The organism is Tahibacter sp., from assembly GCF_032229445.1.
Lineage (GTDB): Bacteria > Pseudomonadota > Gammaproteobacteria > Xanthomonadales > Rhodanobacteraceae > Tahibacter.
Map to the genome: position 1 here is coordinate 1 of NZ_JAVTWC010000063.1, position 57,671 is coordinate 57,671.

Consider the following 57,671-nt stretch of genomic DNA (forward strand, 5'->3'; position numbering starts at 1 on the left):
TTATGGGGGGTTTACTTTCCACCCCCCACACCCGCTGTTTTTAAACAATGCCACCCCACACGGGGGCGCCGGCCCACCCCCCTGGTTTTGGCCCGGGGCTGTGGAGATCTGGTGTGGCTCACAGGAGCGTCGACCAGGAAACTGCTCGGGACTTTCCTAGGGAATGAATTCCAGCACCGCAGGCGACGCGGTCGTCGTGGCGGCAATGTCCACCGGCAGCGCATGGTAGTTGTTGGTCAGCCAGCGGCCGAGCTGGCTCGCGTACAGCGGACTGCCGAGTACCGCGCTCTGCCCACCCGGAATGATTTCGCTCGCGGTGATCGGCGTCGTCATCTCGCCGACGAAACGCCGCGCCGGACCGCTGGAATACATGAACTCATTGACGCCGTTCGCGCGCGCGTTGTGGCTCGACGCATCGACCGCGTCGAAGCCGCCCGAGCGCGGCACGCCCGGCAGCGTTGGGGAAAAGTTGCCAAATCCATAAGGATTGGCCCCGGGCAGATTGAACGGACCGCCGAGCGGATGCGCGAACACGATGCGATGCAGCTTGCCCCAGCGGTAGTCGGCGAGCGTGGTGGAGCCGCCGAATGCCGCAGCGAAATCCGCACTCGCGAACCGCGCGAGGCCGTCCTGCATGCTCTTGAGCAGCACGTAGTCGCGCGCATCCTCGGGCGTCGGCGCCGCCCCCACGCTCGCCGGCACGCTGAAGAAGGTGAGGCCGGAGGCGCCCTTGCCGCGCAGCACGCCGAAGTTGTCGAGCAGGAACTTGAGTCCGGCGTAGCCGTCCGAGCCGCCCGGCAGTGCCGAACCGAGGCCGACCTTCGCCAGCGTCGCATCGACGGTGTTGCGGATCGCCTGCGAACGCCAGATCGCGAACAGGCTCGCCGCGACGCTCGCGTCGATCTCCGCCGCACTCGGCGCGGCCAGCGCATTCGGGTTGTCGCCCGGGTCGAAGCCTTCGGTGAGGCCGGTCGGCGTGCTGAAGTCCCAGGCCTGGATGCGTGTCACGGCCTCAGCCACCTTCGCGTCCGCGGCGAGGGTGGCGAGCGGTGCCCAGGCACCGGCGGCCCTGCCGCGGTTCAGCGCGGTGATCAGGTGCGGCGACAGCAACTCCGCGTCCATGAGCTGGTTGTTCGCCTGCAGCTTCTTCATGTCGGCGACGCTGATCTTCTGTCCGCTCGCGACCTGCGTGGCGAGCTTGCGGTCGATACGGCCCTGCCGGTACGAGGAATACTTGAAATTGAGGTAGTACAGGCCACCGCCGGGACGGACCTGATTCAGCGGATTATTGTCCAGCGTCGTGCCGACCGGGTCGTTGTTCGCATTCGCGAACCAGCCCTTGGCCGGGTTGATGACCTGCGGCATTTCCGCTGACGGCAGCACCTCGAACGGAACGGCCTGGTTGGTCTGGCGCGCCTGCAGCGGGAGCCAGTCGTGCTTGAGCGTCCCGGAACCATCGCGGATCAGCCACGGCGGACGGCCGCCGTCGGCGGTGTTCAAGGTCTGCAGGTCGGTGCGCAGCGGCAGCTCCGCACTCGTGAAATAGGCGATGTTGCCGTCGACGTCGGCGTAGGCGAAGTTCTGCGAACCGACGTCGAAATAGCTCAGTGCCTGCTGGAACTCGACCAGATTTTGCGACCGGTTGATGCGGCGGAAGGATTCCAGCTCGCTCGTCGCACCCCAGCCGGTATAGGCGACCGACAGGCCGCTGGCGCCGGAGATCTGCACGATCGGACCGCGGTTGCGCCGCGGCACGATCACGGTGACCGCGCCGCTGGTATAGCCGACCGAGTTGTCGCGCGCGAGGTTGTTGGCCTGGCCGTCGCCCACTTTGTTCACATAGAAATTCTGGAACACCCACTCGACCGGCTCTTCCACCCCCGCATGCACGGTCGCATACGGCAGGCCGTAACTGTTGAGGCGCAGGGTTTCCTGGAACACGTCGGTCACGTCCAGCGGATTGGTCGTCGTGCCCCAGCACAGCTTGTCGTTGCAGCCCTGGATCACGCCGGGCGCACCGGCCACGGTCACGCCGGTGACGTTGATCGCCGGATTCGTCGAGTACAGGTGCTGCTCGACGAATACCGACGGCAGCGCCAGGCTCAGGTGCGGGTCGTTGGCCATGATGGCCTTGCCCGACTGGGTCAGGCTGCCGGACACAGCCCATTCGTTCGATCCGGCGCGGCCTTCTCGCGGCTTGAGATGCGGGCCGATCAGCGGATGGTCGGCGATCTTGTCGCGGTAGGCGCGAGCCAGTTCCAGCGTCGTCGCATCGAGCGGCGACACGCTGGGCGTTGCCTTGGGCATTTCGCCGGGGAGCGCGCCGCCGGCTGCCGCACCGGCTGCCGGCGCGATCGTCACGCGGTTGTCGGGCGGCGCCAGTCGATGGGTATCGCCGAAGTACAGCGCCGTGCCGTCGAAGCCGCCGGCCTGGCCTGCCTGCTGGTAGCCGCCGAGCTCCAGTGTGGTCTGGATGTCCAGGTCGAACGACAGCTGGAACGCGAGTGCCTTGCCGATGACGATGCTGTCGACCGGCGACCACGGTTCGACCTGGCTGATTTCGAGCGCCGTGTATTCCGGCGGCAGACTGGCCGTGGAGCGCAGCCAGTAGTTCACGCCGTCGGCATAGGCCTTGAGCCAGCCCCGGGTGTCGTCGCTGGCCGCCTGCCAGGTCGCCCACGCGGCGCGGCGCAGGCCCAGCGTGCGCGTCTGTACATCGTTGGCGAGGGCAGCCTGGCCGACGAGCTCAGCTACCGTGCCGCTCGCGCCGCGGCGGCTGAAGTCCATCTGGAAGAAGCGGTCGCGTGCATGCGCGTAGCCCTGCAGGAAAGCCAGGTCGTGTTCGTTCTGCGCCTTGATCAGCGGAATGCCTTCGGCGTCGGTGGCGACGCTGGCGGCGGCCCTGAGTTCGGGAATCTTGATCGGCTCGGCGGACGCCGCGCCCGCAAGCGCAGCGGCAACGGCGAAGGCGAGCAGGCGGCGCTGACGGCCGCGCCGCGCACAGGTCTGGAACATGACGGTTCTCCCGGGTAGGCCGCGTCGCGATCGCCGCGGCGGCAAACCCGGAGCGTATACGCCCGCGCCCTCCGGGGCATTCGGCGCTGCAACACGAACGTTTGAATGGCATGCGAAGGAACGCGGTTCGCGCGCGCGTCAAGTCTTGTCCGCCCGGGCCAGGGCGCTTAACCTGCCCGACCCCCAGGGCGCCCTGCTCGATCTCGATGACCGCCCGTTTCGTCCATCTGCATGTCCACAGCGAATACTCGCTGATCGACTCGACCATCCGCATCGCTTCGCTGATCAAGGGCTGTGCGAAGGCGGACATGCCGGCGATCGCGCTGACCGACCAGGTCAACCTGTTCGCGCTGGTCAAGTTCTATCGGGACGCGGAGAAGGCCGGCGTCAAGCCGATCGCCGGCGCCGACCTGTGGATCTCCAATCCGGCCGATCGCAACAAGCCGACACGACTGACCGTGCTGTGCCGCAACCGCACCGGATACCTGAATCTGTCGCGCCTGATCTCGCGCGCGTACACCGAAGGCCAGCACGGCGATTTCGCCCAGGTCGACGCGGACTGGATCCACGGCCAGAGTGAGGGCCTGATCGCTCTGCTCGGCCGCGAGAGCGATGTCGGCCACCTGCTGCTGGCCGGCAATACCGAACTCGCCGCAACGCGCTGCGGCCAGTGGCTGGGACTGCTCGGCGACGGTCTGTATTTCGAACTGTGCCGGGTCGGCCATCCGAACGAGACCGTGTTCAACGAGGCGGCGCTGCGCCTCGCCGCGTCGCTGGACTGCCCAGTCGTCGCCACCAACGACGTGCGCTTCCTGCTGCGTGAGGATTTCGCCGCGCACGAGGCGCGCGTGTGCATCCACCAGGGCCGCGTGCTGGCCGACCCCAAGCGGCCGCGAGACTACACCGCCGAGCAATACCTCAAGTCGCCACAGGAGATGGAGGCGCTGTTCGCCGACCTGCCCGGCGCGCTGCACAACAGCGTGGAAATTGCAAAACGCTGCAATCTGGAACTTTCTTTCGGCACCTATTACCTGCCCGCGTTCCCGGTGCCGCCGGGACACACGCTCGACACGTTCATTCTCGACCAGGCGCGCAAGGGCCTGAGCGCCCGCCTGGACAAGCACGGCCCCGCGCCGGGCCGCAGCGTGCAGGACTATGTCGAGCGCCTGGAGATCGAGGTCGGCGTCATCGTCAGCATGGGTTTTCCCGGCTACTTCCTGATCGTGGCCGACTTCATCAACTGGGCCAAGCAGAACGACATACCGGTCGGCCCGGGCCGCGGCTCCGGCGCGGGCTCACTGGTCGCCTACAGCCTCGGCATCACCGACCTCGATCCGCTGCCGTACGACCTGCTGTTCGAGCGCTTCCTCAATCCGGAACGCGTGTCGATGCCCGACTTCGACGTCGACTTCTGCATGGACGGGCGCGACCGCGTCATCGATTACGTCGCCGACACCTACGGCCGCGACCACGTCAGCCAGATCATCACCTACGGCACCATGGCGGCGAAGGCCGCGGTGCGCGACTGCGGCCGCGTGCTCGGCCACCCCTACGGCTTCGTCGACAGCATCGCGAAGCTGATTCCGATGACCCTGGGCATCAGCCTCGACGATGCGCTCGGCGAGTCCGACGCCGCACGCAAGGATTCCTCGCTCGCCTCGGCGGAACTGATCCAGCGCTACCACGCCGAGGAAGAGGTCAAGGCGCTGCTCGACCTCGCACGCGAACTCGAAGACCTCACGCGCAACGCCGGCAAGCACGCCGGCGGCGTCGTCATCGCGCCGTCCCGGCTGACCGATTTCGCGCCGCTGTATTGCGAAGCCGGCGGCGGCGGCGTGGTCACCCAGTTCGACAAGGACGACGTCGAATCGGTAGGCCTGGTCAAGTTCGACTTCCTCGGCTTGCGCACGCTGACCATCATCGACTGGGCGCTCAAGGCGATCAACGCGCGGCGCGCGCGGCGTGCCGAAGCAGCCATCGACATCACCGCGCTGCCGCTGGACGACGCCGAGTCCTACAAGCTGTTCGCACGCGGCGACACCGTTGCGGTGTTCCAGTTCGAATCGCGCGGCATGCGAGAGCTGCTCAAGCGCGCCAGGCCCGACCGCTTCGAAGACATCATCGCGCTCGCGGCCCTGTTCCGTCCCGGCCCGCTGGGCTCGGGAATGGATCGCGACTGGGTCGACCGCAAGCACGGCAATGCCGCCGTGACTTATCCGCATCCCTCGCTGGAACCTGTGCTCGCGCCGACCTATGGCGTCATCGTGTACCAGGAACAGGTGATGCAGATCGCTCAGGTGCTGGCCGGCTATTCGCTGGGCGGCGCCGACCTGCTGCGCCGCGCCATGGGCAAGAAGAAGCCCGAGGAGATGGCCAAGGAGCGCAGCAAGTTCGAGGCCGGGGCAGCAGCCAACAACGTCGATCCGCAGCGCGCCAGCTCGATCTTCGACCTGATGGAAAAGTTCGCCGAATACGGCTTCAACAAGTCGCATTCGGCCGCCTACGCGCTGGTCGCCTACCAGACCGCCTGGCTCAAGGTGCACTACCCGGCCGAGTTCATGGCCGCGGTGCTGTCCTCGGACATGGACAACACCGACAAGGTCGTCAATTTCCGCGACGAAGCGCGCGCGATGAACATCCGCGTGCTGCCGCCGCACGTCAATGCCTCGGCGTACATGTTCGAGGCGCAGGACGACGGCGCGATCCGCTGCGGCCTCGGCGCGATCAAGGGCGTCGGACATGGCGCCTGCGACAGCATCGTGCAGGAACGCGCGCGCGGAGGCGCCTACGCCAGCCTGCTCGATTTCTGCCAGCGCGTCGATGCACAGAAGCTCAACAAGCGCGTGCTCGAGGCGCTGATCAAGTCCGGCGCGGTCGACGGCCTCGCCGGCAAGAACCGCGCAACGCTGATGACGCACCTGCCCGAAGCGGCCAAGGCCGCCGAGCAGGCGCTGAAGGACCGGCAGAGCGGACAGGTCGACATCTTCGGCACGGGCATGGGCGCGCAGACTATCGTGCAGATGCCGCCGGACGTGGACGAGTGGCCCCTAGAGCAACTGCTGGCCGGCGAGCGCGAGACCCTGGGCTATTACCTGTCGGGCCATCCGACTGACACCTGGAAGCCTCAACTTATGCAGTTGGCCACCTGTGAAATCGGCCAGATCGAGCACAAGTTCCAGCCGCCGAAATTCAAGAAGAAGGAAGGCGACGAGGGCGACAACCGTTTCCGCCGCGGCCCGGACACGCCCTGGACCGTCGCCGGGCAGGTGGTCGCGCTGCGCAAGCGCGGCGATTCGATGGCGTTCGTCACGCTCGAGGACTGGAGCGGACGCATCGAGACCAGCTTCTTCCGCGACGCCTACGCCGAATACGGCCATCTGCTCGCGCAGGGTGCAACCCTCATCATCGAAGGCGGCCTGTCCTTCGACGATTTCTCCAACGCCAACCAGTTGCGCGCGCGCAGCGTGCTGACGCTGGAGCAGGCCTGCGAGCGCTTCGCGCGCGCGCTGCATATCGGCATCAAAGCACCGGCACCCGGCTATGCCGATCAGCTCAAGGCCACGCTCCTGGGCTATCGCGGCGGGCAGACGCCGGTGCGGCTGGAATACACCAACCGGCACGGCGGCGGCTGCAAGCTCGACCTGTCGGCGGAATGGCGCGTGCGTACCAGCCCGGCGCTGCTGCGGGCGCTGCGCCAGCTGCCTGGCACCAGCGACAACCTCGTGCTCGCGCGCGCGCAAACACCGTCCAACGGCGGCGGCGAATAAGCTGGCCTGGACTGCGGTCGGTCCCACTCAACAGGTTGGCCCGTCAAGTCGCTATACTGCGCACCTTTGTCCGTACATGCGCCACGAATGAACCCGAACTTTCTCGACTTTGAACAGCCTATCGCCGAACTGGAAGGCAAGATCCAGGAGCTGCGGCATGCCAGCCATGGCCAAGCGTTCAATATCGACGAAGAGATAGCGCGCCTGCGTGACAAGCTAAAGCTGAAGACCGCCGAGATTTTCCGGAATCTCACGCCCTGGCAGGTTTCCCAGCTCGCACGGCATCCGTCGCGCCCGTACACATTGGACTACATCCGGTCGATCTGCGAGGAATTCGTCGAGCTCGCCGGCGATCGCGCCTATGCCGACGACGCAGCCATCGTCGGTGGAGTCGGTCGCATCGACGGACGCAGCGTCGTCATCATCGGCCACCAGAAAGGCCGCGACACCAAGACCAAGATCCGGCGCAATTTCGGCATGCCGCGTCCCGAGGGCTATCGCAAGGCACTGCGCCTCATGAAGCTGGCGGAACGGTTCCGCCTGCCGATCCTCACCTTCATCGATACACCGGGCGCGTATCCGGGCGTCGGCGCGGAAGAGCGCGGCCAGTCCGAAGCGATCGCGCGCAATCTGCTCGAAATGTCCGAGCTGCGCGTACCCATCATCTGCACCGTGACCGGCGAAGGCGGCTCTGGCGGCGCGCTCGCGATCGGCGTTGGCGACCGCACGCTGATGCTGGAGTACAGCACCTATTCGGTGATCACGCCGGAAGGCTGCGCCTCCATCCTGTGGAAGAGTGCCGAACGCGCGAAGGACGCGGCAGAGGTAATGGGTCTTACCGCGCCGCGCCTGCTCGAGAACGGTCTCATCGACCAGATCGTCAGCGAACCGCTAGGCGGCGCTCACCGCGACCCGCAGGCGATGGCAGAGAAACTCAAGCAGGTACTGCTGGCGCAGATCGATGCGCTCGAACGCCTCGACGCGCCGACCCTGCTGGAACAGCGCTACCAGCGCCTGCGCAAGTACGGCGCCTACAAGAGTTGATGCGGGCCGGGACGTTTGAGCGATGAGCGCCCTGGCCCTGCTACGACACCTCGAGACGGCGCTCGCCGCGCTCGCCCCCGGACCGCTCTGCGTCGGCTATAGCGGCGGACTGGATTCGCTGGCATTGCTGCATGCCCTGGCAAGCCTGCCCTCGGCGCGCGCGCGGGGCCTCAGTGCGATCCACGTCGACCACGGACTGCAGGCGGAAAGCGCCGATTGGGCGCAGCACTGCCAGCTCACGGCCGCAGGACTGCAGCTGCCGCTGCGCATCGTGCGCGTCGCGGTGCGGCGCGCCGACGGCGACGGACTCGAAGCCGCCGCGCGCGCGGCGCGACTGGCAGCGTTCCGCCAGCATCTGCCCGCGGGCGCGATCCTTGTGCTGGCCCACCACGCCGACGACCAGACCGAGACCGTGATGCTGAAACTGCTGCGCGGCGCCGGCCCCGAAGGCCTGCGCGGCATGCGCGCGCTGCGACGGCTCGGCGAGCACCTGCTCTGGCGACCGCTGCTGCCGTTGCCGCGCACGGCGCTGCAGGCCTACGCGCAGGCGCATTCGCTTCAGTGGATCGACGACCCCAGTAACACCGATACGCGTCACGCTCGCAATTTCCTGCGCCATACGGTGCTGCCGCCGCTGCGGGCACGCTGGCCGCGCCTGGACACGGCGGTGGGCCACAGCGCGCGCTGGATGAACGCCGCAGCGGAACAACTGCAGCGCGACGCGGCGATGGCGCTGGTGCAGATTCAGGGTCTGGACCCGGCCACCCTGGCCTGGCCGGCGTGGCTGGAGCTAGGCGACGCGCTGCGTCCATTGACCTTGCGCCTGTGGCTGCGCGGCCTGGACCTGCCCACTCCGGAACATGTCCATATTGATCAATTGCAGCGACAGCTGCGCGACGCCGGCGATGATCGCAACCCGTGCGTGAGCTGGGCTGGCGCCGAGCTGCGCCGCTACCGCGGCCTGCTCTATGCGCAGGCACCGCAGATCGCGCCCGATCCCGCCTGGGAGCAGGCCTGGGACGGCCGCGGCACACTGCAACTGCCGGCCTGCTGCGGCACCCTTGCGCTCGCCGCAGATCCTGCAACGCCGCTGGCGCTGACAGTGCGGTGGCGCCGCGGCGGCGAGCGTCTGCGCCCACACGACCAGGCGCACACGCGCGACCTGCGCGACCTGCTGCAGCAGGCCGGTGTGCCACCCTGGCAACGCGGCCGCCTGCCGCTGGTATACGCCGGGGACGAACTGCTCGCGGTGGCCGACCTGTGGCACAGCGCGGCAGCCGAAACCCTGTGCGGCGGACCGCTCCGGTTCGATCCGAACGCGTCGCAAAAAGCGTGAGCGAGGACAAAGCGTGTCCCTGCTCTCATTCCCCAGGCCTTCCTGTCCCCTTCTCGATTGACCGCCTCCAGGCACTACGTTAGGTTCCGTCCATGTCCAACGCCGTCACCCAAACGCCCGATCAGATCGTCGACTTCGAGAAGTCGCTGGACGAGCTCGAACAACTCGTCGCCCGCATGGAGCACGGCGATCTGAGCCTCGACGATTCACTGAGTTCGTTCGAGCGCGGCGTGTCCCTGTACCGCAATTGCCAGAGCGCGCTGGAACAGGCCGAGCTGCGCGTGCGCCTGCTGCTGGATCCGGCCGATCCGGACAGCGCCGCGCCGTTCCAGCCCGAAATGCCCTGATGAGTGACGCTGCCGTACCTGCCGCCGCAGCATTGTCCGCTGCGCTGCTGGCCTATTCCGACCGTGCCGAAGCGCAGCTCTCGCGATTTCTTCCGCCCGAGAACCAGGCGCCGGTCGAGTTGCACCGCGCCATGCGCTACGCGGTGCTCGGCGGTGGCAAGCGCCTGCGGCCGCTGCTCGTCTATGCGACCGGTCACGCACTCGGCGCCACGCTCGAGGAACTCGACGCGGCCGCGGCCGCAGTTGAAATCATTCACGCGTATTCACTGGCCCACGACGACCTGCCGGCAATGGATGACGACGCGCTGCGCCGCGGCCGGCCGACCTGTCACATCGTGTTCGGCGAAGCCATGGCCATTCTGGCCGGCGACGCTTTGCAGGCCCTTGCGTTCGAACTGCTGGCTGCGGATACGCAGCTGCAGGTGGACGCCGCAACGCGCGTGGAGATGCTGCGCGTGCTCGGTACGGCCTGCGGTTCGCAGGGCATGGCTGGCGGCCAGGCGCTGGACCTTGCCGCGGTCGGCAAACGCCTGGACGCCGGCGATCTGGAACGCATGCATAGCCACAAGACCGGCGCGCTGATCCGCGCCTCAGTGCAGTTGGGAGCCCTGGCGGCGGGATGCCACGGCCGCACCGAACTCGAAGCGCTGGAACGCTATGGTCGTTGTGTCGGCCTCGCCTTCCAGATCCGCGACGACATTCTCGACGTCGAAGGCGAAAGCCACGTCATCGGCAAGACGGCCGGCAAGGACGCCGCCAACGACAAGCCTACCTACCCCGCCATCCACGGCCTGAACGAATCGAGGCGTCTGCTGGAGCAATTGACGTACGAAGCAGTTGCCGCCGCCGGGACTTTCGGTGCGCGCATGCACGAGCTCGTGCAGATTGCGCATTTCGTCGCCAAGCGCGCGAGCTAGCCCGGATTGCTCACATCGCTTCATAGCGAGGCCGTCGAGATGCCGTCCTGATGCGCGCCGCGGACTTCGGTGACGGAGAAGGCGTAGTCGGCACCACGTCAAGCCGACACGCGGGAGCAGCGCGCGTCAGGGCGAGCGTATCGGCGGCCGCAGCGGAAGGGGCGTGAGGAACCCGGGCCAGCTGTGCCGGCGTCGATGACGACTTGCATGGGCAGCGGGATTGGCGGGCCAACGCCTTGCACCAACGTTCTGCATAGCCGGATTCGCCAAGCCGGCGCGGACGTGGCCGATCGCTCCCGATCGGATCCGTACGGCGAGCAGAGACCGGCGACGCCCTATGCGGCGCGGGCAGCCGATACGGGCCGCCCGCGCCTCCCCGCCCGACTCAGGGCGAGATCAGTTGATCAGCCGCAGGGTCAGGGGGTAGCGATAGCTCACCCCTTCGCTGGACTTGATTGCTGCGATGACTGTCAACACGAGCCATGCGACCGTCACAGCAAGGCCCACCGGCAACGTCAGCAGAATGCCGATCCCGAGCGTGACGACGGTCAGAATGACCAGCGCGACGCCGACGATGGCGATGGTGATGTTGAAGTTCAGCGCTTCCTTGCCCTGGTCATCGACAAAGGGCATGGTTTCCTTCTTGATGAGCCAGATCACGAGCGGACCGGCAAAAACGCCGATGCCTCCCGTGAGCAGTGCGCCGAGCAGCGCCGAGAGGTGCGCGAACATGGCCCATTGACGCTCGTCCTGGCTCGGCGAACCGATCGGCGAAACCGGCGGTGGCGGCGGGGGCAGATCGGACGGGGGCAGCATGTCCGGGCCGTTGGGTTGCGTGCTCATGGTTGTCTCCTGCGCGGTGTGGGGTCCACGATCGTCTTCGCGGCGCACGGCGTCAACCGCTGTAGGTCAGGGATTGCAATGATCCATTGCGCCACTATTTCCGCTGTGCTGCCTGCTGCCCGCGCTTGGTCGGGGATAGCTGCGCTGCGCAGTGGATGCAGCCTCTTGCGCGGGCACGGTTCGATTTGCCGCAGCACGGGCAACGGCGATCGGGCAACGGCAGCAGGAACGAGACGATCCATCCCAGCGGCCCAAGCGCCGCGGCCAGCGCCACGTCGCGCCAGAAGCTGCCGCGCCACCAGCCGATCAGTCCGCCCACGGCCATGCACAGCAGCGTGAGCCAGAGCAGCAGCCACCAGTCGATCATGCCCATGAGGCGCACGAACACCAGCAGCGTCGCATCCGGCGAGTCCGTATCGATGCCCTGCATCAGACGTTCGAGCCAGGCTTCCATCGTCAGACTGTCAGCACGCTGGAATGCTTAAGCGGCAATGAGAGGGGCACGGCGGGTTCCGGGGCGACTGAACGCGATGCAACATGCCGGGCCTCAGGCGCCGGCGCGCTTGAGCGCTTCCTCGATCCGGGTCAGCGCGCGTGGCTTCCCGGCGAGATAGACCGTCTGATCGATCGCGGGCGATACCTGCGTGCCAGTCATGGCCACGCGCAGAGGCTGCGCCACCTTGCCCATGCCCTCGCCAATCGCTGCGGCAGCCGCCTCGATCGCCGAGTGCACCTGTTCCACTTTCCACTCAGTCAATGCCGCCAGCGACACATGCACGGCCTGGAGCGCCGGCACGGCGGTCGGCGTGGTCAGGTGCTTTGCCACGGCGGCATCGTCCCAGCTCGCGATCGGGCCGTACCAGACGGCGGCCTTCTCGGCCAGTTCCTTCAGAGTACGGCAGCGCTCGCGCAGCGCGACGATGACGTCGGCCGGCGCCGGACCCGCGGACAGGTCGTAGCCGCAGGCATCCAGGTGCCACTGCAGATGCGGCACGAGGCTTTCGGGGTCGTCGTTCTTGATGTACTGCTGATTCAGCCAGGACAGTTTTTCGAGATCGAACCGCGCCGCCGAATGGTTCACGTCGGCCACATCGAACAGGTTCACCATCTGCTCGCGCGAGAAGATCTCCTGGTCGCCATGCGACCAGCCGAGCCGGACGAGATAATTCAGCAGCGCGTGCGGCAGGAAGCCGTCGTCGCGGTACTGCATGACACTGACCGCGCCGTGGCGCTTGGACAGTTTCTGCCCGTCGGCACCGAGGATCATGGGCAGGTGCGCGAAGTTTGGCGCCGGCGCATTCAGCGCGTTGTAGATATTGATCTGGCGCGGCGTGTTGTTGACATGGTCGTCGCCACGGATCACGTCGCTGATCTTCATGTCGATGTCATCGACCACGACGGCGAAGTTGTAGGTCGGGAAGCCGTCGGAGCGGAAGATCACCAGATCATCGAGTTCCTCATTGCTCCACTCGATGCGTCCCTTGACCTTGTCCTGGAACACCACCGAACCGCTCTGCGGATTCTTGAAGCGGATGACACGGTTCGGATCGTCGCGCACTGGCTCGTTGCGCTCGCGATACGCGCCGTTGTAGCGCGGCTTGACGGTGGCGGCCATCTGGGCTGCGCGCAGGGCTTCCAGCTCGTCCTTGGTCTCGTACGCGTAATAGGCCTTGCCGGCACGCACGAGGTCCTCGGCAACCTGCCGATAGCGCTCCATGCGCAGGGTCTGATAGTACGGGCCTTCATCGTGACCGAGTCGCAGCCACTGCATGCCGTCGAGGATCGCCTGCACGGCGGCCTCGGTCGAGCGCTCGCGATCGGTGTCCTCGATGCGCAGGATGAACTCGCCACCGCGATGCCGCGCTTCCAGCCAGCAGTACAGGGCGGTACGCGCGCCGCCGATGTGGAGATAGCCGGTAGGACTTGGAGCAAAGCGGGTACGAACGGTCATCGCAGGCTTCAACGGCAAAAGGGCGCGTATGTTAGCAAACCGCGATGCGCTGCCCCGCTCAAGCGCCGTTACGTTCGCCGGCACGCACCGGCGTGATGGGCCGCGAGCGTGAACGCTGATAGACGAACACCGACGCAGGCGGGATGTTCCACCAGGCGAAGCCCCCGCGGCGGACAGTCAGGCCGAGCTCGTCGAGCATCTCGCGCGGCACGGGACTGACCGGCCCGTAGGTAAATTGAATCATGCGGCCTTCCGCACCGAGCACGGCGAACGCGGCCTGCAGGATGTCGCGCTGCAAGCTGCGCGGCATGGAAAGCAATCCCAGCCCGCTGACTATGGCGTCAACGCTGCCCTCAGTGTCGAAAGACGTCTGCTTGACCAGCGCGGGAAGCTGGCAAGCGTCTCCGCAGACCACCGTAACGTCGGAAAACCGGTTTTGCAGGAACTGATGCAGTTCCTCATTGAGTTCGACCACAAGCAGATGCTGCGGCGCAATGCCATGATCGAGCATGGCCTGGGTAAACACGCCCGTCCCGCCGCCGAGCTCGACGACGCGCTGAGCATTCTTCGGCAGTTCACGCACCATGAGACGGGCCAGCTGTTTGCCCGACGGCGAAAGTGCAGCCACCGACAGCGGATTCTTCAGCCACTGGCGAAAAAAAGTCAGGGTGGGAGAAGGCCCATTGCCGCCGCGAGTCGGCTTGGCGCGATATTGCATTGAGGTTACCGTCGAGAACGGCGCCCTTTGTACCACGAGCCCGCGCGTACGCGCGACGCCCGCACGCCAGGCCCGGAGCGTGGCGAACAGACGGCAAAAAAGAAAGCCCCGCCATCTCAGCGGAGGATGGCGGGGCCGGTTCCCGGTAGTGACCAGACGCTGCCGGAGGGATGGGTTCTACCCGTTTGAAATGACGCGCTCAGCGGTCGTAGTAGCGATCACGATCGTCGTAGCGGTCGTCGCGATCGTAGTAGCGATCGTTCGAGCGGCCGTAGTAGCCGTCATCGTGGTCGTAGTAACGATCGACATGACGCACGACGACCGGACGACGCACGACCACAGGCCGATGGTGAACGACGACGGGACGATACGCAGGATACGGCGCGTAGTAGGAATAGCCGCCGCGGTAGGGGCCCCGATAGCCGCCACGATGACCGTAGCCATAGCCGTAGCTGGGGCCATAGTTGCTGTAGTGGCCGCCCCAGTGGCTGCCACCCCGGTGGGAGTTGGAGTAGCTGATGCCGTAGCCAGGACCACCGATGCTGATATTGAAATGATCCCGAGCGCTCGCCGCGGAACCGAAAGCCAGCGCGGCGAACGTTACGAGGACGAGAACGAAGCGACGAAACGATTTTTGGGTTTGGGCATGCATGGCGATGATCCTGCGGGTTTGCGGTTCGCATGCTGGGGCGTCGCGGCTGAATCGCCGCTTATCGAATCTTTACGCGGTTTGTCAACGCCAATTAACGATTTTCTGACATTTCCTCGAGTGCCGCCGACGGAATGGCGGATCACGGCGCGCGTAGCTCCCAGGCCCGATGGATGCGTGGGTTGCGCTCGAAATCGAACGGAATGGTGCTCGCGCTGATTTCGCGGATATCCCAGCCGGCCAGTGCTTCGGTATCCAGCTGGAACCTGCGGTAATTGTTGGAAAACAGGATCAGTCCGCCGGGCACCAGGCGCTCGGCGCAAAGCTTCAGCAGGCGCACGTGGTCACGCTGCACGTCGAAATCCTCGGCACGCTTGGAGTTCGAGAACGTCGGCGGATCGACGTAAATGAGTTCGTACAGTTCGCGATCGCGCTCGAGGAAGGTCGCCGCATCGGCTTGTACCAGACGATGGCGCGCACCGATGAAGGTGTTCAGCGCAAGGTTGCGCGAAGCCCATTCGAGGTAGGTCGTCGACAGGTCCACGCTGGTGGTACTGGTCGCACCGCCGGCCGCAGCATAGACGCTGACCGCCCCGGTGTAGCAGAACAGGTTCAGGAATCGCTGGCCGCGCGCGAGCTCACGCACTCGGCTGCGCAGTGGCCGATGATCGAGAAACAGGCCGGTATCGAGGTAGTCCCACAGATTGACGAGAAACTGCAGGCCACCTTCCGGGACGGTCAGGAATTGTTCGCGCTGCGCCATGCGGCCATACTTCTCGCCACCCTTGCCGCGATAGCGCTGCTTGAGCGCAATGCGCTCGCGCGGAATCGCGAAGACCTCACTCGCGACGCGCACGATCTCGCGCCAGCGCTGGCGCGCGGTTTCCTCGTCGATCGTCGCAGGTGCCTGGTACTCCTGGATATGCAGGTGATCGCCGTAAACGTCGATCGCGGCCGCATATTCGGGCAGATCAGCGTCGTAGATGCGATAGCACTGCACGCCTTCGCGTTCGAGCCGCTTACGCAGGTGGCGCCGGTTCTTGTCGAGTCGATTCTTCAGCATCTGCGCGCCGTCCGACAGCGGCTTGGCCTCGCGCGGTGCCGATGGCGTGCGTTCGGCCAGATCGAAGTTCAGCAGTTGGCATTCCAGCGCACCGTTGTAGACCGCATAGCGTTTGACCGCGCGCAAGCCGATCGCGCGGCCGAGATCCGCGTCGGAGGTGATCACGCTGGCACGCCAGCCGGAAAACTCGGCGATGAGCTTTTCGCCAAGTTCGCGATACAGGGGCTGCAGATCATTTCGCTCACCGAGGCGCTGGCCGTACGGCGGGTTGGTGATGACGAGTCCTGCGTCGCAGGCCTGCGGCCGCTTGAGCTGCGCCAGTGACTGCCTGCCCAGGTGCACGAACCCGGCAACGCCGGCCTGCTGTGCATTGTGGCGAGCATCTTCCAGCGCCTGTGGATCATCGTCGAAACCGAAGAACTTCGGCGCCAATGCCGACAGTCCACGCTGGGCGCGTTCGTCGACTTCGCCGCGCAGACGCTGCCACAGCGACGCATCGTGGCCGAGCCAGCCGTCGACGCCGTAGTATTCGCGTTTCCACCCTGGCGCCACATCGGCTGCCATCCAGGCCGCTTCGATCAGCAGAGTGCCCGAACCACACAGCGGATCGACCAACGCGCCGCCGGCCGCGTGCACGGCAGGCCATTGGGCCCGAAGCAGCAGAGCGACGGCGAGATTCTCCTTGAGCGAGGCCTTGCCGTGGCCACGGCGCCAGCCGCGCTGGTGCAGCGGTGCGCCGGACAGGTCCAGAGACAGCGTTCCGCGCTCACGCCGCAGCAGCAGGTTCAGACGCACATCGGGTCTTTCCGTATCGACATCAGGCCGTGTGCCCAGGCGCTGACGGAACTGGTCGACCAGGGCGTCCTTGACCCGTTGCACGGCGTAATGGCTGTGGCTGATGCCGCGCGTCGCACCGACGGCGTCGATCGCGAAACGGCCTTCGGCGGCCAGGTGGGCAGCGAAATCGACGCTGGCGACACCGTCATACAAGGCCTCGCCGTCGGCCGCGTCGAACTCCGCCAGCGGCAGCAGCACGCGACTGGCCAGGCGCGACCACAGGCAGACGCGATACGCGATTTCCAACGTGCCGCTGAAATGCACACCAGCCAGTGCCTCGCGCACCTCGGTCGCGCCGAGTTCCGCCAACTCGTCGCGCAGCAGGTATTCCAGACCCTTCGGGCACGTCGCGAACAGCTTCAGCACGGCGCTCATTCCACCACGTCGGCCGGCGCGGCCAGGTCCGGTTGGGCGTCGACCGTCGCGAGGAACGCACGGAAATGCTCGGCGATCAGTTCGACGTGCTCGGCCAGACGATGGGTGTCCGGCACCATCAGCAAGGTACTGCGCCGCTGCCGCGCGAACGACACTACCTCGGAGGCCGGGCAGAGTTCGTCGTTCCAGCCGTGCGCCACGACGGTCGGCACGCGTGCCGCGTCGAACGGATTCTCGTAGCCGGGAATCTCCAGCGGCAGCGCGATCAGGAACAGTCCGGCGATGCTCATCTCGATCGACGCGAGCCCCGACACGAAGGCGCCCATGCTGGACCCCACAAGCACAGTCCGCTCGCCGGGGCGCATCATCTGCCGCAAACGTGCGATACGCGGATCGATGCAGGCCACCATGCCGCGCGCATCGAGGTCGCGGTAGTCGGCGCGGCTCGCGCGCCAACCGCAGGCCATTGCCACGGCGGCGAGCGCCATTACCTTAGTGCCTTCCGGACCACTGTCCGACCCGTGCGACAGAATGACGTGGCCTTTCATCGGATTCCTCGCGTACGGCGGTGCGGCAACGGGCGCGAATGCTAGCACGCGCCGCGTTGGCAGCCGTCCGCACGCGTGCCAGACTGCGGACCATGCCTGCTGCCCTCGCCTTGCACGATCAGCCCCTGCCCTATGTCGAAAGCCTCGCTCTGCGTCGCAGCGCGGACATCGATCTCGTCGTGATCCATTGCACTGAACTACCCGATCTCGCGACCGCGCGACGCTACGGCGAGCAGGCCATCTACGCCTCGGGCACCGGCAACAGCGGTCATTACTACATCGACTACGACGGCAGCATCCATCGGTACGTCGCCGACGAGCGCGTCGCGCACCACACCCGTGGCTACAACGACCGCGCGATCGGCATCGAGCTGAGCAATCGCGGACGCTGGCCGGACTGGTTCGATTCACGCCACCAGGCGATGGACGAACCGTATACCGAAGCGCAGATCGAGCGCCTGCTCGCGCTGTTGCAGCATCTGCGTACCAATCACCCCACGTTGCACTGGATCGCGGGTCACGAAGATCTCGACACGGCCGACGTTGTCGCCAGCGACGATGCAGCGCTGACGGTCCGGCGAAAGCGCGATCCAGGACCTCTGTTCCCCTGGTCGCGCTTCGCCGCGAGCGGGCTCGTGCGATTGCAGTCAGGACCCAAACCATGAGCGCCCCCGTACGCCGCATCGCCGTTGCAGCGGCATGGCCGCTCGTGCTGGCGATCGCAGCACTGACGCTGACGGCCTGCGGCTCGCGCAACCCGGCCCGGCCCGGCATCGTAGCGCCACGCATCGAGGCCAATCCGAACGACATCCTGTTCCGCGCGATCAGCCTCGTCGGCACACCCTACCGCTACGGCGGCAACACGCCCGAAAGCGGCTTCGACTGTAGCGGCCTGATCGGCTACATCTTCAGCGACGTCGCCGGTGCGCGGCTGCCACGCAGCGCCGCCGATATCGATCGCCTCGTCGCGCCGGCCGTGTCGCGTAAGGAACTCAGCGGAGGCGACCTGGTGTTTTTTCGCGATGGCGGCAGCGTCAGTCACATCGGCATCTACGTCGGCGAAGGCCGTTTCGTACATGCGCCGAGCCGTGGTGGAACCGTACGTCTGGACGCGCTCGACGGCGACTACTGGCGCCAGCACTATTCGGGCGCCAAGCGGCTGATCCGTTGAAGGACTCAGGTTGCCGGCGCGGTCGCTATGGAATGTGCAGGCGCCGCGTCCATACGACCAGCGCCACCATCAACTTGTGCACAAGTTCTCGCGACTTCGTGTCGGTCAACCGGCCCTCGGCGTCGAACTTGCTCTCGGCCAGACCGACCATCACCTCGGGCCGGTTCAGTGCGAGCATATCGAGCGAAACCGCGATCTGGCGCAGGTGGTACTGCGCTCGTGCGGTACCCAGGAGGCCCTGGCTGGCCCCCATGATCGCGAGCGGCTTGTCGCGGAACGGGTTGTCCTGGGCGGGGCGTGAGCACCAGTCCAGCGCGTTCTTGAGCACACCGGGAACCGAGTAGTTGTATTCCGGCGTCGCGATCAACAGCGCGTCAGCGGCACGGATCTGCCGCTTGAGCGTCTGCACGGGTGCCGGCAGACCGGCGCTTTCCACGTCACCGTCGTAGATCGGGATGCCGGAAATATCGGCCAGTTCCAGCCGCGCGCCTTCCGGCAGTTCCTCGCGCGCGACCTGCAGAAGACGCCGGTTGAAAGAGCCTTTGCGCAGGCTGCCGCAGATACCGAGGATGCGTACTTCGTCCATCGCTCAGGCCCGTGAAAAATACGACTGAATCAGGAGCGGGAAGCGGCCTCGCCCCCAGCCGCTCATTCCTGCTCGGCGTGGGCGTGGCCGCCGCTGCCGTGGGCGTGACGGTGCTGCAATTCCACCGGTTCGGCGTCACGTACACCGATGAGTTCCACATCGAACTTGAGCTTCTGGCCAGCGAGCGGGTGATTCAGATCCACGTCGACCGCCGTCATGCCGACCTTCAGCACCGTGACGATGCGCTGGCCGCCTTCCTTGAGGCCCAGTACGGTCACGTCGCCGACCTTGAGCTTCTGGGCACCCGTGAAATACTTCTTGGGTACGCGCTGCTTCGCGTCGGGATTGCGCGGGCCGTAGGCCTCCTCGGGTACGACCTCGACGTCGAACTTGTCGCCAACCGCCCGTCCTTCCAGGGCTTTTTCCAGTCCCGGGATGATGTTGCCATGGCCCAGCAACACGGCCAGTGGCTCACCGCGTTCGTGCGAGTTGTCGACGATCTCGCCATCCTCGCCGGTCACGGTGTAGTGGAAGCTGACGACCTTGTTCTTCTCGGCGTTCATGGCAATACCTGCGGCTGCAAAAGGCGCGCATGGTAACGGCCGGGGGGGCATGGCGTCATCTTTTCATCGCCGCTGCAATCGAACACAGCATCGCCCTTGGGCCGTGCACCAGATCCCCACAACTTCGATTTACGCCGCCGCTATCGAAAACAGCGCTGCCCCTGGGCCGTGCACCAGATCTCCACAACTTCGATTTACGCCGCCGCTATCGAGAACAGCGCTGCCCCTGGGCCGTGCACCAGATCTCCACAACTTCGATTTACGCCGCCGCTATCGAGAACGGCCCTGCCCTTGGGCCGTGCACCAGATCTCCACAACCCTGGCCAACGCTGCGCGTTGGCCGCCCCCTTAACTTAAGGGGGCTCCAGAAGCTGATGACTCATTTCGCCTCACTCAGAGGTTCCCGAGCGGCGAGGGCGCACGGTGCCTACGGCGCCTGGGCAATGCGCCGAACTGATTCCATGCGCGCGATGCGGCGCCGCATGCGCTCACGCAAGGCATCGCGCCGACGCGCCAGCAGGGTGCTCAGCTGGAGGCGCTCCGGCGTGACGGCGGCAGCCTGCAGGTCGCGCCGGTAAGTACAGAAATCCACATAGGCATCTATAACGTGACGCAAGCTGCGCAGCAGCAGTTCGAGCATGATCGCGTCGTCGAGCAGGCCGATGACTACGACATCGTCAGGAATCAGGTCTTCAGGATCGGCGAAATAGATCAGCGTGCGCAGCACTTCACGGCGCTCCGCCGCCGGCAGGCACCACGCCTCGTCTTCCAGCATGAGGATCATCTGCTGCACACAGACCAGACGCTGACGCACGTAGCGTGGCGCGCTCGCCAGCGGCAAGGTGTTGAGGGCTTCCTTGGCCGTGTCCACGACTTCGCACTCGTCCATGCAGTCGGCAAGACGCTCGGCACGTGCCAGTGCGGCGTGGAAACGGGCTATGTCTTCAGCTTCGAGTAGGAATGAAATGCGCACGGCGCGCGAGCCTACGCGCCATCGCGGCAAGCGTCAAAAGCCGATCGTCACGGGCAGGCACGGTTTCGGGTCCTGCCGATGAACCTGCGCGTCGCGCCCGGGTAACGCATCGCACGACGCAATGCGATTTCCGGCATCACACCGGACACGATGCGACGCCAAGGCGCCGCATCGTCTACGCTGGCCCGACTTATCGCCGCGACGAGGTTCCAACGTGCGCAAAGCCTGCTACACCATTGCCTTCCTGCTGCTGCCCAGTCTGCCGGCGTCCGCGCTGGAACCGCCACCATGGCTGGCCGGTCATTGGCGAGTCCAGGCCGAGGGCCGCACGACCGACGAGGTCTGGCTGGCGCCGGTACAGGGGCTGATGACCGGAATGAGCCGTACCCATGGCGGCAAGAAGGCGTTCTTCGAGTTCGTGCGCATCGAGCAGCGAGGCGAAGCGCTGTACTACATCGCCCAGCCGCGTGGCGGCCCCGCGACCGAATTCCACGCCGTCCGCGCGGACGCCGAGGGCGTGGAATTCGAGAACGAGACGCATGATTTTCCTCAGCGCATCGTCTACGAGCGCCGCGGCGCCGACGGCCTGACCGCGCGCATCGAAGGCAATGTCGACGGCAAACCGCGCACCGTGCGCTGGGAATACCGACGCGTGCAGTAGTGGTTGCGGCTTACGGTATGCACGCACCGGCGACGTCGCGAATCGCGGACTGGATGCCGCCGAGCATCAGCTCGGCCTGCAGTGCCGTGCCCTCGTCCGGCGCGTCGATCGACAGGCGTAACCGCCGGGCCTCGGGCGCGATCGCGGCCTTGACCAGATCGCTCAGTGCGCCGGGCCGGCCGTTCTGCTGCGAGCGCGAGAAGATGAAGCCGTCGCCATCGACACCGTACCAGCCGCTGATCGGCCCCTTGACGTTCAGGCCGTCGGCGCGCGTGTCGACGCTCCAGCGCGCGAGGTCGCGCTGCTCGCCGATACCGTCGGGCCCTTCAAAGCGATCCTGGGCGAAGCCACCGACGCTGCCTGCCTTGGCCAGCACGAGGCTGATACTGAGACTGCCGTCCTTGGCCGGATGACAGGCAACCTCGAACCGGGCGCCGGCGAGCTGCAGATCGCCGACGTGCGCAGTGGCCGGGAAACGCTGCTTGCGCAGCAGACCGCCGTCGGACGCAACAGCAGGCGAAGCCAGCACGGCGCAGGCCAGCAGCAGGAGACAAGTCGGTTTCGGATGCTTCGCGGTCGGACGATTCATGCAAGTCTCCGGCGGTGAGTGCGGCATCGTCGCGCAGACGCGCAGACCGCACAACGCGCCCCCGACTTCCTGCACTGGGTGGCGCCGCGGTCGCGGCGCAGGCTGGATGCTGGCCCAAGCAGCGGTTCCTCACCATGCGACACGAACAAGCCTGGCGCGATGCACAGCGGATCGACACGCTGGTGCACGCGATCTACGCCTGCATCTCCGGCCCGGCCGGCGCAGCGCGCGACTGGGATCGTTTTCGCGCACTGCACCGGCGCGACGCACGCAGCCTGCGCACGGTCTTCGCTGCGGATGGCACGCCGCGCGCCGAGAGCTTCGGCGTCGAGGACTACATCGCGAACGTGACACCGTACTTCGCGCAGAACCCGTTCTTCGAGGTCGAGACCGCGCAGCGCGTCGAGCGCTTCGGCCAGATCGCGCATGTCTGGAGCCGCTACGACGCGCGGCCGGCGCCGGACTCCGACGTGCTGCTCAAGCGCGGCGCGAACTCGATCCAGCTGTTCCACGACGGCGAACGCTGGTGGGTCGTGTCAACAATATGGGACAACGAGCGCGACGGGCTGCGATTCAGTCTGTTTTAGGAGCGCCCAGCAAAATGCTGGTGCCAGGCGACAAACCGATCGCGTCAGCCATCCCCTTCACGACGAGGCGTCGAAACGCGGCCGCGGCGCCCTCTCGCCTTGTTCTATGCCCGCCCGCCAGATGCACGCAACGCGCGCCTGAGCGGCGCCGAGAAGCTGCCTGGCTCGCTGCGACCGAGCGTTACCTTAGGCGTCCCGTGCCAGTCCGCACAGTGTCGGATCGCATCGGCGACGTCGGCCGCGAGCGCGTCGTCGGCGGTCAGCCCGTCTTGCAGGAATACCGCCTTGACCTCGAACACGCCCTCGCGCCGGTGTGCCTTGGCGTCGAGGCGCCCGACCAGACGACCGCGCCGCAGTATCGGCAGCACGAAATAGCCGTAGCGGCGCTTGGCCTCGGGCGTATAGCACTCGATGCGATAGTCGAATTCGAACAGGGTAGACGCGCGCAGGCGATCCCACACCACCGGGTCGAACGGCGACAGCAGCGTGCTGTGCGTCGCGCGCAGGCCGCCAGCGGCCGCACGGCGCGCCAGCGGGAGATTCTCGGCGTGCACGTAAGCCGGTTTGTCCCAGCCGCTGACGCGCACCGGCACGATCACGCCGCAGGTCAGCAGCGGCTCCAGCTCGTCGCTGCCGATCTGCCGGCCGAGCCGGAAGTAGTCGGCGATCCAGCGCGCCGGCGTCACGCCGAGCGCCTTGACCGAGCGGGCGATCCATTCCTGCTTGACCGCCTGCGGCGTCTGGAGCGGACGTTCGACGCGGTGTTTCCCCGCCGCCTGCAGCACGCGTTCGGTCAGATCGTAGACGCGCTGGAAATTGTCGCGCCGGCTGACCATGAGCTCGCCCGTGCCGAACAGCGATTCGAGCCAGCGCTTTTCTGCCTTCCAACCCCACCAGCCGGCTCCGCCCTGGCCGTCGGTGCGGGCGAAATCGGCCGAGCGCACCGCGCCGCGTTCGGCCACATGCGCGAGCAACTCGTCGGTCTCGCGCCGGTGGCTGGTGCGAATGCGCATCGCATGGCGCATCGCCCAGTGACTGGAACGTCCGCCGCGGTAGTCGCGATGCAGATCGAAATCGGCCATCGGCGCAAAACAGGCCTCGTGCGCCCAGGTTTCAAACAGACTGCCCCGCGCGAGCGCCTGTTCGAGCCACACGGTCGGATAGTTGCCCAGACGCGAAAACAGCGTGAGATAGGGGCTGCGCGCAACGACGTTGATCGTGTCGATCTGCAGCAATTGCATGCGCGCGATCGCGGCGAGCAGCCGCGCCGGCGTCGCCGCGGCGCGCGGAGCCAGCAGCAGGCCCTGCGCGGCCAGGTGCAGCAGGCGCGCCTGGGCCGGGGAAATGGTCATCGGATCCCGCGCGATCGCTCGGCTCATGGGGCAGCACAGGGAGGACCGCAACGGACGCGGCGGCGCAGTGTAGCCGGACTCGCGCCGGGCCTTCGCCTCGCTGCGGCGAGAGCGCCAGGAACGCAGCACCTCCGGCGTGGCAGACTCGCACTCCCACCGCTGACGAGTCCGCCCCATGCGCTCCACCGCCGCCGTCTCGCGCCTGCTGCCGCGCGTCGCCGCTTTCCTGCTGCTGGCCGTACTCAGCCCGCTCGCGACCGCACTCAGTGGCGTCGAGCCGTATCCACTCGCGCAGCGCATCGACCTCACCAGCCTGTTGCCGCCACCGCCGTCCGCAGGCTCTGATGCCGACCGCGCTGACCTCGCCGCCGTGCTCGCGCTGCAGCAGTCGCGCAGCGAAGCCCAGCTCGACCTGGCCAAGGCCGATGCGGAGGCGTCGGTATTCCGTTTCGCCGATGCGGTCGGCAAGGACTTCGCTGCCGAACGCCTGCCGCATACGGCGCTGCTGTTCGAGCGGATGACTCGCTCCATCGGCGCCGTCGTAGGGTCGACCAAGGTTCACTGGAACCGCCCGCGTCCGTTCCTCGCATCGGGCGATGTGCATCCGGCCAGCCGACCGGACGGTGCGACCTATCCCAGCGGGCACGCCGTGCTCGCGCGGCTCTACGCGATCGTGCTGGCCGACCTCTTGCCGCAGAAACGGCGCGAGATCTTCGCGCGCGGCGACCGGTTCGCACAGGGGCGTCTGGTCACTGGCGTGCACTATCCGACCGATGTCGAGGCCGGCCTGATCGCCGCGACCGTGATCGCCGCCGAACTGCGCCAGCAGCAGGCCTTCCGCGACGACCTCGCCCGCGCTCGCCAGGAACTGACGGCATGGCAAGGCGCGGCGGCACCCTGATCTCCACGCAACCTGCACACGCGCTGCGCACAATGCCGGGACCCTCAACGCCGTAGGAGCCGCAATGCTGGCCGCTTATCTGCTCCTCAACGCCGTGCTGTACGCGGTCTTCGCTGCCGCCTCCACCGTCGTGCCGGCGCGCATCGCCGCATCGCTGGGCTTCACCCTGGACACGCAGGGCCGCATCGAATTCCTGACCGTCTACGGCGGTCTCGAACTCGGGCTCGCCGTGTTCTACGCCTGGGCCGTCTATGCGGGTGTACCGGCACAGCGCGTCGCACTGATGTTCTCGCTGTTCGTCTACGGCGCACTGGTCCTGTACCGCGGCGCCGGCTTTGCACTTTACGGCGCGCCCGGCACGACGCTCATGGGCGTGGCCGGGCTGGAACTGCTGATGCTGATCGGTGCCGTCACGCTGGTGCTGCGTAGCTCATGAACCGCTACCGCACCGCGGCGGCGGGTCAGGAACTGCCGTTGTCGACGGGAGGCGCGCCCAGCAGCTTGAGGTAGTTCTGGCCACTGTGCTGCAGGCCGGCCTCGGCGAACCAGTCGTCGTTGAGGTCGATCGTGCCTTGTAGCGGCACGCCGGGACCAGGCTGGGTGTAGCCGACGTGTTCGAGATCGACCACGCCTTCGATCGCGTCGATCAGCGGGATCAATTCCAACGGCAGCGACGGCCCACCCGGGAACGAATTGCGGATCCAGCTCAGGTCCTGCCAGGCGCGCGGCACGACGTCGTCAACGTTGAAGTAGCGACTGTTGGTCATCGCGAACTGGCTCAGCAGCCAGCCCGCGAACGCGGCGTCGCCGGCCGTCGGGCCGGCAAAGGTCACCGGCCAGAAATCGAGCACGTCCTGCCCGGGCGAGAACTCCTGATGCAGGTAGGCCGCGAGCATGGTCGCGAGCGCGCCGCCGAGGCTGTGACCGATCACGGCGGTCAGGAAGGGCCGGTTCACGGTGCTGCGGAAGAAGCCGACCAGATCGACACCGCTTGCGTCCTTCAAGGTCAACAGGCTGCCCAGCCCATGCAGCGAGCCGCGTGCGACACGCGCACCCTCCGGCGCGCCGCCGTAGGGCCACAGCGCGGTGCGGAACACGCTGAGATCCTGGCCGAACCAGTCGATCCAGAATGCCTTGGTCTCCGGATCGGTGACCGAGCCGCGGATCGCGATGGCGTACTGGCCGCTGGTCTTGTCCTGTGCGACGAAGACTTGGTTGCCCGAATCGACCGCATACCAAGCGAGGCTCCAGTTGCCCTGGGTCGCCAGGCCGGGATCGGCGAGCAGGCTCACTATCGTGGCCTGGTCCGGCGCATAGGCGATCGACGCCAGGGTCATACCGATCTGGCCGACGCTGTCGCCGCCGGTGGTGCTGAACGCTACGGTCATGTTCGAAATCCTCGTCGTGGGCCGCCATGGCGGCGTGCTGGGAACGCGCTGGGAAAGTACTGGAAAACCGGCACGCCGCGGCCACGGAACGGCGGCGCGGGCGTACTTTTGTCTTTGTCGATTTCTACCGCCACAGCAGCCCAAGCGAAACACGAAATCGTGGCCTATCAAGCATTTCGTGGCCGCATCGGCGACAATAGGCCGCCCCATCGCGAGCCTGCCCATGACCGAACCCACCGAAAGCGCCCTGCCGGCTCCGTCCACCTTCCGGGAACTGGACCTGCCCGCGCCCCTTCTGCAGGCGCTGGAAGCGGTCGGTTATGAATCCCCGTCACCGATCCAGGCCGCCACCATCCCGCCGCTGCTGGCCGGCCGCGACGTGCTCGGCCAGGCCCAGACCGGCACCGGCAAGACCGCCGCGTTCGCGCTGCCGATCCTCGCCCGCATCGATCCGACCCAGGCATACCCGCAGGCGCTGGTGCTCGCGCCGACGCGCGAACTGGCCATCCAGGTTGCCGAAGCGTTCCAGAAATACGCCTCGCACCTGCCCGGCTTCCAGATCCTGCCGATCTACGGCGGCCAGGGCTACGGCCCGCAGCTGCAGGCTCTGCGCCGTGGCGTGCAGGTCGTCGTAGGCACGCCGGGCCGCGTGATCGATCACCTCAATCGCGGCACGCTGGATCTGTCACGGCTACGCTGCCTGGTGCTCGACGAGGCCGACGAGATGCTGCGCATGGGCTTCGTCGACGACGTCGAGGCCGTGCTGCTGAAGACCCCGCCGACACGCCAGATCGCACTGTTCTCCGCGACCATGCCGGCACCGATCCGGCGCATCGCGCAGACGCACCTGAAAGACCCGGTCGAAGTCACGATCAAATCCAAGACCAGCACCGCGACCAATATCCGCCAGCGCTACTGGCAGGTCAGCGGCCTGCACAAGCTCGACGCGTTGACGCGCATCCTCGAAGCCGAGCCCTTCGACGCGATGATCGTCTTCGCCCGCACCAAGGCAGCGACCGAGGAACTGGCGGAGAAGCTCGCCGCACGGGGGATGTCGGTCGCAGCCATCAACGGCGACATCCAGCAGCAGCAGCGCGAGCGCACGATTCAGCGCCTCAAGGATGGCCAGATCGACATTCTCGTCGCGACCGACGTGGCCGCCCGCGGCCTCGACGTGGAGCGCATCAGCCACGTGCTGAACTATGACATTCCCTACGACACCGAAGCCTACGTTCACCGCATCGGCCGCACCGGCCGCGCGGGCCGCAGCGGCGACGCGATCCTGTTCGTGGCCCCGCGCGAGCGCGGCATGCTGCGCGCGATCGAACGCGCCACGCGACAGCCGATCGAGCAGATGAGCCTGCCGACCGTGGAAGCGGTCAACGACCAGCGCATCTCGCGCTTCAAACAGCGTATCAGCGACACGCGCGCAGCCGGCGGCCTCGAGCTGTTCCAGCAGCTCATCGAGCAGTACGAGCACGAACACGACGTGCCGGCGGTCGAGATCGCCGCGGCACTCGCGCGGCTCGCCCAGGGCGACACGCCCCTGCTGCTCGAACACGAACCGAAGTTCGAGCGCAACGAACGCGAGAAATGGTCCGAGCGCCGCGGCAATGAAGGCTCCACGGCCTACGGCGCGCCGCGCAATGATCGCGACCGCTCACCGCGCGGCGAGCGTCCGCGTCCCGAACGACGCGACCGCGACGAATCCAATGCCGCCTCGCCGCGTCCGCGGCACCCGACGCCGGCGTATGCGACGCCCGCGCACCCAACGACACCGGCGCACCCGACGCCCTCGTACCAGACGCCCACGCATGTCCCGGCTCCGCGCAGCGCACCCGTCGCCCCGACGCCGGACAGCACGTCGCCGGACGGTGCAGCGCCGTCACCTAGCAGCGCAGCGCCGTCGCACAGCGCAGCGCCATCGCACGACACCGCGCTTTCCGGCAGCACCGCACCGACACACGACGCCACAACCATCGATAACCCGCACCCCATGTCCGGCAGCGATGCGCCAGCGCATCGCATCGAGCGCTTGGACACGCCAGCTCCGGCTGCACCTGCCGCCGCGCCGCGGCCGCCGTTCGACGCCGCACGCGAACGCCCTGTACGCAAGGAACGCGATCGCAAGCAGGAACCTGGCATGGAGACCTTCCGCGTCGAGGTCGGCCACAGCCACGGCGTCAAGCCGGGCAACATCGTCGGCGCGATCGCCAACGAAGCGGGACTGGACAGCGCCAACATCGGTCGCATCGACATCCGCGACGACCACAGTCTCATCGACCTGCCCGCCGGTATGCCCGGCGACGTGTTCAAGCACCTGAAAAAGGTCTGGGTTTCGGGCCAGCAACTGCGCATCACGCGGGCCGAGGACCAGCCCGAATCGCAGCACCGCGACCGTCCGCCGCCGCGCCCGCGTCCTCAAGGTGATCACCGCCCCCCTCCGTCGGGCGGCGACCGCCGGCCTCCCCCCAAGCGGCGCTGACCCGTCGCACGACGCCGGCGGCGTCGTGCGATCGCCCCACACCGAGCGACGGCCGACGGCGACGTCTGTGACGTCGCCTCCTGCGCCCACCTACATGCAGCTCGCCCGGACCGCTCCGCGGTTCGTGCAGTTTGCGGCGCATCCGCTCCGACCGTCACCCGGATCGGCATGAGCAAACCCAGCAATGACCGGCCCTGCGGGGATTCACGACACCTGGCCGGTTGCTGGCACGCACCCTGCGTGGCACGAATCACCATTCCTGCTACGGAGACCATCCGTCATGAGACCCAACGCCACACTTCCCTGCATAGCGCTGTCGGTCGCTCTCGCGATCAGTGGCAGCAGCATGGCCCAGACCCAGGTCCCGCCACCGCCGAGCGCGCTCGAACCGTCGCCCGGCATGAGTTCCATGGCCCAGCTCGACGCCAACAGGGACGGCTTCATCGACAAGTCCGAAGTGCCCTCGGGCAACGAGCTCGCCGGCAAGTTCGCGCGCCTGGACACAAACAGCGACGGCAAGCTCGATGCGGCCGAATTCAGCCGCTATCAGCAAGAAAAGCGCTGATCGGCGCACAGCGAACCGTTTTCGACCCACGCCGGCACGCGCCGCCGTACCGCTACATCCGCGCCAGGAGGCCGACATGAAAAGGCATTGGGAATTCTTCAAGGAAGGCGATCATTCCTTCGGCATGTTCTATCCGCGCCACTACATCGTGGCGGGCTTCGAGAACCATGCCCAAGCCGAGGCCGCCGAGCGCGATCTGCTAGGGTTGGGATTCGGCACCGACGATGTGCGAGCCGCTACGGGAGATTTCGTGGCCACCGAACTGGAGTCCACGGACGACGCCAGCTTTCTCGACAAGCTCAAGATCCAGATTTCCAAGGCGGTCGGCACCGAGGCCGGCTACATCGAAGACGATCTCGAACTCGCGCGCAGCGGCGGCGGCTTCGTATTCGTGTATGTGCCTACCGACGAGGACAGCGCACGCGCGATGGCCGCGCTGGAGCCGCTGCAGCCGGTCTTTGCGCGCAGGTATTTGCCGATGGCGATCGAGCGACTGATCTATCCGGCGCGCGTTCAGCCCGACGTCTGAGCGCTGTTGTCGTGGATACCCCGGACCGGCCGCCCAAGGCGGCCGTTCTTTTTTGCCCCGCTCAACCACTCCCCGAACACTTCGCCGCACTGCATTGAATGGATGGCATTTGCCGGTCGCAAGCATCCCTGCGTCTCTGGCGAACCCGCATATCGACACAGCCAGAAGCAATGACCTGCCTGCGCGAACACCGGTTTCATTTAGCAATCGTTTAACTGCGGCAATGGCGTGATGGCACCGCCATACGGCGCGCAACGGATTGCCGCCGCCCAGCCGGTTTCGCTGACATCGCTTTCAAGGAACAGCCATGGGTACGAAGGTCGCCATCATCGGCGGCGGCGCCGCCGCCGCGTTCGTCATCACCGAACTGCTCGAACACGGCGTCGGCATGCCGGCCGAGCTGCACTGGTATTCGGGCCGGCGCGGCGGCAGCCGCGGTGTAGCCTATGCCACGCCCGTCGACGAACATCTGCTCAACGTACGCGCAACGGCCATGGGAGTGAATTCGCCCGAGCCGACCGAGTTCCTGGACTTCGCGCGCCAGCACCTGCCCAATGCGCGCGGCGCGGATTTCCTGCCGCGCCGCCTCTACGGCGACTATCTCGAAGCGCGCGTATCACGCGCATTCGAAGGCGCCAGCTTCCGCGGCATTCGCGCCTCGCGTCTGCGTACCGAGATCGAAAGCGTTGCCCCGTCGCCCGACGGCGGCTACGTGCTCACCGACACCAGCGGCTTTCCGAACCACGCCGACATTGTCGTGGTGGCTACCGGCGCCCTGCCCAGCCGCGCGCTGCCCAACGTCAGCGAGGCCCTGATCGCCGCAGGCCGCTATGTGCTCGATCCATGGCAGTGGCTGTCGGCGAATACGCTGCCTTTTGAAAAACTGCGCAAAGTACTGATCGTCGGATGCGGCCTGACCGCGGTCGACCTCGCGCTGAGCGTGACGGAGCGCTGGCCGCAGCTGCACGTCACCATGCTGTCGCGCCGTGGCCGCCTGCCCGCGGCGCATTCACGCGACGCGCAGCTGCCGGCCGACGGCCTGGCCGAACTCGTCGACGACTTGCGCGAACGGCCGGACCTGCGCCGCTGGACGCGCCTCGTGCGTGCCTGCTGCGACGAGGCCGACGACTGGCGCAGCGTCATCGACAGCCTGCGTCACGCCACACCGCAACTCTGGCGTGCGCTGCCGGACGACGACCGGCGCCGCTTCCTGCGCCATTTGCGCGGCATCTGGGAAATCGGCCGTCACCGCATGCCGCCGCAGATCGCGCGGCGCGTGCTCGAACTGCAGGCCGACCGGCGCCTGGAAACCCGCGCCGGCCGCGTGCAGTCGTTCCGCGCAGGCCGGCAGAACCGGCCGGTCGTGACCTGGACCCAGGGACCGCAGCACGAGGTCGCGCAGGTCGCGAGCTACGACCTGGTGCTACAGGCGGTAGGCATGGATACCGACGCGCGTGCCACGCCGCATGCGCTCGTGCGTTCGCTACTGCGCGCAGGACTCGCGCGCGCCGACACGCAGGGACTTGGCCTGCAGGTCGACGACACCGGCCGCCTCGACGCGGGACAGCGCATCTGGACCCTGGGTGCGCTGTGCCGTGGCCGCGACTGGGAGTCGACCGCAATACCGGAGATCCGCCAGCAGGCGCGCAGGATCGCGGTGCAGCTGTTCCGCGAACTGGCGAGCGATGCCGCACGTGAGCGCGTCAGCGAGCGGCGCGGCGCCGCGGTGGCGGAGATTCACGGGTAGCGTAGCGGGCTGCCGCGCCGGGATCGTCCATGTCACGACGCAACAGCATCGCAACCGGCCTGCGGTGACACATCGCAGGCAGGCAGGCGTCCTTCGCTATTCGCCGGCCAAATCCTTCAATGCCTGCGCCCGCTCGCGCGTGAAATACGTGCGCCACGCGTCGGCGGCGACGGCAGGGTATTTCTGCGCACCGAATGCGACCCAGGCATCGCGGTAGCGGATCCACGCGCGCTCAGCGTCGCGGATACCCTGCGGATTCACGCTACCGCCCGTGCCCTCCGCAGCCTGTGCCTTGTAGTAATTCATCGCCGCAGCGTAGTTGGTGTTGAGCTGTTTGTCGGCGGCGGCGAATTCCGCTGCGCCGTCCTGTGGCAGCTGGCCTTTCTCGAACGCGTCCAGTGCGGCGACGAGCCCGTCTTCCAGTGCTTCGCGCGCACCGACCGCCATCGCGCCGCGGGCGGTACCGCTCATGTCGACCTCGCCGTCGACGCTGGCATCGAAGTACGCGTCCGCGGCGGCGCGGACTTTCCCGAACGCCGCTCGATCGGCCGCGCTCCACGCCGCCGTCAGCGCGGTCACGCGCCGGTCGCGGTCGACCTTGGCCGCATCGGCGCCACGGCTGGCGCAGAAGCCCATCATGTAGCCGCTGGTGATGTCGTCGCAGAGGTCGAAGCGTTCGCTTTTGCCGGATGAACTAGCCATCGCGTCGAGATGTTCCAGGCGGCCGTCGAGTTCCGCCGGCGCACCTTCGACGGCGCAGGCGAACTTCTTCGCCAGACCGATGTTGCGCGCCACGCCGTCGCCGTTGGCGTAGATCATCATCAGCACGGCGGAGCCGCCGAACATGACCTCGTCGCCGGCGTCGCGCTCGACATAGGCGCAGAGCCGCGCCTGCGCGTAGTCGGGCTTGCCGCCGTCGGCGTAGTAGAAGTCCTCGGATACGCAACCGGCGAGCCGCGCACGCGCCGCCGCATCGGGCATATCGGCCGTGGGAATCGCGATACTGGCCAGCGGAGCGCAGGCGGGATTTTCCGCGCCACCCTGTGCCAACGCCGCTGTCGCAAGCACAAGGCCCATCACCGCCACGCCGAGCGTATGCACACCGCGCACCATGCCGCTACTCCTCTTACTGGAAAGGCCCAGTGTAAGCTGCCGCCGCGACCCGCAGGCGCAGCAGCGGCGACGCGGAAAGGCTGGCGCTCGACGCGCATCCCACGGCACGACAGGACACCCATGCATGCGTAAGCCGTTCCGCCCCGACCATGTGCTGGTGTTCTCGGTATTCGTCGTCGCGTCCAGCGGTCTGGCGTACGAACTCGTGTCCGCGGCGCTGGCGAGCTATCTACTCGGCGATTCGGTGCTGCAGTTTTCCACCGTGATCGGCTGCTACCTGTTCGCCATGGGCGTGGGCTCGCACCTGTCGCGGTTCGTCAGGGACGCCGACCTGCTGCGCGTGTTCATCGAGGTCGAGCTGCTGATCGCGCTGGTCGGCGGCCTGTCGGCAACGCTGCTGTTCGTGCTGTTCGGCGCGCAGGGACTGCCGTTCCGTACGCTGCTCTATGCGCTGGTGTTCTGCGTCGGCGTACTGGTCGGCAGCGAGATTCCGCTGGTCATGCGCCTGCTCGATGCGCGCAAGGCCGATACGCGCCTGGCGCTTGGCGACATGCTCAGCCGCGTGCTCACGTTCGACTATCTGGGCGCGCTGATCGTCTCGCTGCTGTTTCCGCTGCTGCTCGCGCCATGGCTGGGCATGGCGCGCACGGCGCTGCTGTTCGGCCTGCTCAATGCCGTGGTGGCGCTGTACACGCTGCACGCGTTCCGCGCCGAACTGCCCGCACGGCGCCGACTGCTGTGGCGCGCGCTGCTCGTGATCGGCGTACTCGCCGCCGGGATGGCCGGTTCGGGCGCGCTGACCGGCTGGTCGGAGCGGCGCCTCTACGGCGACGACATCGTGCACGCGCAAAGCACGCCGTATCAGCGCATCGTGCTGACGCGCTGGCGCGACGACCTCCGCCTGTATCTCAACGGCGAGCTGCAGTTTTCCTCTCGCGACGAATACCGCTACCACGAGGCGCTGGTGCATCCGGCGCTGCAATCCGCCGCCGCCGTACGCTCGGTGCTGGTCCTCGGCGGCGGCGACGGGCTGGCCGTGCGCGAAGCGCTCAAGCATGCGACGGTCGAACGCGTCACCGTGGTCGATCTCGACGCCGCAGTGACCACGCTGTTCGCGCACCAGCCCGAACTGGTCGAACTCAACCGTGGCGCCCTGGCCGATGTGCGCGTGCAGGTGATCAACGCCGATGCGGGACAGTGGCTGGAACACACCACGCAGCGCTTCGACGTGATCCTGATCGATCTTCCCGATCCGACCAATTTCGCGCTGGGCAAGCTCTACTCGGTGCCGTTCTACCGGCTGCTCGCGCGCCGCCTGAGCGACACGGGCCTCGTCGCGATCCAGGCGACCTCGCCCTACTACGCGCCGCACGCGTACTGGTGTGTCGAGGCCAGCCTGCGCGAAGCCGGCTTCGCGACCTGGCCCTACCACGTCTACGTGCCCTCGTTCGGCGAATGGGGCTTCCTGCTTGCTGCGCGCAGCGCCGGCGCATTCGCGCCGCCGCTGCGCTACGACGTCGCGACGCGCTACCTCGATGCCGCGACCACGGCCGAGATGTTCCGCTTCCCGCCAGACATGCCGCGTCCCGTGGTCGACGCGAACCATCTGGATTCGCAGGCGCTCGTGCGCTACTACGAGCGCGACTGGCGCAACACGGTGCGCTGACGCGCTACTCGGGCCGCCACCAGAACACGCGCCCGGTCGCACCCGTCGTAAGACCTGCCCTGTCAGACCCGCTGACCGCGTAGATACGCCCGTCGAGGCTGACGCCCGGCACGCCATGCACAGGCTGCGGCAGCCGCGGACCGCTGAGCCAGCCTTGGCTACCCGCGGCATACACCTCGGTGACGCCCACCAGCAGCGCCGGAAAAACGTGCGACTGCTCGCCGCCGGTGATGATGATCTGATCGTCCACGACGGCGGCGGCGAATCCGCCGCGCGCGTGCAGGAACGACGGACCGGCGCGCCAGTGCTCACTGACCGGATCGTAGATCGCCGTGGTGCGCGTGTCCGGATAGCGTCCGCCGAGCATCCATATCTCGCCCTGGAACGCGACGACCTGCGAGTGGTCGCGTTCGGTCGGGTCGGCCGCCCCGATCCGGCGCACCGCGCGCTGGCGCGGATCGAACTCCTCGAGCGTGCCATCGCCGCGGCCAATGTAGACGCGGCCGTTGAGCGTGGCCGCGTGGCTGCCGAAGGTCGGCGACAGTTCCGGCACCGGCTCCCAGCGTTCGGCCGCGATGTCGTAGCGGAAGCCCGCTGTGCTCTGGTCGCCGCCGCCGACCGGTTCGCCGCCGACGAAATAGATCGAGCCGCGATCGGCGAACGCCGCGAGGTGATGCCGTCCCGCGGGCAGAGGCGACAACGTCACCCACTGGTCGCTGGCCACGTCGTAGCGCTTGAAGCCACGGTTGTCGCCGTACCCGCCGAGCGCATAGATCTTGCCGTCGTAGGCCGCCGCCGCATGCTCGGACTGCGCCGGGCCAGGCATGCGTGCGGCCTCGACCCACTCGCCGCTGCGGCGCGCCTGCGGCGTGCCGTCGATGCACGGCGCACTCGCCAGCATCGTGACGCGGCCCGCCGCGTAGCTGCCGCTGCCATAGGCTGCATCGTCGGCGGCGTAGCGGAACGCCGCGCCCGTGCAACTCGTGAAATCGAACTCCAGGCGCCCCCAGCGCTGCTGCCGTACCGCAGCCGGATCGAACGCGGTACCAAAGCGCGTGCCGCGCGTAACGTAGGCCTCGACGACGAGTCGGTTGTCAGCGCTGCGTTCGCCGACTCCGGTGAGCCAGAGCTGGTTGCCGGCCGGATCAAACGTGAACCAGTAGACCAGCATGCGTCCGCCGGGCAGGTCCTCGATGAACCAGCCTTCGCCGGAGCGACCCGGCACGAACCAGTTGCCGCTGCGGCTGCGCAGGCCTTCCAGTGCACGACCACCGCCCGCAGCCAGCGTGCGGCCGCCGTTGCAGTCGAGCTGATCGATGCTCGTGATGCGACGCAATGCACGCGTGCCGCTGCCGTAGTCGCCGCTGCCGGCGTAGCGCAAGGTCGCCGACTGGCAGTCGTGGAACTGGAACTCGAAGCGTCCCCAGTTCACGTTGTCGATCTGTGCCGGATCGAACGCGGCACCGAAACGGCCGCCGCGCGGCCGGTAGACCTGCTCGAACACCAGCGTGTCGCCTTGCACCCGGGCGCCGGCGGCGACGAGCCAGATCTGCTCGCCGCTTTCGCCAGCCGCCGGAAATGTGAACCACGCCGCGACCGCATTGCCGTCGGGCAGAATTTCGAGGATGAATCCTTCGCCACTGCGATCCGGCTCGAACCACGACCCGCTATGCGCGGGCCCGACCCAGTACGGTCCTTGCACCACACTACCGCCGCCGCCACCATCGCCATCGTGGGCGCTCAGGCGCAGCGGCAGCAACAGCATCGTCAACAGTATCAGCAGCACAATGGCACGCATGTCCGGCTCCACACGAACGGGAACTGCAGTGTCTACGAAACTCATCGTATGTCAACCCGGCGCGTCGGCACACTACGACTCGGCTATGCTCGCGACTCTCCCCTGTCGTCGACCGCGATGCGAATCCATCTGTTGCGTGCATTGTTCGCCCTGTGTTCGCTCTGCGCTGTCGCGTCCGCCGCAGCGTCGGCATCCGACGACTGGCTCGTCGTCCAGGCCGGCCAGTTGCTCGACCGGCCGGGACAGCCGCCGCGCAAGGCCAGTACCGTGCTGATCCATGCCGGACGCATCCAGGCCGTGCGCGACGGCCACGTCGACGCATCTGCGTTCGCCGACGCACCGGCGGCTACGCGCATCCTCGATCTGCGCGATCGCTTCGTACTGCCGGGCCTCATCGACAGCCATGTGCATCTGACGTCCGACAAAGCGGGCATCGAAGCACAGCTCGAATCCGTCACGCGCGGCACGGCATTCTTCGCCTACGAGGCCGCGGTCAACGCGCGCAAGACCCTGGCCGCCGGCTTCACCACGGTGCGCAATCTGGGTGATCGCGGCGGCGTCACACTCGCGCTGCGCGACGCGATCGCGGCCGGCAAGCTGCCCGGCCCGCGCATCCTCGATGCGGGTTCGGCAATCTCCACGAGCGCCGGGCACATGGACCCGACGCTGGGCTTCCGCGACGAACTGCATGACGCGCTCGCCGCCGGACACACGACCTGCGACGGTGCCGACGACTGCCGCCGCGCGGTACGCCAGCAGATCGCACGCGGTGCCGATGTCATCAAGATGGCGACCACCGGCGGCGTGAACAGCCGTATCGGTACGGGCCTCGGCCAGCAGATGTTCGATGACGAGGCCCACGCCATCGTCGAAACCGCCCATCTCTACGGACGCAAGGTCGCCGTGCATGCGCACGGCGCCGACGGCATCGCACTGGCGCTGCGCGCCGGTGCGGATTCGATCGAGCACGGCACCCTGCTCGATGCGGACACGCTGGCGCTGTGGCGCCAGAAGCGCGCCTGGTACGTGCCGACGCTGTCTACCGTCAACGGCTACCGGGAGCGCCTTGCGGCCAATCCGGGCGCCTACCAGGGCGACGTGCGCGCCAAGATCGAATGGCGCATCGGCATCACCGGCAAGGCCCTGCGCCAGGCCGTCGAAGGAGGACTGCGTATCGCCTTCGGCACCGATGCGGGCGTCAGCCTGCATGGCCGAAATGCGGATGAATTCGAACTGCTCGTCGAGTACGGACTGACCCCGACACAGGCGCTGCGCGCCGCGACGCTGGACGCGGCCGAACTGCTCGGCCTGGAGAAGGAACTCGGCAGCCTGGAGATCGGCAAGCACGCCGACCTGATCGCGGTCAGCGGCGATCCGCTGCTGGACGTGCGCGTGCTCAAACAGGTGGACTGGGTGCTCAAGGGCGGCCGTATCGAGAAATCGCCGCTGCCCTGAGCATCGGCGCCGCACGCACCGCGCCGCTGCCGCGCTCGCCAGCAGGCACGACCTTTTATACACCTATAACTTTTACAGACCCTGTGGATTGGCACGCAGCAGTGCGGACAGTTGTGTGTATCGCGTGAAGCCTTCGTGCACGTCACAAGGAAGGAATGCACGACGCAGGGAAGCGCTCGCCGCTGGACAAGCGCAAGGCGCGGGGTATCCGGCGCACAGCTCCCGAAGATACCGGAAATCGCGCTCCTGACGCGGTTGCGCTGCAACACGCGCATGAATCGCGGCTTACGCAGGGGCGCTATCGAAAAAAATGCGCGCAAACCGCTTAAATCTTGCGGTCCTGATGCAGTAAAGTGTCGCCGCCGACACTGGCCGCCCGCCGACACCGTGCGGGCGAAACACTCTGTCACCGAGAACCAAAGCCCATGGCCAAGAAAGCAGCAACCAGCAAGACCAAGAGCGCCGCCAAGCCCGCAGCGGCCGCGCCGAAGCCGATCAAGGACACCTTCACCAAGTCCGAACTCGCCCGTTACCTCGCCGAGCAGACCGGTGTGGAGCCCAAGTCGGTCAAGTCCGTCCTCGCCGCGCTGGAATCCACCATGCTCGGTTCCATCCACAAGAAGGGCGCCGGCTCGTTCACCCTGCCGGGCCTGCTGAAAGTGACGGCGACCGCCGTTGCCGCGAAGAAGAAGCGCTTCGGCAAAGACCCGTTCAGCGGCGAAGAACGCTGGTTCCCGGCCAAGCCGGCGACCGTGCGCATCAAGGCGCGCGCGCTCAAGAAGCTGAAGGACGCAGCACTCTGATGTTCGTCCGCAGCGGCCAGACCGCTGCAGCCGGATGAACCACGCAACCGGGCGCTCGTCGCCCGGTTGTCGTTTCCGGCTAGCCCGCCTTTCTCACACCCGTTCGTAGCGAGGCCGTCGAGACGCCGGCCGCGGACTGCGTGACGGCGAAGGCGTGGTCGACACTACGTCGAGCCGACACGAGGGAGCAGCGCTCGTCAGGGCGAGCGCATCGGCGGACGCAGTAGAAGGGGTGTGAGAAAGGCGGGCGAGTCAAGTACGCGCTGCACCGATTCAATTGCGGCGGAAGACGCTAGTCCCGCAACAGGAAATACGGCAGCAGGCACAGCGCGACCAGTGCGGCCATCACGATCAATGCCGATACGACGCGCACGGGCTGCTGACGCAGCACCTGCAGGAAAGTCGATGGCTGGCCCTCGGCGCGTGCCGCGTCGAAGGCGGCCCTCGCGTCGCTGCGACGATGCTCCTGGTAGTCGTCGAGCAACCGGCGCGCCTGCGCCGCGCGCGCCTCGTCGGCCAGCCAGATCGCGCCGGCGGAAATGCCGAAGCGGCTCGGCGGCGTTTCGAACACCGGGATCGCCTGGCTTTCGAGCAGTCGACGGATGTCGTCGGCTTCGTCGTCGGGAACGTGGCGCAGATTCAGCAGCAAGGTCGGCATCGGCGCAGCATAGCCGACCCGCCCACCTTTGCGCCGCCCCACGACGGGGCACCGCGCAGACGCCGCGGCGGGCCTGTGCAACGGCGAAACAATCGAAAGCGAGTTAGCAAGTTAAGCCAGAAATCTCATGTAGCGGATGAACGGGCATCCGCGACTGTGCATTTTTTGCGCAGATTTCTCGGAAAATTCCGATATATCCGCCACCCGGCGACGGCTATGATTCTCGCGGGGAATTCACGGCCGGTTGGCCCCGCGCCGCGTTTTCAGCGCAACGCATGGGTTGCCAGCATCGCACACGAACGACTTTTTCGCCGTCTCAGTCGACGGCGTACGCGGCACGCGTGCGTCTGAAGCGGTCGCGGTCGTCCGCTGCAATCGCGGACGTCGTGCCGCGACGGGAGGTTTGCCCGCAATCGCATCACGGTGACGGATCGGCAACCGGTGAACATGGCAACTCAACTATTCGCTGTCGCACTGCTCGCGGCCGGTCGCCTCGCTGCCGCGCCGTATACCGTGGCTGCGCTGGCGCCCGACGCGCAGGCGATCGTGCTCGCCGCTTCCGACGGACAGCTAAAGCGCCTGCAGCGCGGCCAAACCGTGCCGTCGGGCAACTGGCGCGTCGAACGCGTCGATGGCGGAGGCGTCGTGTTCGCGCGCGATCTGCCGGGGCGCGCCGCACCGCTGACGATTTCGGCAAAACGCGGAGACACTCTCGATTTCGCCGCACTCGATGCGCGCCACGCACAACCGCCGCAACCGACGAGCGTTCTCGAAGGCGGCCTGCGTGCGCTGCCGGCGCGTCCGCGTTGATCGCGCTGGCGCCGCAGGGACGCTGCCGGTGAGCCGCCTCCGCTTCGCTGTGCTGTTGCATGCCGCAGCCGCGACACTGCTGCTGTACACCGCCACTGCTGCGGCGGCGACGGATCTGCCCCTCGACGATTGCGTGCACCTGCCCGACGCGGCATCCGCACAGGCCAAGGTCGGCGCCGTCGATGTCGGCGACAGCGTCGACATCGGCAACCTCAGCATCATCGAGCTCGACGGCGACTACGCTCGCGGCCTCGACGCACCGCGCATGGCCATCGCACGGCGCTTCTACGAAACACACGCGGACCGCTACGACTTCATCGTCACGTTCACGACCTTTGAATTCGAGACCAGCGGCGCACTCGCGTTCTACAACACCGTGCGCAACGACGTGCAGGGTATCGGCGGAACGATTCACGATTTCGGCAGCCACTACGGCAGTGCCACGAAACTGCAAGGCTATGTCGACATGGCAGCCGTGGGCCGCTACGCCGACGCACCCGGCGATTCGCGCATCGGCAGCGGCGCGCATTCGACGCTGGCGCACGAGATCATGCATCGCTGGGGTTCGCAGGTTTCTTATCGCACCGAGACCGGCGCGACCAGCACCGCACTCCTCGGCCAGCTCGGCGTGCACTGGAGCTATTTCCTCGATACCGACGCGTCGATCATGTACGGCGCGGACTGGGTCCGCCGCAGCGACGGTAGCTTTCACAGCGCCGCAGTGCGCCGCCGCTTCAGTCCGCTTGACCTCTACCTCGCTGGCTTCGCGTCAGCGGCGGAAGTGCCGCCGATGCAGCTCATCGTCGGCGGCGACGGCAGCGCGACCAGCCTGCCGCGGCTCGGCGCGATCAGCGGCGGCACGGCCGAAACCGTGCGCATCGAACAGATCATCGCCGCCGAAGGGCCGCGGATCCCCGACGCCGCGCACGCACAGAAGGACTTCCGCGTCGCGCTGATCCTGCTCAAGCGCCGCGGCGAAAACGTCGCGCCGGCCACGCTCGCCGCGCTGGAAGGCGTACGCGTGCGCCTGCAGCAGTATTTCAACCAGATCACCGACGGCCGCGCGTCGCTGCGCATCTACAACGAACCCGCCACGTCGGCCGCGCCGCAACTGCCGGTGATCCTCAGTGGCAGCGGCACGTCCGCGACCCCACCCGGCGTCGTCGCGGCGGTGGCCTGGATCCAGCAGCGCCAGCATCCCGACGGCCACTGGCAGGACCGTGCGGCCACCGCGCTACGCGACACCACCGTCGTGGTGCAGATGCTGCAGCAGGCGGATCCGGGCTGGCCCGGACTGGCGGACGCGCGCGCCTGGCTCGCGGCGCAGACAACCGCCAATCGCGACCAGCAGAGCTGGCAACTCGCGCTCGACACCGCGGCCTCCGCCAGCCTGCTCATCGATTCGCAAAGCGCCACCGGCGGCTGGGGACTCGCCGCCGGTTTCGAGGACAGCACGCTCGACACCGCGCTCGTCGCCGACGCACTCGCGCGCCGGGATGCCGACGCTACGGCCGTGCAGCGCGCGCTCGCGCAACTGGTCACGCGGCAGAACAGCGACGGCAGCTTCGCGCTTGCGGCGCACGGTCGCGGCCGCCTGCTGCCGACCCTGCACGCCGCACGGCTGTTCGCCGGCGCGACGCAGCCGGCGCACCAGTCCGTCCGCGACGCCGCCACGCAGTGGCTCGCGAGCCGGCAACGCGCCGACGGCAGTTTCGGCGACACCGGCACGGCATTCGCCGACTCGGCACTGGCCGATACGATCGAACTCTACGGACTCGTCGGCCATCTGCCGCTGCCCAACGCCACCGCGACCACGGCGCGCGACTTCGTGATGGGCGCACAGCAGACCGCGGGCGACTGGCAGGGCAGCATCTATCTGACCGCGACGGCCGCGCTCGCACAGCTCTACGACAATCAGGCGAACCTCGCCGCTGGCGGTGTCGCGAGCGTGATGCCAGCCGACGCCGTCGACGGCGATGTGTTCACGCTGCAACTGCGTGTGGTCAATGCGGGTTCGCGCGCGGCCGCGGCCAGCAGCGCGCGCTGGTACGACGGCGACCCGGCTTCCGGCGGCAACCCGATCGGCAGCGATCAGCCGCTGCCGGCGCTCGCCGCTGGTGCGGCGACGACGCTGCAGCAACGCTGGGACAGCGCCGGACACGCGGGAGCGCGCACCCTGTGGCTCGCGCTCGACGTACACGACGATGTGGTCGAGCAGAACGAAGCCGACAATCGCATCGCGATACCGGTGACCGTCGGCGCCACGCCGGCGCAGGCCGACATCGCCCTCGATGCCACGCTGTTCGCACTCACGCCGCCGGCCGTGGCAAGCCTGCCGGCAACGATCCGCGTGTCCGGCAGCGTGCGCAACCTCGGCAATACGCCCGTGGCCGCCGCCCGTCTCGTGCTCTACGACGACGCCGAGCCGCCGCGCGTGCTCGCGATGACGACGCTGGCCCTGCCCGCCCGCGGCAGCGCGCCGCTCGAACTCGAATTCACGGCGACCGCGTCCGCCGCCGTGCGCCTGCGCCTCGTCGCTGATCCGGACGCCACGGTCGCCGAAGCGCGCGAGAACAACAACGAAGCGCGCCTGCTGCTGCCGTTCGGACCCAGCCTCGACCTCGAGGTGCGCGATGCGGACCTGACGCTGCTCGACGCCACGCCGCCGACCCAGGGCCGCGATGTCGGCTTCCGCGTACAACTGCGCAATCGCGGCACGCTCACGGCCAGCAACGCGGCCCTGCGCATCACACTGCAGCAAGGAGCCAGCGAGGAAACCCTGTTCGACGGCCGCGTCACGCTGGAACCCGGACAGACCCTCGAGCGCCGTCACTACTGGCGTGCGCGCGAACCCGGCGCAGCGACCCTGCGCGTGCAGCTCGATGCGGGCGGCGAGATCGCCGAGCTCGACGAAAGCAACAACCTCGCGCAATGGCCTTTCACGATTGCGGCAGCGAGCGGCAGCGACCTCGCCGTCGTCGCCGGCAGCCTGCAGTTCGCGCCGGAGCCGGCTCTGCAGGGTGCGCCGCTGCAGGCGAGCCTGCGTGTTCGCAACGACGGCGGCGAGGCCAGCGGCGCATTCACCGTCGCGCTGTTCGCGAACGATCCGCGCAGCGGCGGCGCACGGCTCGCGCAGAGCATGCTCGCCGGGCTTGCGGCGCAGGCGGAAACGAACGTGGTCGTGAACGTCGCGGACCTCGGCCTGGCCGCCGACACGCCGGTCTTCGTCGCGGTCGATGCGGATCAGCAGGTCGCCGAGTCTGACGAAGGCAACAACCTCGCGCTGCACACGCTCAACGTGCTGCCGTTCGCCGACATCGCAGTGTCCAGCGCGGCAATGCAGCTCGTGCCCAGCGCACCGGCCCCGGGTGCGCCGCAGCAGGTCAGCGCGGTCGTGCGCAATCTCGGCGCGCAGGCCGCGCAGAGCATCGTCGTGCGCCTGTTCGAAGGCAACCCGGAAACCGGCGTCGCGATCGGCAGTGACCAGGTCATCACCGAACTCGTCGCGGGTGCCGAAACCACGCTGAGCTGGAACTGGAACTTCGGCCTGCAGCCCGGCGCGCGGCAACTGAGCCTGGTCGCCGACCCGGCCGGTACCGTGCGCGAAAACCAGACCCTGAACAACCTCGCGATCCTGCCGCTCGCGTTGCAGGACGCGGCGTTCTACGCGAGCGAACGCTTCATTTCGCCCAACGGCGACGGCGTACGCGACGCGACCGCGCTGTTCTTCGCGCGCACGGCCGCCGGGCGCATCGACGTCGTCGTGCGCAACACGGCCGGCCGCGAGGTGCGCCGTTTCGATGATCTGATCGCCGCCGACGCGACCAGCGGCCAGGTCGTCTGGGACGGCCGCGACCAGCGCGATCGCGTCGTCGCCGATGGCGTCTATGTCGTGGAGAGGCGGACCGCAGGCCAGGTCACGGCTCAACTCGCCGTTACCGTCGACACGGACCGCAGTAGTCTCGTCACGGCCATCGACACGCCGCTGCTCACCGACGCGCCGCTGCCGCCGGCGCGTTCCTGGTTCCAGCCGCCAGCCACCGCCGCGACGCGCGATACACTTTTCGCACGCGCGCTCTCGGCCGATCCGCTCGACCCGCTCGCGGGCATCTACCGCACGAGCACGATCGTGCCGGAACTCGCCGCCGTCGTTTCGTCACGCTGGCTGAGCCACTACCTCGGCGCCGACGACGGCGAGCTCGATCCGATTTCCGCGGAGCAGTTTTCGCCGGACGGCCGCTGGATCGCGTTCTACGTCCGCCGCGGCAGTGAGCACGCGCTCGCCGTCGCTGCAACTGCGCAGAGCGACCAGGTCATCGTGCTCGACGCTGATGCCATATCCGACGCGCAGGCGCACCGGCGCCAGCAACCGCGGTTCCTCGATGCCAATCGCGTAATTGCCGGCGCCTTCCCGCAGCTTTACGTCTACGACCTGCAGACGCGCGCGAGGACGCCGCTGCGCGCGCTGCCCGACGACAGCGCGGCACTGCGCGTCCATGCGCACGGCTTGTACATCTGGCGCGGCGAGGCCGGCAACGAGACGCCCCCGGCCTACTACGTGCCGCACAATGCGCAGCGCGCGATCGTGACCTTGCCGGGCGCGCAGGACGGCGAACAGTTGAGCATCCGCATCAATGCCGACGGCACGCGCGCGGTGATCCGTCGCTATTCGGAGACGCACGAATCGCTGGAGCTGTTCCGCGCCGAAACCGGTTCGCTGTCGTCGCTGCGTCAGCGCATACCCGAGCCGCACACCTTTGGTTCGCTGAGCGAGCCGGGCTATCTGCCGACCTTGCAAGCGCAGTGGATCGCGGCGGACGACAGCCTGCTGCTCGTCGATGCGGCGACGCGCCGCGTGCAGATCGTCAATCGCGACGGCGCCGTTCTGTCGAACGCGCAGCTACCGCCGACCGACGCAGCGCTAGACCTCGGACCCGATCCCGCGCGCTTCGACAGCGGGCATCGCCGCGCCGACACGCTCTACACCGGCGACGACTGCGACAACACGCGCACGAATTGCAGCGGCGCGCTTTGGTCCAGCGCCGATCGCCGCGAGCAATGGTTCGATCCTGCGACGCGTACCGCCGTGGTGCTGCTCGCGAGCGCCCACATCGGTCCGGTCGCCTGCGAAGCCGGCCGCTGCTTCGGGCATGCGCCCGCGACACTGGAAGCGTTCGCGATCGACGTCGACGAGGGCCACCACGAACGCCTCGCCGCGATGCAGGGTGCGGCACAGTTACCGGCCGACCTGCAGCCGCGGCTGCGCCTCATCGACGGCGGCGTGTTCACGACCGACAGCCGCTACGGCAGTGCGGGCAGTTTGTCGAACCAGCCCTGGCGCTATGACGACGCTATCGAGAGCCTGGCGCCCGCGTTCAGCGGCGACGACGCCAGCCTCGTCGTCAGCACCGCCCCGCCGCCGCGAACCGTCACCGCGCTCGTCAACCTGTCGGCCCAGCTATTTGCCGAACCCAGTAGCCGCGCCGTGCGGCTGTCAGGTGTCGCGGCCGATCTCAACTTCGCCTACTACACGCTCGACTGGGCGGTGCCGTCGGCGCCGACGCAATGGCATGCGATCACGCCGCCGCAGAACGAGCCCGTGCTCGGCGACGAGTTCCTCAGCTGGATTCCGCCGCAGCCGGGCCAGTACCTCGTACGGCTGCGCGTGGTCGACAAGGCCGGCAATGCGACGGTGCGCATCGCATCGACCTTGTCGTCGTTCGGTTCGCCCGTATTCGAAGTCGGCCTGGATTCGCGCTATTTCTCGCCGAACGGCGACGAAGTCAAGGACATCGCGATCGTACGATTCCGCCTGACCACGATCGCGCAGACCGCCATACGCATCCGCAATGCACTCGGCGAGGTCGTACGCGAACGCCACAGCGTGCTGGCGGCCGGGCCGCAGCAGTTCATCTGGGACGGCCGCAGCGACGGCGGGCAGCTGCTCGCCGACGGCGACTACGTCGTCGACGTCGCCGGACAGACCTTGAAGCTCGTGCTGGACACCACGCCACCGGTACTCACGGGACGGCTCATGCAACCGAACCTGCCGTCCAGCGACGGCGCCGCCCCCGATCCCGACTACACCAATCAACTGAACGTCGAGAGCGCAGCCACCGACCTGCATCTGGACCGCTTCCGCTATGAACTGCGGGCGCTCGACGGCGGCGACTGGCGCGAAGCGCTGCTCGACGCGCGCGGCAACCTCGCGCAGGCGAACTACGGCGGCCTTACCGACCAGGCGATACGCGCTACGGCCTACGACCGGGCCGGCAATCACAGCGTGCGCGAACTCGGCAGCGCCGTCGAACAGCTCATGTTCGCCGACTGCCTGATCGGTTCTTCCTCCTGCAGCGCGCAGCATGTCTATCCTGCGCCCGCCGTCGGCCCGGTGAACTATCCGGCCGACTTCCCGCAAGCGGTCGACCTCGTCATCACCGATCCGCTCAAGGTAAACCTCTGGCTGCTCGACGGCAGCACTGGTTTTGCCGCCATCGACATCGAAATCGCCGATGCGCGCCAGCCCGGCGAGTGGAGCCTGTTCGCGACCCTGCCGGGTACGCTGCCGCCGTTCGAATTCAACCACTATGATCGGGGTTTCCCGCTGCAGCTCCCCTGGAGCTCGCTGCCCCAGGGCGCCGACCGGCGCCTGCGCGCCGTCGGCATCCGCGCCGACGGCAGCCGCCTGCTTGGCGACCAATTGCGCGTGCGGACCAGCGGACTCGACACGCCACTCGTCTTCTGTCCCCGCGCCGATCTCACCGCCGTGGAACCGCCGGAAGTGAGCGAGCTGCTGTCGCCACGTCCCGACGAGATCCAGGTCGTCGTGCCCGTGTTCTACGACGGCATCGCCGACGGTGTGGAACTGCGCATCGGTGTCGACGCGGACGCCATCGACAACGGCGACTACCGTTCCGTGCGCCCGACGGCCCACAACGCGCGGCACGCCTACTTCCGCTTCCCGCCCGCCGGTGTCGGCAAGATCAGCGCGCGGCTCGTCAATTCCGCGGGCCTCGCGACGGCGACCTGGGCCGACATGTACTGCAGCACGACCCCGCCAACGCCGAACGAGGGCATGGTGCTGCGCGCGGGCCCGGTATACGGCGAACGCTGCGCCAGCGTGCCGACGCAGCAGTGGCGCTTCGTGGCCGCGCATGGCGTGATCATGCAGCACTACGACCTTGCGCTCGACGGCGCGGGCGGAAGGCACGTGCTGCTCGACGAGACGCCGACCCGCAACGACGCCACGGCGGCGTCCGAGTTTCCCTGGATGCGCGATGTCAGCGTTTCGACCGCGCCCCTGCCCGAGGGAAGCTATCTGGCAACCGGCATGGCGACGGCGGGCACGCTCCGCGCTGGCAATATCAGATACATCGAGATCGATCGCGACCCGGCTCAGGCGGAACTCGACTGGCCCAGCAGCGGCAGCCGGGTTTGCGCGGCGCGCGATGCCGACGGTTTCCCGGCCCTGCGCGTCGGCACCGCACTGCACAGCGATTCGGCGATCAGCTACCAGCTATCGCTGAAGTCGCAAGCCAGCGACAGCGGCGCCGTGTGCCCGGACGAATCGGGGCTGCTGTCGTCAAGCGCGTGCCATACGCGGCATACGGCGCCGACGGCGACGTGGATCCGTGAAGTGCGCGGCAACGGACCGGCCGTGGCCGACCTCAACGGCCGCATCGAGGCCGAACTCGAGGTCGGCAACGCGTCGGGTGCGGTCGTCTGCAGCGCGACGAGCTTCGATCTGGACAGCATCGCCGAGCTCGGTCTCGGTGGTGCCGCGGAACCCCACATCGGTATATTTCAGCTGCTCACGCCGAGCGTGCCGGGTGAACTTCGCACCGAGCCGCGCGTGCCGCTGCTGGGTCTTTCGGTCAACGGTGCGCCGCGCTACCGCAATGCGACGATCCCGCTGATCGCGCGCGAACCGCTGAGCTATCGCGCGACCCTGCATGCCCTGGTCGCGATCGCCGACGATGGCTTCGTCAGCTACCAACTCGGCAGCGAGCTGGCACCGCTGGGCGAGGCGCAGAATATCAGCGGCGCATTCCAGGTCAGCTGGAATGGCCACGTCAGCGGCAATCCGGTCAGCGACGGCCACTACGCGATCCGCGTACAGGCCGGCGACGCCTGCGGCTGGACCGCAACGCGCTACTACGTGGTCGACGTCGACTCGACACCGCCGACGCTCGCGATCACCTCGCCGGCCGCTGGCGCCGTGCCGACCGACGCCGTCATTGCGATCAGCGGCACAGTGGACGATGCGCATTTCTCCGGTTTTCCAACAGCTCAGCCCTACTGGCAACTGCTCGTCGAACAGTCCGGCAGCAGCCAGCTCGTCGCCGAAGACGAGATCGCCGTTCCACAGCCCGCCGTACTTGGCCGCTGGAGCCGCGGCACTGCGCAGGGCGCCGGACGCTATGTGCTGCACGCCTCGGACGATTTCGGCAATACCGCCGAGATCGGGCAGCTGTTCGGCGCGCCCGTGCCGCTGGCCGTGCTCGGCGGCGCGCAGGCGCTGCCCGCGCTGTTCTCGCCGAATGGAGACGGCCGGCTCGACCAGACCCAATTGCGCCTGCAACTGCTCGCGCCCGCGCTCGTTGACGTGCGCGTGCGCGATGACGGTGGCGCCATCGTTGCCGAGCTCGCACAGAACATCGCGATGGCGGCCGGTACGCGGATGCTGGACTGGAATGGCGGCGGTCTGCCCGACGGCCACTACGTCGTCGAGATCACCGCACGCAGCGCCGCGCAACCGGACATCGCGGAAAACGCCGCCCTGACGCTGGACGTCGACACCGTCGCGCCGCAGGTCGTCGACGCCACGCCGGCCGACGACTACGCGAACAGCAGTGAATCCGCGTCCTTCCGCGTCGTCGAACCGCGGCTCGACCGCTTCGACGCGCGCCTCGCCGCGGTCGACGGCGGCGCCGTGGTCGCCCAGCTCGGCGGCAGCGGCAGCGGCGTGCAGGTGCTGGCCACACTCGACGGACTGGCCGAGCGCGCCTACCGCTTCAACGTGCTCGCACAGGATCGCGCCGGCAATCAATATGAACATGTCCACGTTTTCACTCTGGATGCAACACCGCCCGAAGCCGCGCTGACGGCGCCGATGCGCGACAGCGTGCTGCCGCGCGGCGGCGCTGCGGTCGCGATCACGGGCAGCGCGCAGGATGCGCACGTTGCCGACTACCGCGTCGAACTGCTGCGACCGGGCGAGGACAGCGGCGATCTGCTCGCCGCCGGCACCACCGCCGTCGCCGCCGCGGCACTCGGCTCCTGGAACGTGACCCAGCCCGATGGCGATTACCGCCTGCGCCTGCGCGTACGCGACCGCGCCGGCAACACGGCCGAGGCGACGCAGCCGCTCGCGATCGATGGCACGCCGCCGGTCGTGACGATCACCGCGCCGACGTCCGGCGCGGCGCTGGCCGGACACCTGGCGCTGCGCGGCAGCGTGCTCGATGCGCACCTGCGCGACTATCGCGTCGCCATCGCCACACCCAGCCAGGCGCTGTCGGACCACTGGACCCTGCTCTATCGCGGCGAGATAGCGGTCAGCGACGGCGTGCTCGCCGATCTCGATCTCGCCCTGCCCGACGGCGACTACGTACTGCGCGTACTTGCGACCGACGCGACCGGTGCCGTCACGACGGCCACGCGTGATCTGCGCCTGGATCGCAGCGCGCCTGCAGCGCCGCTGCAGCTGCGCGCCCGCCTCGACGGTGCCGACGCGGTGCTCGACTGGTCGCCGCCGCCCGACGGCGATCTCGCCGGCTACGCCATCTATCGCAACGGCGCGCGCCTCGACCCAGCGCTCGTGATCCCGCCGCATCACGTCGACGCCGCGCTGGCCGACGGGCTCTGGCGCTACGAAGTCAGCGCGATCGACCGCGCGGGCAACGAAAGCGCGCGCAGCAACCGCGTCGAACTCGCGCTCGACCGCACGCCGCCAGAAGCCGCGATCCATGCGCCGCTCGCCGGGTCACGCGTACACGGCGTCGTCGCCGTCGCCGGCACGGCGTTCAGCGCCAACGACTTCGACAGCTATGTCCTGACCGCGCGCCGCAGCGACGGCAGCGACACGCCGGTGACGCTTGCGCAAGGCTCTCTGCCGCAACGCAACCAGGTGCTCGCGCACTGGAACACCCTCGCCCATGCCGAGGAAGCCGCGATCACCCTGCGCCTGGCCGCGCGCGACCGCAGCGGCAACGAGGCCGCGAGCGAGATCGCGCTCGTCGTCGACAACCTCGCGCCGGCCGCGCCGCAGGGTCTCGTCGCGACCTTGCAGGGCGCCGACGGTGCGATCGCCTGGACCGCGAACACCGAGCCTGATCTGCTCGGCTATCTGCTCTACCGCAACGGCCGGCTCGTCAACGGCACGGCGCAATTGCCCGAAGATCTGCGCGGTTTCGCGCTGACCGACACCAGTTATCTCGACGCCGCGCTGGCCGATGGCACGCACCGCTACGTCGTGTTCGCGATCGACCGCGCCGGCAATCTCAGCATGCCGTCGAACGACGCCGCGATCGGACCGATCGACAACGGCCCGCCGCACCTCGTCATCGACGCCCCGGACAACGACACCGCGTTCGAGACCAGCGTCGACGTGCGCGCATCGAGCCGTGACGGCGACATCGCCAGTGTGCAGTTCGCCTGGCGCGCAGCCGGCGCGTCCGACTGGACCGCACTCGGTGCTGCGTTGAGCGAAGCGCCGTACCGCGTGCGCTGGACACCGGCCCCCCTGCCACACGGCGACTACGAGATCCGCGCAATCGCGAGCGACACGTCCGGTCTCGACGATCCGCAACCGCCGCAGGTGCGCGTGCGCTATGCCGACCTGACCGCGCCGGCCGGACCGGGCGCGCTGCTGGCCGTCGCCGAAGGCGGTACTGTACAGCTGAGCTGGACCGCGAGTGCCGATCCCGACGTCGTCGCCTATCGTCTCGAACGCCTCGACGCCGGCTACTGGCAGCGTGTCGGCGACGACGACGCCGGTACGACGCGCAGCGATACCGGCCGCGACGACGGCCGCTGGACCTACCGCGTCAGCGCGCTCGATGCAGCCGGCAACCGCTCGGACGCACGCAGCGACGCCGCCGACGTGTTCTCGCTCGCAGTCGACCAGCCGTTCACGCCGACGACGCAGGCGACGACGGCGCTGCAGGGACGCAGCGCACTGCCCGGACGCCTGGTCGTACGCGTCGGCGCTGGCACGGAGCAGGACGCCGGCCCGACTGGCACCGACGGCCGTTTCGCGCTCGATGCGGTCGCACTCGACGCCGGCGACAACGTCATCGTGCTACACGCACTGACGAATGGCGGCGACCGATCGCGCAGCGCGACACGACGCGTCACGCGCGCCACGGTACCGGCTGCACCGACCGGCGTACAGGCCAGCGCAGCCGGCTACGACGTCAGCGTGCACTGGAACTCGAATGCGGAAGCCGATGTCATCGGCTACCGCGTCGAACACAACGGCGGCTACGCGCACGCCGACGACACGCTCACGCTGCTGTCGGCAACGTCGACGACCTGTTGCGATGCCGAGCGAAGCATCGACGGCGACCCCGCGACGCACTGGGATATCTCGACGTGGTTCGAACCCCTCGCGCTCGACGCGCAGTCCGACCCGATGCTCGAACTCGACCTCGGCGCGGCGCACATCGTCAGCGCGCTCGAACTCGATTGGCGCGAAAGCGACACGGCCAGCGGCAACGTCGACGTCTATGCGCATGCGGGTGACGACGGCTGGGTGCGCGTCGCACAGCAGCGGTCCGCCGCGTCGGCCAGCCTGACCGTCGCGCTGCCCACGGCGTATCGCAGCGACAAGCTGCGCCTGGTCGTGCGTTCGCCGCTGGCCGGCGGCGGCTCTGCGCACCTGACCCTGACCGAGGTGCGCGTACGCGCCTGGCATCTCGTCGCTACGACGACATTCGAACAGACCGTGCTCGACGGCCAGCACCGCTATCGCGTCGCCGCGGTCAACGCGAGCGCCTTGCAGAGCGCGTGGTCCGCCGTCGCGACAGTCGGCATCGGCGATATCACGCCGCCCGATCCGGTCGTGCTCGGCGGCACACTGGCCGGCAACACTGCGACCCTGACCTGGAGCGCGAGCGCCGCGCCGGATGTCGCACGCTACGTGCTGTCGCGCGACGACCATATGCTGGCCGAGATCGCGGCGAACGCGGAACGCCGCCATGTCGATGCAAACCTTGCGCTCGGCGACCACGCTTACACCGTCGTCGCGCTCGATGCGTTCGGCAACGCGAGCGAGGCGTCGAACCGCGTGATCCTCGAAGTCGCCGGCAGCGGCCCCGGAATTCCGCAGGCGATCGCCGTCGTCGCGCCACCGCAGGGCGCGAGCCTGCAACTGAGCTGGAACGCCGGCGACGGCAGCGCCGCCGTGCACTACCTCGTACGCCGCGCGATATCGGCCGACGGTCCGTTCGCGCAGATCGCGAGCGTCACAGCCACCACGTTCGCCGATACGCCGCTGACCAACGGCACGCGCTATCACTACACGGTCGAAGCGGTAGACGCGGCCGGCAATCGCAGTGGCGCGAGCGCGCCCGCGAGCGGCGTGCCGCGCGACGCGCTCGCGCCAGCCGCACCGGTGCTGACCTACCCGGTCGCCGGCGGCAGCCGCGTCGCCATCGACGGCGACCACAGCCTCGTCTGCGGCCGCGCCGAAGCCGGCAGCCTCGTCGAGGTCCGCCGCGATGCGGTGCTGCTCGCGACGACGACCGCCGCCGCACAGCTGCAGCAGAGCGACCATCCGGCCGCCGGCACCTACCTCTATTCGGCGCTGACGCTCGCCGCCGACGGCTGGCATCTCGCCGACACCGGCAACGGCTACAGCCTGCGACTCGTCGACCTGCGCGACGGGCAGGTCGAAACCCTCGCCGTCGCCGCGCGGCTCGCGCAGTGGTCGGCGCACGGCGTGACGCTGTACTACGTCGTCGACGACCGGCTGCAGACGAAACAGCCGGGCCGCGCGCCGCAGTCGCTGCCGCTCGCGACCGAGGCGATCCACAGCTACGCGATCGCCGCTGACGAAAGCCGCGTGCTGCTGTACGGCCGCCGTGCCAGCGACACGGTCGACGCGCTCTGGTGGCTGTCGCGCGACGGCGCCACAGTGCGACCGATTGCCGGCATCGCCGACTATCCGGTCGATCCGAACGCACCGCTGCGGCTGCGCGCCGATGCGCGCTACGCATCACTCGCGACGACCGACGGCCGCCTCGTCATCGTCGATCTCGATGCTGCGCGCGCGCTCGACGCCTTCGCCGCCGACACGCACATCCGCCCGAGCTGGTCGCCCGACGGCATGCTCGGCTTCACGCGCTCCGACGCCGGCACGCCGACGCTGTGGACCTACGATCCTGTGACGCGCCGCGCCGATCCGCGCTTCGTGCTGCCGCCGTCGACGCAGGCATTCGCCTGGTCGCCCGACGGCAGCGAATTCGCACTGCTCGGCAACGAACGCATCGAGGGCCGCATCGCACTCGACGGCAGCCTGCGCTTCGACGCGGTCGCGGCCGTCGGCGGTACGAATGTGGGCACCTTCGACTGGGCCGCGAGCGCACGCATCGTCGTGCTCGGCGCGGACGAGATGGGGCAGGCGCGGCTGTACTCGCTGCAGCCGCCGGGTGCGTTCTGCGCGGGCCCGGTCGCGCTGCGCGCCGGCACGAACCGCATCGATGCGGTCGCGACCGACGCGGCGGGCAACCGCAGCGGCGTGTCGCTGGCGCAGCAGGTCGACGTGGACGCAGCCGCCCTGCCCGACATCGCGCTGTCGGCCGACGACATGTTCTTCGTTCCGGCGACGCCGGCGCCAGGCCAGCGCGCGAGTGCGCTCGTCACCGTGCGCAACCGTGGTGGCGCGGCCGTCGCAGACGTCGCGCTGGCCGTGAGCCTGCGCGCGCCCGACGGCAGCGTGCTGCCGGTGACGGCTCCGGCAGCCTTCGCGCTCGCGGCCGGCGGATCGCGCTCGCTGAGCCTTGATCTCGGCGTACTCGCGCACAGCGGTCACTACCGCCTGCGCCTCATCGCCGATCCCGACGCGCGCATCACCGAGCGCGACGAAACCAACAACAGCGCCGACAGCGTGCTCGCGGTCAGCGACGGAGCCGCGCCGCTGCTCGATGTCGCACTCGCCGGCACGCTGCTCGCACCCGGCGCGATAGTGTCCGGCGAAGTCCGCGTGACCGCGCCCGGCACTAGCTTCGACGGCCGAGTGCGCCTGCAGATCATCGCCACCGACGGAACGCTCGTCGCCGATCTCGGCGAAACGCCGACCGCGGAGATCGCGGCCGGACAGACCTGGACGCGCGCCGTCGCCTGGAACAGTACCGGCGTGCTCGCTGGCGACTATCGCCTGCATGCGCGGCTGCTGCGCCGCGACGGCAGCACCGCCGCCGAACGCGACGCGGCGTTCGCGATCGAGGCGGTGCGCCGCATCGATCTCGCCGTCGCCACGCTGCCGTCGCAGCAGCCAGCCGGCACGAACGTCGCAATCGAAAGCCGCCTGCATTTCGCCGACGGCAATGCGCTGCTCGCCGGCGCGACCCTGCGTGTCTCGGCGCACGCGGAATCTGGCGCTGAAATATGGGCCGCGACGCAGGCCCTCGGCACGTTGCAGCCCGGCTATGAACTGCGCAAGACCGACCGCTGGGACACGCGCGGTCTGCCGCCCGGCGTCTACGCGCTGCGGCTGCGCTTGAGTGCACCGGGCTACGACGCGAGCACCGAATCCAGCGTACGGCTCGTCGAAGCGGGTACGACTCCGCCGCTGACCGGCGCGCTCACGCTGGCGCCCGATGGCCGCGTCGTCGCCGGCCGCGGCGATACGCTGGTCTATCGCGTCGACAATGCCGGTGCCGCGCTGGCCGGCCTGCAGCTACGCCTGCGCGTGCTGCGCACGCCGACGCTCGCGAGCGCGTTCGAACGCGAGGAGACCTTCGATCTCGGCGCCGGCGCGAGCCGTGAGCAGACGATCGAACTCGGCGTGCCGCCGCTCGCGCTCGGCAGCTACATCACCGTGCTCGACGCGCGCCTGCCCGGCGACGCCGCCGGCAGCTGGCGCGATCTCGCACGACTGGGCTTCGCCGCGCTCGACGAACAGGCGCCCGCCATCGTGATCCAGTCACCGGTACCCGATTCGCTGCAGCCGGCACTCGTGAGCCTGCGCGCGCTGATCACCGACGCGCATTCGGACGTCACGCAAGCCCACGCGCGCGTCGACGACGGCAGCTGGCAGCCGCTGGCGCTAGCCGCGGACGGCCGCTGGAGCCTGCTCGTCGGCGGCCTTGCCGACGGCGCGCACCGCGTCAGCGTGCGCGCACGCGACCGCTGGAATAACGAAAGCGTCAGCGAGATGACCGCGTTCGCGGTCGACGCGACCGCCCCGCAGGTCACCATCGCCGGCATCGACGAAGGCGCGCTGACCAACCAGATCACGACGCCGACGATCACGATCGCCGACGCACACCTCGACAGCACACGCACGAGCGTGCGGCTCAACGGCGCGCCCTATGTTTCCGGCACGCCGGTCAGTGCCGACGGCAGCTATACGCTCGCCGTGCAAGCCCGCGATACAGCCGGCAACGAAACGTTCGCGAGCCTGCATTTCACGCTCGACCGCACGCCACCGGCGCTCGCCATCGCAAGTCCGGCCGATGCCAGCGTCCTCAGTACCAGCGCCGTCGACGTGATCGTCGACAGCGAGGCCGACGCACGCGTCGCGCTGCAGGTCGGCGCATTCAGTGCCGAACAATCCGCCGATGCGGCCGGCCGCGCCGTGTTCACCGCTGTGCCGCTGGTCGAGGGCGACAACCCCATTGACGCGAGCGCGACCGATCGCGCCGGCAACACCAGTCCGACGCGCCGCGTCACCGTACGCTACGAGGCCGCCATTGCACTGCCGCTCGTCGGCACGCTGCAGCCGGGCCAGGCCGAACTCGCACACGGCACACCGCTGCAGGTCGCGCTGCAGCTACGCAACCCTGGCACCGTCGCACTGCCCGAGCAGAGCGTCCGCCTGCGCGTGGTCGCGAGCGACGGCAGCGTGCTGGCGCAGCGCGACTACTTACGCGCGTTCGCCGGCAGCGAAACCTTCGCCGACACGGCGGACTTCGCGACGACGGCATGGCCGCTTGGCAGTGTCGACGTGCACCTGGGAATCCTGCGCGAGAGCCAATGGAACACGCTGGATACCCAGAGCGTGCAGATCGTCGACCGCACGCCGCCGCTGCTGCAGGCGATCGCGCCGCTGGACGACGCCGTCATTGCCGCGCCGCTGCGGCTGCGCGCGCAGGCCAGCGATGCGCTGAGCGCGCCGGTGGTGGTGGACGCCAGCATCGACAGCGGTGCGTGGAGCGCGCTGGCTGCCACCGGCGGCGACTCGTTCGAAGGCGCCGCGCTGAAGCTCACCGATGGCGCGCACAGCTACCGACTGCGTGCGCGCGACGCCGCAGGCAACGAAACCCCGCTCGCCGCGATCCCGTTCAACGTCGACAACCTCGCGCCACAGATTGCGATCACGGGCGTCGCCGACGGCGATCTCGTCAATCACACCGTGACGCCGCAGATCGACGTGTCCGATGCGCATCTCGCGACGACGACGCTGCGGCTCAACGGCCAACCCTACGCGAGCGGCAGCGCCGTCACCGCGAGCGGCGCCTACCTGCTGCGCGTCGAAGCCGACGATGCGGCAGGCAATCGCGCGACACGCGAGGTCGCATTCACGATCGATCGCGAGGCGCCGGGCGTCGTCGTCGACGCACCGGTGCCGGGCAGCACGGTCACCACGGCCGCGCAGGAAATCGCTGGCCGCACCGAGCCGGACGCCGACGTCGCGGTACAGGCGCCGGGACTCGACACGGTCGTGCGCGCCGACGCGAACGGCGTGTTCCGCACGGCGGCGGCCACGCTGCTGCCAGGCGCCAACACGCTGCACCTGCGCGCGACCGATCGCGCTGGCAACGTCGGCGATGCGGTCACCGTCGCCGTCAGCTACGTACCGCCCACCGGCGAAGCACTGGCCGCGCTGTTCCTCGACGCCGGCATCACCGTACGCCGCGGCGATCCGCTGTCGCTGCGCTACACGCTGCGCAACCCCGGCACCCTCGTGCTCGACGCAACGCCGGTGCGCGTGCAATTGCGCGCTGCCGACGACGGCGCGTTGATCACTCAGGACAGCTATGCGGTAAGCCTCGCGGTCGGCGCCGAAATCACGCGCACGTCGACGTTCGCGACCGGCACGCTCGCGACCGGCGGCTATCGCGTCGGCATTGCCGCCGAGCTGCGCGACGCCGCGGGCCAGAGCGTCTGGACCGAGCTCGCCTCGCTCGACGTGCAGATCCGCCAGGGCTGCCCGGCCGGCCGGCCCATCGACCTGCTGTTCCGCAACAACTTCGACGGCGACCTCGACGATCCGCTGTACTGCGACGATTTCGAAGGCAGCCCTGGCAAACCCGAGGCCAGCTTCAGGTGGCTGCCGTCGCTGTTGTTCGCACCCGCACGACTGCCGAGCCTTGGCGCAGATGCCGCGGCGGCCGGAGACTCACGATGAAGACGCCACGGATGACAGTTTTCCCAATTTCCCGACTCACCACTGCAGCGCTGAGCTTCGCGCTCACGGCCGCGGCTGCCGCGGCTGCGCCGACCGGCCACATCGATCACAGCCCCGATCGGTCGCCAACCCGGCACGCGCCGGCAGCACCGGCAGCGACGCCCCTGCACGACCTCACGCTACCGCGCGTGACCGCGGCCATGCCGCGCAGCGCCGTGGTCGCGGCGCTGCGCGCGCAGTTGGAGGCGGCGGCGAAACCGTCTGCGGATGCCCCGGCCGCAGCACG

38 protein-coding genes (1 of these 38 running past the window's edge) are annotated in these 57,671 nt (G+C 68.2%); 21 read left to right on the forward strand and 17 right to left on the reverse strand.

Features of this window, described 5'->3' with window-relative positions; all coding sequences use genetic code 11:
• Positions 1-156 precede the first annotated feature (156 nt).
• Positions 157-3,015 (reverse strand): penicillin acylase family protein, encoded by a 2,859-nt coding sequence (locus tag RUU78_RS12030; RefSeq protein ID WP_313916891.1) that lies wholly within the window; start codon positions 3,013-3,015, stop codon positions 157-159.
• Positions 3,016-3,221: 206 nt separating this feature from the next.
• On the opposite strand from RUU78_RS12030, the gene dnaE reads away from it, so the two are divergent.
• The 5 genes from dnaE (at position 3,222) to RUU78_RS12055 (ending at position 10,426) form a co-directional block, all read left to right on the forward strand.
• Positions 3,222-6,782 (forward strand): DNA polymerase III subunit alpha, encoded by a 3,561-nt coding sequence (gene dnaE, locus RUU78_RS12035; RefSeq protein ID WP_313916893.1) that lies wholly within the window; start codon positions 3,222-3,224, stop codon positions 6,780-6,782.
• An 87-nt stretch (positions 6,783-6,869) separates the two neighbouring features.
• On the forward strand, positions 6,870-7,826 hold the full coding sequence (locus tag RUU78_RS12040; protein WP_313916895.1) for an acetyl-CoA carboxylase carboxyltransferase subunit alpha: 957 nt from the start codon (positions 6,870-6,872) through the stop codon (positions 7,824-7,826).
• Positions 7,827-7,848: 22 nt separating this feature from the next.
• Entirely contained in the window at positions 7,849-9,162 is a 1,314-nt protein-coding gene (gene tilS, locus RUU78_RS12045) for a tRNA lysidine(34) synthetase TilS (protein ID WP_313916896.1), read from the forward strand.
• Positions 9,163-9,254: 92 nt separating this feature from the next.
• Positions 9,255-9,509, forward strand: coding sequence for an exodeoxyribonuclease VII small subunit (locus RUU78_RS12050; protein WP_313916898.1), 255 nt, complete (start codon positions 9,255-9,257; stop codon positions 9,507-9,509).
• A complete protein-coding gene (locus tag RUU78_RS12055) occupies positions 9,509-10,426 on the forward strand; it encodes a farnesyl diphosphate synthase (RefSeq protein ID WP_313916900.1) in 918 nt (305 codons plus the stop codon). Before RUU78_RS12050 ends, RUU78_RS12055 begins: the two co-directional genes overlap by 1 nt.
• 396 nt (positions 10,427-10,822) lie before the next feature.
• Here the strand turns inward: RUU78_RS12055 and RUU78_RS12060 are convergent, their stop codons facing one another.
• The 7 genes from RUU78_RS12060 to RUU78_RS12090 all read right to left on the reverse strand — a co-directional run bounded on the left by RUU78_RS12060 (position 10,823) and on the right by RUU78_RS12090 (position 17,410).
• Positions 10,823-11,269, reverse strand: a complete 447-nt coding sequence (locus RUU78_RS12060; RefSeq protein ID WP_313916902.1) for a DUF4870 domain-containing protein — start codon at positions 11,267-11,269, stop codon at positions 10,823-10,825.
• Positions 11,270-11,363: 94 nt separating this feature from the next.
• Positions 11,364-11,723: a hypothetical protein gene (locus tag RUU78_RS12065; protein WP_313916904.1), complete on the reverse strand. Its 360-nt coding sequence runs from the start codon at positions 11,721-11,723 to the stop codon at positions 11,364-11,366.
• 93 nt (positions 11,724-11,816) lie between these two features.
• Entirely contained in the window at positions 11,817-13,220 is a 1,404-nt protein-coding gene (gltX, locus tag RUU78_RS12070) for a glutamate--tRNA ligase (protein WP_313916906.1), read from the reverse strand.
• Between the two features lie 58 nt (positions 13,221-13,278).
• The gene (locus tag RUU78_RS12075) at positions 13,279-13,938 is read right to left on the reverse strand and encodes a methyltransferase domain-containing protein (protein WP_313916907.1); all 660 of its coding nucleotides are present in this window, start codon (positions 13,936-13,938) and stop codon (positions 13,279-13,281) included.
• Positions 13,939-14,137: 199 nt separating this feature from the next.
• On the reverse strand, positions 14,138-14,590 hold the full coding sequence (locus tag RUU78_RS12080) for a hypothetical protein (protein ID WP_313916910.1): 453 nt from the start codon (positions 14,588-14,590) through the stop codon (positions 14,138-14,140).
• Positions 14,591-14,729: 139 nt separating this feature from the next.
• Complete coding sequence (gene rlmKL / locus RUU78_RS12085; RefSeq protein ID WP_313916911.1) at positions 14,730-16,862, reverse strand: bifunctional 23S rRNA (guanine(2069)-N(7))-methyltransferase RlmK/23S rRNA (guanine(2445)-N(2))-methyltransferase RlmL; 2,133 nt, start codon at positions 16,860-16,862, stop codon at positions 14,730-14,732.
• The gene (locus RUU78_RS12090; protein ID WP_313916913.1) at positions 16,859-17,410 is read right to left on the reverse strand and encodes an alpha/beta hydrolase; all 552 of its coding nucleotides are present in this window, start codon (positions 17,408-17,410) and stop codon (positions 16,859-16,861) included. The genes rlmKL and RUU78_RS12090 overlap by 4 nt, the downstream gene beginning before the upstream one ends.
• Positions 17,411-17,502: 92 nt before the next feature.
• On the opposite strand from RUU78_RS12090, the gene RUU78_RS12095 reads away from it, so the two are divergent.
• On the forward strand, positions 17,503-18,075 hold the full coding sequence (locus tag RUU78_RS12095) for an N-acetylmuramoyl-L-alanine amidase (RefSeq protein WP_313916915.1): 573 nt from the start codon (positions 17,503-17,505) through the stop codon (positions 18,073-18,075).
• Positions 18,072-18,581 carry a C40 family peptidase gene (locus RUU78_RS12100; RefSeq protein WP_313916917.1) on the forward strand — a complete coding sequence of 170 codons (510 nt, stop codon included), beginning with the start codon at positions 18,072-18,074 and terminating at the stop codon, positions 18,579-18,581. Before RUU78_RS12095 ends, RUU78_RS12100 begins: the two co-directional genes overlap by 4 nt.
• A gap of 25 nt (positions 18,582-18,606) precedes the next feature.
• On the opposite strand, the gene RUU78_RS12105 is transcribed toward RUU78_RS12100, so the two are convergent.
• The 3 genes from RUU78_RS12105 to RUU78_RS12115 form a co-directional block, all read right to left on the reverse strand.
• The gene (locus tag RUU78_RS12105) at positions 18,607-19,167 is read right to left on the reverse strand and encodes an NAD(P)H-dependent oxidoreductase (RefSeq protein ID WP_313916919.1); all 561 of its coding nucleotides are present in this window, start codon (positions 19,165-19,167) and stop codon (positions 18,607-18,609) included.
• 62 nt (positions 19,168-19,229) lie between these two features.
• A complete protein-coding gene (locus RUU78_RS12110) occupies positions 19,230-19,730 on the reverse strand; it encodes a peptidylprolyl isomerase (protein ID WP_313916921.1) in 501 nt (166 codons plus the stop codon).
• Between the two features lie 427 nt (positions 19,731-20,157).
• On the reverse strand, positions 20,158-20,703 hold the full coding sequence (locus RUU78_RS12115; RefSeq protein ID WP_313916922.1) for a YkvA family protein: 546 nt from the start codon (positions 20,701-20,703) through the stop codon (positions 20,158-20,160).
• Between the two features lie 214 nt (positions 20,704-20,917).
• Here RUU78_RS12115 and RUU78_RS12120 point away from each other — a divergent pair, with 214 nt between their 5' ends.
• Entirely contained in the window at positions 20,918-21,364 is a 447-nt protein-coding gene (locus RUU78_RS12120) for a DUF6265 family protein (RefSeq protein WP_313916924.1), read from the forward strand.
• A gap of 10 nt (positions 21,365-21,374) precedes the next feature.
• Here the strand turns inward: RUU78_RS12120 and RUU78_RS12125 are convergent, their stop codons facing one another.
• On the reverse strand, positions 21,375-21,953 hold the full coding sequence (locus RUU78_RS12125; RefSeq protein ID WP_313916926.1) for a hypothetical protein: 579 nt from the start codon (positions 21,951-21,953) through the stop codon (positions 21,375-21,377).
• Positions 21,954-22,087: 134 nt separating this feature from the next.
• Here RUU78_RS12125 and RUU78_RS12130 point away from each other — a divergent pair, with 134 nt between their 5' ends.
• A complete protein-coding gene (locus RUU78_RS12130) occupies positions 22,088-22,540 on the forward strand; it encodes a hypothetical protein (RefSeq protein ID WP_313916927.1) in 453 nt (150 codons plus the stop codon).
• Between the two features lie 104 nt (positions 22,541-22,644).
• On the opposite strand, the gene RUU78_RS12135 is transcribed toward RUU78_RS12130, so the two are convergent.
• Complete coding sequence (locus tag RUU78_RS12135; protein ID WP_313916929.1) at positions 22,645-23,919, reverse strand: crosslink repair DNA glycosylase YcaQ family protein; 1,275 nt, start codon at positions 23,917-23,919, stop codon at positions 22,645-22,647.
• A 148-nt stretch (positions 23,920-24,067) separates the two neighbouring features.
• On the opposite strand from RUU78_RS12135, the gene RUU78_RS12140 reads away from it, so the two are divergent.
• Positions 24,068-24,793: a phosphatase PAP2 family protein gene (locus tag RUU78_RS12140; RefSeq protein ID WP_313916931.1), complete on the forward strand. Its 726-nt coding sequence runs from the start codon at positions 24,068-24,070 to the stop codon at positions 24,791-24,793.
• Between the two features lie 64 nt (positions 24,794-24,857).
• On the forward strand, positions 24,858-25,229 hold the full coding sequence (locus RUU78_RS12145; protein WP_313916933.1) for a DUF4345 domain-containing protein: 372 nt from the start codon (positions 24,858-24,860) through the stop codon (positions 25,227-25,229).
• A 25-nt stretch (positions 25,230-25,254) separates the two neighbouring features.
• Here the strand turns inward: RUU78_RS12145 and RUU78_RS12150 are convergent, their stop codons facing one another.
• A complete protein-coding gene (locus tag RUU78_RS12150; protein ID WP_313916935.1) occupies positions 25,255-26,181 on the reverse strand; it encodes a hypothetical protein in 927 nt (308 codons plus the stop codon).
• 223 nt (positions 26,182-26,404) lie between these two features.
• Between RUU78_RS12150 and RUU78_RS12155 the strand changes: the two genes are divergently transcribed.
• From RUU78_RS12155 to RUU78_RS12170, 4 genes are all read left to right on the forward strand, one after another.
• Positions 26,405-28,666, forward strand: a complete 2,262-nt coding sequence (locus RUU78_RS12155) for a DEAD/DEAH box helicase (RefSeq protein ID WP_313916937.1) — start codon at positions 26,405-26,407, stop codon at positions 28,664-28,666.
• Between the two features lie 280 nt (positions 28,667-28,946).
• On the forward strand, positions 28,947-29,231 hold the full coding sequence (locus RUU78_RS12160; RefSeq protein WP_313916939.1) for a hypothetical protein: 285 nt from the start codon (positions 28,947-28,949) through the stop codon (positions 29,229-29,231).
• Between the two features lie 76 nt (positions 29,232-29,307).
• Positions 29,308-29,760, forward strand: a complete 453-nt coding sequence (locus RUU78_RS12165) for a hypothetical protein (protein ID WP_313916941.1) — start codon at positions 29,308-29,310, stop codon at positions 29,758-29,760.
• A gap of 307 nt (positions 29,761-30,067) precedes the next feature.
• A complete protein-coding gene (locus RUU78_RS12170) occupies positions 30,068-31,507 on the forward strand; it encodes an FAD/NAD(P)-binding protein (protein WP_313916943.1) in 1,440 nt (479 codons plus the stop codon).
• Positions 31,508-31,603: 96 nt separating this feature from the next.
• Here RUU78_RS12170 and RUU78_RS12175 read toward each other — a convergent pair whose 3' ends face one another.
• Positions 31,604-32,620, reverse strand: coding sequence for a lysozyme inhibitor LprI family protein (locus RUU78_RS12175; protein WP_313916945.1), 1,017 nt, complete (start codon positions 32,618-32,620; stop codon positions 31,604-31,606).
• A gap of 124 nt (positions 32,621-32,744) precedes the next feature.
• On the opposite strand from RUU78_RS12175, the gene RUU78_RS12180 reads away from it, so the two are divergent.
• The gene (locus tag RUU78_RS12180; RefSeq protein ID WP_313916947.1) at positions 32,745-34,286 is read left to right on the forward strand and encodes a polyamine aminopropyltransferase; all 1,542 of its coding nucleotides are present in this window, start codon (positions 32,745-32,747) and stop codon (positions 34,284-34,286) included.
• A 4-nt stretch (positions 34,287-34,290) separates the two neighbouring features.
• Here the strand turns inward: RUU78_RS12180 and RUU78_RS12185 are convergent, their stop codons facing one another.
• Positions 34,291-36,084, reverse strand: a complete 1,794-nt coding sequence (locus tag RUU78_RS12185) for a hypothetical protein (protein ID WP_313916949.1) — start codon at positions 36,082-36,084, stop codon at positions 34,291-34,293.
• A 48-nt stretch (positions 36,085-36,132) separates the two neighbouring features.
• On the opposite strand from RUU78_RS12185, the gene RUU78_RS12190 reads away from it, so the two are divergent.
• Together RUU78_RS12190 and RUU78_RS12195 are read left to right on the forward strand one after the other, a co-directional pair.
• The gene (locus tag RUU78_RS12190) at positions 36,133-37,539 is read left to right on the forward strand and encodes an amidohydrolase family protein (RefSeq protein WP_313916951.1); all 1,407 of its coding nucleotides are present in this window, start codon (positions 36,133-36,135) and stop codon (positions 37,537-37,539) included.
• Positions 37,540-37,964: 425 nt separating this feature from the next.
• The gene (locus RUU78_RS12195; RefSeq protein ID WP_313916952.1) at positions 37,965-38,342 is read left to right on the forward strand and encodes an HU family DNA-binding protein; all 378 of its coding nucleotides are present in this window, start codon (positions 37,965-37,967) and stop codon (positions 38,340-38,342) included.
• 292 nt (positions 38,343-38,634) lie between these two features.
• Here the strand turns inward: RUU78_RS12195 and RUU78_RS12200 are convergent, their stop codons facing one another.
• Positions 38,635-39,000, reverse strand: a complete 366-nt coding sequence (locus RUU78_RS12200) for a DUF6164 family protein (protein WP_313916954.1) — start codon at positions 38,998-39,000, stop codon at positions 38,635-38,637.
• A gap of 447 nt (positions 39,001-39,447) precedes the next feature.
• Between RUU78_RS12200 and RUU78_RS12205 the strand changes: the two genes are divergently transcribed.
• The 3 genes from RUU78_RS12205 to RUU78_RS12215 form a co-directional block, all read left to right on the forward strand.
• Positions 39,448-39,810, forward strand: a complete 363-nt coding sequence (locus RUU78_RS12205; protein WP_313916956.1) for a hypothetical protein — start codon at positions 39,448-39,450, stop codon at positions 39,808-39,810.
• 28 nt (positions 39,811-39,838) lie between these two features.
• On the forward strand, positions 39,839-57,385 hold the full coding sequence (locus RUU78_RS12210; protein WP_313916958.1) for a CARDB domain-containing protein: 17,547 nt from the start codon (positions 39,839-39,841) through the stop codon (positions 57,383-57,385).
• On the forward strand, positions 57,382-57,671 hold part of the coding region annotated (locus RUU78_RS12215; RefSeq protein WP_313916959.1) for a DUF6531 domain-containing protein (this coding region is incomplete at its 3' end). 6,095 nt of the annotated region lie beyond the right edge of the window; 290 of 6,385 annotated nt are visible. The genes RUU78_RS12210 and RUU78_RS12215, both read left to right, overlap by 4 nt.

What these genes read in the sequence shown, in the direction of transcription:
- RUU78_RS12030 (WP_313916891.1), bottom strand. Translation starts at nt 3,015, where the DNA reads ATGTTCCAGACCTGTGCGCGGCGCGGCCGTCAGCGCCGCCTGCTCGCC.
- dnaE (WP_313916893.1), top strand. Translation starts at nt 3,222, where the DNA reads ATGACCGCCCGTTTCGTCCATCTGCATGTCCACAGCGAATACTCGCTG.
- RUU78_RS12040 (WP_313916895.1), top strand. Translation starts at nt 6,870, where the DNA reads ATGAACCCGAACTTTCTCGACTTTGAACAGCCTATCGCCGAACTGGAA.
- tilS (WP_313916896.1), top strand. Translation starts at nt 7,849, where the DNA reads ATGAGCGCCCTGGCCCTGCTACGACACCTCGAGACGGCGCTCGCCGCG.
- RUU78_RS12050 (WP_313916898.1), top strand. Translation starts at nt 9,255, where the DNA reads ATGTCCAACGCCGTCACCCAAACGCCCGATCAGATCGTCGACTTCGAG.
- RUU78_RS12055 (WP_313916900.1), top strand. Translation starts at nt 9,509, where the DNA reads ATGAGTGACGCTGCCGTACCTGCCGCCGCAGCATTGTCCGCTGCGCTG.
- RUU78_RS12060 (WP_313916902.1), bottom strand. Translation starts at nt 11,269, where the DNA reads ATGAGCACGCAACCCAACGGCCCGGACATGCTGCCCCCGTCCGATCTG.
- RUU78_RS12065 (WP_313916904.1), bottom strand. Translation starts at nt 11,723, where the DNA reads ATGGAAGCCTGGCTCGAACGTCTGATGCAGGGCATCGATACGGACTCG.
- gltX (WP_313916906.1), bottom strand. Translation starts at nt 13,220, where the DNA reads ATGACCGTTCGTACCCGCTTTGCTCCAAGTCCTACCGGCTATCTCCAC.
- RUU78_RS12075 (WP_313916907.1), bottom strand. Translation starts at nt 13,938, where the DNA reads ATGCAATATCGCGCCAAGCCGACTCGCGGCGGCAATGGGCCTTCTCCC.
- RUU78_RS12080 (WP_313916910.1), bottom strand. Translation starts at nt 14,590, where the DNA reads ATGCATGCCCAAACCCAAAAATCGTTTCGTCGCTTCGTTCTCGTCCTC.
- rlmKL (WP_313916911.1), bottom strand. Translation starts at nt 16,862, where the DNA reads ATGAGCGCCGTGCTGAAGCTGTTCGCGACGTGCCCGAAGGGTCTGGAA.
- RUU78_RS12090 (WP_313916913.1), bottom strand. Translation starts at nt 17,410, where the DNA reads ATGAAAGGCCACGTCATTCTGTCGCACGGGTCGGACAGTGGTCCGGAA.
- RUU78_RS12095 (WP_313916915.1), top strand. Translation starts at nt 17,503, where the DNA reads ATGCCTGCTGCCCTCGCCTTGCACGATCAGCCCCTGCCCTATGTCGAA.
- RUU78_RS12100 (WP_313916917.1), top strand. Translation starts at nt 18,072, where the DNA reads ATGAGCGCCCCCGTACGCCGCATCGCCGTTGCAGCGGCATGGCCGCTC.
- RUU78_RS12105 (WP_313916919.1), bottom strand. Translation starts at nt 19,167, where the DNA reads ATGGACGAAGTACGCATCCTCGGTATCTGCGGCAGCCTGCGCAAAGGC.
- RUU78_RS12110 (WP_313916921.1), bottom strand. Translation starts at nt 19,730, where the DNA reads ATGAACGCCGAGAAGAACAAGGTCGTCAGCTTCCACTACACCGTGACC.
- RUU78_RS12125 (WP_313916926.1), bottom strand. Translation starts at nt 21,953, where the DNA reads ATGAATCGTCCGACCGCGAAGCATCCGAAACCGACTTGTCTCCTGCTG.
- RUU78_RS12130 (WP_313916927.1), top strand. Translation starts at nt 22,088, where the DNA reads ATGCGACACGAACAAGCCTGGCGCGATGCACAGCGGATCGACACGCTG.
- RUU78_RS12135 (WP_313916929.1), bottom strand. Translation starts at nt 23,919, where the DNA reads ATGAGCCGAGCGATCGCGCGGGATCCGATGACCATTTCCCCGGCCCAG.
- RUU78_RS12140 (WP_313916931.1), top strand. Translation starts at nt 24,068, where the DNA reads ATGCGCTCCACCGCCGCCGTCTCGCGCCTGCTGCCGCGCGTCGCCGCT.
- RUU78_RS12145 (WP_313916933.1), top strand. Translation starts at nt 24,858, where the DNA reads ATGCTGGCCGCTTATCTGCTCCTCAACGCCGTGCTGTACGCGGTCTTC.
- RUU78_RS12150 (WP_313916935.1), bottom strand. Translation starts at nt 26,181, where the DNA reads ATGACCGTAGCGTTCAGCACCACCGGCGGCGACAGCGTCGGCCAGATC.
- RUU78_RS12155 (WP_313916937.1), top strand. Translation starts at nt 26,405, where the DNA reads ATGACCGAACCCACCGAAAGCGCCCTGCCGGCTCCGTCCACCTTCCGG.
- RUU78_RS12160 (WP_313916939.1), top strand. Translation starts at nt 28,947, where the DNA reads ATGAGACCCAACGCCACACTTCCCTGCATAGCGCTGTCGGTCGCTCTC.
- RUU78_RS12165 (WP_313916941.1), top strand. Translation starts at nt 29,308, where the DNA reads ATGAAAAGGCATTGGGAATTCTTCAAGGAAGGCGATCATTCCTTCGGC.
- RUU78_RS12170 (WP_313916943.1), top strand. Translation starts at nt 30,068, where the DNA reads ATGGGTACGAAGGTCGCCATCATCGGCGGCGGCGCCGCCGCCGCGTTC.
- RUU78_RS12175 (WP_313916945.1), bottom strand. Translation starts at nt 32,620, where the DNA reads ATGGTGCGCGGTGTGCATACGCTCGGCGTGGCGGTGATGGGCCTTGTG.
- RUU78_RS12180 (WP_313916947.1), top strand. Translation starts at nt 32,745, where the DNA reads ATGCGTAAGCCGTTCCGCCCCGACCATGTGCTGGTGTTCTCGGTATTC.
- RUU78_RS12185 (WP_313916949.1), bottom strand. Translation starts at nt 36,084, where the DNA reads ATGCGTGCCATTGTGCTGCTGATACTGTTGACGATGCTGTTGCTGCCG.
- RUU78_RS12190 (WP_313916951.1), top strand. Translation starts at nt 36,133, where the DNA reads ATGTCAACCCGGCGCGTCGGCACACTACGACTCGGCTATGCTCGCGAC.
- RUU78_RS12195 (WP_313916952.1), top strand. Translation starts at nt 37,965, where the DNA reads ATGGCCAAGAAAGCAGCAACCAGCAAGACCAAGAGCGCCGCCAAGCCC.
- RUU78_RS12200 (WP_313916954.1), bottom strand. Translation starts at nt 39,000, where the DNA reads ATGCCGACCTTGCTGCTGAATCTGCGCCACGTTCCCGACGACGAAGCC.
- RUU78_RS12205 (WP_313916956.1), top strand. Translation starts at nt 39,448, where the DNA reads ATGGCAACTCAACTATTCGCTGTCGCACTGCTCGCGGCCGGTCGCCTC.